Raw genomic sequence first — 55,811 nt, forward strand, 5'->3', positions numbered from 1 at the left:
GCCGGAGCCTGAGAGCGGACCGCGGGACCGAAACCGTTCGCCGCCGGTGCGATGAGATAGTTAGGCTCTCGAATCGAAAAGATGTAACGAGCAACCAGGACATCCGTGAACACCAGCGAGAGCAGTACCGAGACCGGCGACGACGCCCCCGCGGCCGCCCCCGCGCCCCACCGCGGCTGGCGCCGCTGGGCGATGGACACCCGCCCGCTGCGCATCCCCGCCTACCGGCGCCTGTGGTCCTCCACCATCGTCACCTCCGTCGGCAGCCAGCTGACCGCCGTCGCCGTGCCCAAGCAGATCTACGACATCACGCACTCCTCCGCCTGGGTCGGCTACGCCAGCCTCGCCGGGCTCGTGCCCATGGTGGTGTTCGCGCTGTGGGGCGGCGCGGTCGCGGACACCGTGGACCGGCGCAAGCTGCTGCTGTGGACCAACATCGGGATCGCGGTCACCTCGCTGCTGTTCTGGGCGCAGGCCGTGACCGGGCTGGACTCCGTCGTCGTCCTGATGGTGCTGCTCGCGCTCCAGCAGGCGTTCTTCGGCCTCAACTCCCCGGCCCGCAACGCCTCCATCGCCCGGCTGGTCCCGGCCGGAGAGCTGCCCGCGGCCAACGCGCTCAGCTCCACCGTGATGCAGACCGGCCTGGTCGCGGGCCCGCTGCTCGCCGGTGTGCTCATCCCGGTCATCGGGCTGCCCGAGCTGTACCTCGTCGACGCCCTCGCGCTGTGCGTCACCGTGTGGGCCGTCTTCCGGTTGCCCGCGCTGCCCCCGCTCGGCGACGCCCCCGCGCGCCGCGCCGGGGTGCGCGAGATAGCCGAGGGCTTCCGCTACATATCCCGGCACAAGGTGCTGCTGCTGTCCTTCCTCGCCGACATCGTCGCGATGGTCTTCGGCATGCCCCGCGCCCTGTTCCCGCAGCTGGCGGCGCAGACGTACCACTCCTGGGGCGAGGGCTTCGCGCTCGGCGTGCTGTTCGCCGGCATCCCGGTCGGCGCGGTGCTCGGCGGGCTGTTCTCGGGCGTCTTCTCCCGCGCCCGCCGGCACGGCTGGATGGTGATCGGGGCCGTCGTCGCCTGGGGCGTGGCCATCGCCGGGTTCGGGCTGAGCGGCAACCTCTGGATCGCGCTGGCCTTCCTCGCCGCGGCGGGCGTCGCCGACATGGTCTCGATGGTGTTCCGCGGCGCGATCCTGCTGTCCGCCGCGACCGACGAGATGCGCGGCCGGATGCAGGGCGTGTTCACGGTCGTGGTGGCCGGCGGCCCCCGTCTCGCGGACGTGCTGCACGGCACCGCCGGCGCCGTGTTCGGGCCGCGCGCGGCCGTGGCGGGCGGCGGCGTGCTGGTCGTCGTCCTGATGCTGGCGCTGGCCGCGACGGTGCCCGCGCTGCGGCGCTACCGGATCTGACGAGGCGCGGGCGGGCGCGGCCTACAGCGGGCTGCGGCGGCCCAGCGCGTACTGGTCCATCAGCTTGCCGCGGGTGGTCTCCAGACGGTGCGCGAGGATCTCCGCCACCGAGCGCACCAGCGACAGCCCGAGCAGCGGGTCCTCCACGCACAGTGCGAGCACGGAGGGCCCGTCGAACTCGTAGGCGCGTACGTTGCTGAAGGCCACCGAGCCGAAGTCCCACTGGTACGGCGGGAAGAGCCAGGACCAGCCGAGCAGGTCGCCCGCCCCGAGCGTGGCCACCGTCACCCGCTGCCGCGAGGTGACCTGCTGGTCCAGATGGACCGCGCCGGAGCGGATCACCCAGAACCGGTCGGCCGTGCCGCCCGCCTCGAAGATGCGGGTGTCCTCCGGGAAGGACACCTCCTTGGCCAGCTCCATCAGGCGCTCGCGCTGCGTCTGGGGCAGGGCGGTCAGCAGTTTTATCGCTTTGGTCATGGCGCGGGCTCCTCGCCGGCGGCGGCGGTTCGGGTGCTGCGGTGCCTCGTGTGGGCCGGTGCGTTGCGTACACCCATTTCAGCCGCTGGCGGCGGGCAGGGCACCTCGAAGGAAGCGGATTTCTTCGCACCGGTCGTCGTCCGGGCAGGAAAAAGCCCTGGCTGGACGGGGGAAGCCAGCCAGGGCCGCTGAGGGGTGACAGGGCGGGGCTCCATGGCCCGTACCGCCATCACGTATGTATGAACGATAAACCATTCTGGGTCCGTCCGGGAAATCGCGCGGCGGTCAGGTGACCCGTCTCACGCCGTCGTCCCCGTCCGCGGGATGCGCGCCCGGTCGGACGATCTCGTCCAGCACCCGCAGCACGGCCTCGTACGCCCGCGCCGTGGCCACGGCGTCACGGGCGCGGTCCGGCTCGGTCGCCGTGAGGCTCTGTGCGCGCTCCGTCCAGCGCCTGCGTTCCTCGGCCGCGCGGTCCCTGCCCCGCTGGATGCGGCGCAGCAGTTCGTCTGCGTCCACGACATCGCTCATGGGGCGCGGGTACCCCGTCCGGGCCCGGTGATGACTGGGGCACGCAGGGTGTTTGAGGGCGCCGCTCGGGGTCAGCCGGAAGGGGGAGAACGCGAATCCGGCACCGTCGCAGGGAGGGAAGGGATGCCAGACCCGCACGCGATATCCGTCGACGAGCCCGGCCGCCGGCCGCCGTGCCGTCCGGCGGACGCCCGCAGCACCGTGCGGCGTGTCGTCGCCGAGCGCTGCCGGGCCCGTCACCAGAGGCTCGGACCGGGGGCCATGGACGACGCCCTCCTGGTCACCTCCGAACTCGCCACCAACGCCATCGTCCACGGCGGCGGCATCACCGGCTTCGACGTGGACGTCGACTCCGCCGGTGTCCGCGTCTCGGTGAGCGACCGCAGCACCGAACTCCCGGTCGCCCCGGCCGCCGCGCCCGACCGCACCCAGCGCCACGGCCGGGGCTGGCCGATCGTCTGCCACCTCGCCCGTGACGTACACGTCTGCGAACTGCCTTGCGGCGGCAAACGCATCACCGCGGTGGTCCCGCTGGCGTGAGCCGCCGACGCGTAGATGCCGTCGGCGCGAGCTGACGCGGAGGCCCCGCTGGCGTGCACTGGCGCGGAGGCCCCGCCGATGTGAGCTGACGCGGAGATCCCGCTGACGTCAGCTGGCGCGGAGATCGGTCGGCGCGAGCTGGTGTGGAGGTCCCGCTGGCGTGAGCTGACGCGGGAGCCCCTCGGATGTGGCTGACGCAGAGGCCCTGTCGGCGTGAGCGGACGCGGAGATCCGGGCCGCCTGAGCTGGCGTGGAGGTCCCGTCGGCGTGAACTGGCGTGGAGGCCCCGCCGATGCGGCTGACGCGGAGGCCCCGCCGGCGTGAGCGGACGCGGAGATCCGGGAGGCCTGAGCCGGCGAGGAGATCCCCGTCGGTCCGAGCCGAGGCGGTGGTCTCGCCGACCGGGCTGACGCGGAGAGCGCTGCCGGGAACCGGCGCCTGCCGCCGCCCCCACCGCCCCCGCCGAACGGCCGACGCCCCCGCCCCACCCACACAGATCTCGGCGCTCGGCCGGGGCCCTTCGTCCCGGGGCCGGTGTCGGCCGGCACTCTCACTTACCGCTCCTGTGGCCCCCTGACCTGTGCGTCCCACTTTGTTTGCCGATTCCTTCCGGGAAGGGTGTTTGCCCGAGGGGGCGGCGGGCAGACGGAATCTCGTGCTTCGGACCGGAGGCGCACGCCAGCGGGTGGACTTACCGCCGGGGCCCCCTCCGGTGGGCCCTGCACACCCGCGGCGAACCTGACAAGCACCGTTCGGGCCAGAACCGGAATCTCACTTCCGGCCCGCGCCCAGACACCACGTTCAGGAGCGATTCCGCATGCTGACCGACATGTCGACAGGCCGTCCCGGCACGTCCGACCCCGCCACCCTGACTTCGCGCCGGAGCCATGACGACGCCCCGGACACCGCGGAACTGTTCGCCCGGCTCGCGGCCCTGGACGAGGGTCCCGAGCGGGACGCCCTCCGTGATGAACTGGTCGAGGCATGGCTCCCCATGGCCCACCGCATCGCCGGCCGCTTCCGCGACCGGGGCGAGTCCGTGGAGGATCTGCGCCAGGTGGCGGCGCTGGGCCTGGTGAAGGCCGTCGACCGGTACGACCCCTCGCGCGGCGCGTTCGAGAGCTACGCCGTGCCGACCATCACCGGCGAGGTCAAGCGCCACTTCCGGGACCGGATGTGGGCGCTCCGGGTGCCACGGCGGGTGCAGGAACTGCGCAACCGGGTGCGTGTGGCCCGCCGTGAGCTGACCCAGAGCCCCGGCAGCCCCGAACCCACCGTCGCCGCCATCGCCGCTCACACCGGGCTCACCGAGGACGAGGTCGCGTCCGGCCTCGAAGCCCTGGAGAGCTTCAGCACGCTGTCGCTGGACGCCGAACTGGCCGGCGGCGACGACGGCTACAGCCTCGCCGACACCCTCGGCGCCGCCGACACGTCGTACGACGTCGTGGTCGACCGCGAGGCCGCCAAGGAGGGCCTGCGCAGGCTGCCCGAGCGTGAACGGGCCATCCTCTACATGCGCTTCTTCGAGGACATGACACAAAGCCGCATCGCGGACAAGCTGGGCATCTCCCAGATGCACGTCTCCCGGCTGATCAGCCGCAGCTGCGCCCGCGTCCGCGAGGAGGCGGTGGGCCGCCGCCCCGGCGGGGCCGCGTGACCGCCGCCGCGTGGTCGCCGGGCCGGGCCGTGTGACCGGTCGCCGCGCCGACGCCCGCCGGGCGGCCCGTCACCGCTTCTTCGCCGGGGCCGCCTCCGGTCGCAGTCCCAGCGGGCGGGCCAGACCGGAGACCGCCTCGTCGAGGCGTTGCAGATGCCGCAGCACCCGGTCGGTGACCCGGCCGTAGCGCGGGGTGCGCAGGGTTCCCGGCTCCAGCATCGAGGCGATGCTGGAGCCGGTCTCGATCTCCCCGGCCGAGCGCGGGTCCGCGACATGCGCGGCGATCGTCTCGATGTTCCGCACGATCCGCGCGCCCGCCCCGCGCAGCCGGGGATCGGCCGCGATCGAGGGATGCGTGGGCAGCAGCTCCGCCGTCGCCGCGAGGGACCGCCCGTGGTAGGCGCAGGTCTCCAGCAGCGCCACCACATAGCGGGCCGTATTGCGGCGGGCCCGCATCGGGGTGATCGGATGCGTCAGCGGCTGGATGCCGGCGCGCAGATCGGCCAGCGCTTGGTCCAGCTCCCGTGCCCGCTCCACCAGATCGCCGCCCACCCCGCCGCTGAGCTGGTCGACCGCGCCCCGCGTGACCTCCGCGAGCCGGTCGAGGACGGTGACGAGCAACTCGTCCGTACGGCGGTCCGTGTGGATCGGCAGCACCACCGCGGCCGCGATCACCCCGCAGGCCGCCCCCAGCGCCGTCTCCTCGATCCGCAGCACCAGCACGGCCGCGGTGTAGGTGTTGAGCAGCGTGTACAGCAGTCCCAGCGCGGCCGTCACGAAGAACGACATCAGCGTGTACGACAGCGGCGCGGTGTAGAACATCGCGAACACCAGCAGCAGCACCAGCGCGAACGCCGTCCAGGTGTGGTGCCCGACCAGCCCGGCGAGCCCGATACCGGCGATCACACCGAGCACCGTGCCGACCAGCCGCCGGTAGCCCTTGACCAGGATCTCCCCGGTGGACGCGGTGTTGATGAACACGATCCAGCAGGTCAGCACCGCCCAGTACCAGCGCTGGCTGGACAGCAGCTCGCCGCCGACGATGGCGAGCGAGGAGCCGACGGCGATCTGCACCGCGGCCCGCGTGGTGGGCCGGCGCAGCCCGCCCGGCTCCGTCTCCTCGGGCTCGGTCTCCTCGCTGATCTCGATCGCGGTGTCCTCCGCGTCCAGCTCCTCGCGCGAGCGGGTGGTGGCGGGGGAGTCGTCGGACTCGTCCTGCGGCCCGTCGAGCGCGAGCCGCAGGCCCAGCGCGGCCCGTGCCGTCTCGCCGAGCCCCCGGAAGACGTCCTGCACGGCCGGCGCGGCCTGGGGCAGGTTCTCCTCCTCGCGATAGCCGAGCAGTCGGTTGCGCACCTGCGCGAGCGCGGTGCCCGCGGCCTCGCCGGCCGGGCGCAGCGCCAGCAGCCGCAGTGCCTTGAGGTCCCGGCGCAGTTCGGCCCTGGCCTCGTCCCGCACCGGCAGCTCGCCGCCCGAGGGCAGCGGGGCGCCCGGCAGATGCAGGGTGAGGGTGTCGGTGCGCTCGGCGCTGCGGGCCGTGAGCAGCAGCAGACCGAGCCGTTCCGCGGCGATCTCGGCGTCCGCGATCCGGCGCTGGAGCAGCCGGGCCACCGCCTCGTCCGAGGTGCCGTCCTCCAGCCGGCCCTGGATCAGCAGCGCCGTCTCGTGCAGCCGCGCGGTCCCGGTGCGCAGCTCCTCCAGGACCTTCTCCACGTCCTCGGGGCCCGCGTCCAGCAGCTCGATCTGGGTGTCGATCAGCTGGGCCAGCCGGGCCCGGAACGCCCGCCGCAGCCGGTCCAGCGTGCCCGCCGGTGTCTGCGGCAGCAGCGCGAACCGGACCAGGGCGGCGCAGCCGAACGCGACCGCGACCACGCCGTACAGCGTCGGCAGCAGATCCGGGGTGGCGTGCACGAACAGGGAGAGGAAGTACGTCTGGAAGCCGATCAGCCCGAGCGCGTGCCCGCGGTCGCCGAACCGGCGGCTGTAGACGGCGCTGAACATGAGCGCGACGAAGAACAGGTCGCCCGCGACGACGTACCGGCTCAGCAGCGTGCCCAGGGTGACCGAGACGAGGGCCACCGGCAGGCCGATCGCGAGGGTGACGGCCTGCCGCCGGGGTTGCTTCTCCCGGATCGCGAACGTCGCGACCATCGCCGCGATGGCCCCGGCGACCAGCATCGGCACCGGGGCGCCCAGCGCGGCGAGCACGGCGAGGGTCAGGGCGATCGAGGCGACCGTGCGCAGTCCCGCGGTCAGCCGGAGCAGGCCGGGGTCCCATGCCGCGACCCGGTCCCAGATCCGTACCCGCCCCGACCGTCCCGCTGCCCTCACGCCGCCGCGCTCTCCCGTCCGTGACCCGTGCCAGAAATCGATCTTTGCTCCAGCATCGCACGTGCGGCCGGATACCCGCCCTGGCCGGCGCCGCGGCCAGGGGAGATCCGCGTCACCTCAGGAGCCGCCGACGCCGCCCTCGGCCCGCGCCCGGACCTGTTCCGGCGTCAGATACGAGTCCGTGAACTCGAAGTCCTTCAGCCGGGCGGGCTTGCGGGCCTGGAAGCCGGTGCGCACGAAATCGTCGCCGGCCAGCGCGTTCAGCGTCCAGTTGGTCATCACCCGCGCCTTGGCCACGCCGGTGCGCAGCGCCGACCAGTGGTAGCCGCGGGCTACCGCCTGCGCCGGCATCCCGCGCAGCTCGACGCCGAGCGGCTTGGACACCGCGTCCTTGCCGCCCAGGTCCACGACCAAGCCCAAGTCCTTGTGGCGGTACGGCTGGAGCGGCTCGCCGCGCAGGGTCGCGATGACGTTCTCGGCGACCCGCTTGCCCTGGCGGGAGGCGTGCTGCGCGGTCGGCGGGCACACCGCGCCCTCCTGGCCCTTGGCGAGATCGGGCACGGCGGCCGAGTCGCCGAGCGCGAACACCCCGTCCTGCCCCGGCACGGTCAGCTCGGGATCGACGACGAGCCGGCCGCGGGCCGTCTCCGCGCCCAGCGTGGCGATCAGCGGACTGGCCACCACCCCCGCGGTCCAGATCAGGGTGTGCGTCGGCACCACCCGGCCGTCGGTGAAGGTGACCTCCTCCGCGCCGGCCTTGTCGATCGAGACCCCGAGGGACACGTCGATGCCGCGCCGCCGCAGGATGTCCTGCGCACTGCGGCCGAGCTTGTCGCCCAGCTCGGGCATGAGCTTGGGCGCGATGTCGATCAGATGCCAGCGGATCAGACCGGGGTCCAGGCGCGGATAGCGCCGTACGGCGGCGTGCGTGAGCCGTTGGAGACAGGCGGCGGTCTCGGTGCCGGCGTACCCGCCGCCGACCACCACGAACTGGAGCCGCGCCGCCCGTTCGGCCGGATCGTCGCTCGCGTCGGCGAGATCCAGCTGGGAGATGACGTGGTCGCGGATGTACGCCGCCTCGGCGAGCGTCTTCATGCCGAAGGCGTGCTCGGTCAGGCCCGGGATGTCGAAGGTGCGGGTCACGCTGCCCGGCGCCAGCACGATGTAGTCGTACGGCTCGTTGACGATCTTGTCGGTGATGGTGCGCACCACGCAGACCTTGGCCTTCAGGTCCACGCCGATCGCGCCGCCCGGCAGGATGCGGGTGCGGTACCGCCTGCTGCGGCGCAAGGAAAGCGCGATCGACTGCGGTGTGAGCACACCGGAGGCGACCTGGGGCAGCAGCGGCAGATAGAGCTGGTAGGAGACGGGCGTCACCAGGGTGACGTCGGCCTCGTCGGGGGCGAGTTTCCGCTCCAGACGGCGGACGCACTCGACTCCGGCGAAGCCTGCGCCGACCACCAGGATCCTGGGTCGTGTCACGGTGTCCATCCCTTTCTGCGGTTCCGGACGGCGGTCCGGCTCGACGCCGTTCGCGTGCCCCGAAGCGCTGCGCACCAACTCCGATACCACCGCGCCCCACGCCGCTGCGCCAGTCGGGTGCGGCACGCGGTGGAGCAACCGGACGGCGCCGGGTTACACTTCGCCGCCCTCACCAGGGCAGGAAGACATGGATGTCCTTGCCGTCGTCGTGCACCACCACACTGACCTGGGTGCACAGCGTGTGCACCAGATGCCAGCCGATGCCGCCGCCGCCCGTACGCGGATGGAAGGGCCGCGGCTCCGGCTTGGTGGTGCTGGTGTCGTGCATCGTCACGTGCACCCCGTCGAAGGTGCGCCGCATCCGCAGGTCGAAGGGACCGGGCGCGTACTGGATGACATTGGCGGCGAGTTCGGTCACCACCAGCAGGATGTCGTCCCAGTATTCGTGCTCGCCCGGCGGCGCGACCCGGGCGAGTCCGCCCAGGAAGTCCTCCGCGGCCAGCCGCGCCTCCGTGACGTTGCGCAGCTCGCCCGCGAAGGAGAACTCACGCTCGTACGTCTCCTCCGAAGGCGGTGTCTCGTCCCCACGCGGCTCCGTCGCCATCTCCGCATCCCCCGGCCTCGGCCGCGAGGGGCCTGTGCTGCCCCGTGCGGCCAGGACGGTCGTCGTCGCTGATCTCTCTCGCTGCGCTGCGGGTTCCCACAGCCGGGCCGGATATCCGTCCGTCTCCCCTCCTCACGGGACGGCCTCACCGGCTGCGAGCAGCCCGTTGCGCGGCGCGCACGGCTCCGCAGGACACCGTAGACCCTCGGACGCGCCGCGCGGCACACCGCCCTGTCGGCCGGTGCGGAGCGCAGGCGCTATCGACTGGTGAGGTGGCCGCCCGCTGGGGACTCGGGGGGCATGAATCCCGACATGAGCCATGTGAACCCCGATCCGGATCCCGAACACACCACCGGACTCGAACCCGGTGGCTCGGTGCCGCCCGGAGAGACCCCGCCCGCGGAGAGCAGCATGCCCCAGGCCGCGGTCCGTGAGCGGGGCGCGACCCGGCGCGGCTGGGCCAAGGCGCCGCTGGCGCTGATCCTGGCCCTCGTGGTGCTGTTCGCCGCGTTCTTCCTGGTCTACGCCCTGGTCCTGATCCACTGACCGCGGCCGCGCCGCCGCCCGCTCACCCCTGCGTCTGCCGCACGCACTCCGTGACGACGTCCCGCAGGGTGCCGCCGCGCTCCACCAGCCGGCGCTGCACACGCGCGCCGTTGCCGTGCCGGAGCAGTTCCTCGACGCCCTGTTCGGCGCGGTGCGCGTCCCCGCTGCCGTCGAGCGCGTCCCCGACCAGGTCGAGCAGCGAGCGCAGCACCCGCGCGGCGGGCCGCGGCCGCATGGTCGAGGGGTCGAGCAGCTCCCCGTCGATCCCCTCGCGCGCCGCCTGCCAGGAGGCGAGCTTGAGCAGGCTCACGCTGTGGTCCGGCGCCGGGCGGCCCGCGCGCCAGTCCCGCGCGGCCGTCTCCACCAGGCCACGGGCGAGGGTCGCGACGAGCAGCGCGGTGTCCGCGTGCAGGCATACGTCCGAGACCCGCACCTCGACCGTCGGATAGCGGGCGGACAGCCGCGCGTCGAAGTACACCATCGCCTCGTCCAGGATCACCCCGGTGGCCACCATGTCCGCCACCCGCCGGTGGTACCGCTCGGGCGAGCCGAACAGCTCGGTCGGCCCGGCCGACGGCCAGCGCGACCACACCCGGCTGCGGTAGCTCGCGTAACTACTGTCATGGCCTTGCCAGAAGGGGGAGTTGGCGCTGATCGCGGTGAGCACCGGCAGCCAGGGCCGCAGCCGGTCCAGGACCGCCACGCCCTCCTCGTCGGACTCCACCGACACATGCACATGGCAGCCGCACACCAGCTGCTCGCGGGTGGCGACGCCGTACCGCTCGGCCAGCCACTGGTAGCGGTCGTTCATGGTGAGGGAGGGGCTCACCGGCAGCGGTGAGCTGGCGAGCGCGGCGACCGTGCAGCCGATCTGCTCGGCGTGCCGGGCCGCCTCCTTGCGGCAGCGCACGATCTCGTCGCCGAGGTCCGCCATGTCCGACTGCGGATGCGTGGCGAACTCCAGCATCTGCCCGAACAGTTCCTTCTCGAACACGTCCTGTCCGGGATCGTCGCGGTCGGCCCGTGCGAGCACGGGCGCCGCCAGCGCCTTCGGGTCCCCGCTGTCCGGGTCGACCAGAAGAAGCTCCTCCTCCACTCCGACCGTGCGCACTCGGTGCCGCCTTTCCGCCCTGTGACCAGGGGCAGCCAGGGTTGTGTATGAACCCCGACTGCCCCTGTCGGGGGCGCCGACACCTGCGGTTTCAGCGCAGCGGCCCCAGGAACACCGTGGCCAGCGGCGGCAGCGTGAGCCGCAGGCACCCGTCGGCCGGCTGCAGCGCCCCCGGCGCGCCGACGGGCACCCCGCTGCCCCCGTAGCCGACGTCGTCGGTGTTGAGCAGCTCCCGCCAGGCCGGCACCTCCTCGGGGACCGCCAGCCGGTAGTCCTCCCGGACGACGGGGGAGAAGTTCGACACCACGAGCAGCGGGGTGCCGTCGGCCGCGAAGCGCAGGAACGCGAAGACGTTGTCCTCCGCCGCGTCGCACAGCACCCAGCGGAAGCCGCCCGGATCGGTGTCCCGCTGCCACAGCGCCGGTGCCGCCCGGTACAGCGCGTTCAGGTGCCGCACCAACGCCTGCACGCCCCGGTGGTCGCCGGCGGAGTGGTAGTCGTCGGCCAGCAGCCACCACTCGGGCCCCTGCTGTTCCGTCCACTCGGCGCCCTGCGCGAACTCCTGCCCCATGAACAGCAGTTGCTTGCCCGGATGGGCCCACATGAAGCCGAGGTAGGCGCGGTGGTTGGCGCGCCGCTGCCACCAGTCGCCCGGCATCTTCGACACCAGCGCCCGCTTGCCGTGCACCACCTCGTCGTGCGAGATGGGCAGCACGTAGTTCTCGCTGTAGGCGTACACCATCGAGAAGGTCATCTCGTTGTGGTGGTACTTGCGGTGCACCGGCTCCTTCTGGATGTACTGGAGCGAGTCGTGCATCCAGCCCATGTTCCACTTCAGCCCGAACCCGAGCCCGCCGCCGTCGGTCGGCCGGGTCACCCCGTCCCAGGCGGTGGACTCCTCGGCGATGGTCACCACACCCGGACAGCGCCGGTAGACGGTGGCGTTCATCTCCTGGAGGAACGCCACCGCGTCCAGGTCCTCGCGCCCGCCGAACACATTGGGCTCCCACTGCCCGGAGTCCCGCGAGTAGTCGAGGTAGAGCATGGAGGCGACGGCGTCCACCCGCAGCCCGTCGATGTGGAACTCCTCGCACCAGTAGACGGCGTTGGCCACGAGGAAGTTGCGCACCTCGGTGCGGCCGTAGTCGAACTCGTACGTCCCCCAGTCGGGGTGCTCGGCCCGCGCCGCGTTGCCGGGTTCGTACAGCGGGTCCCCGTCGAACCGGGCCAGCGCCCAGTCGTCCTTGGGGAAGTGCGCCGGCACCCAGTCCATGATCACGCCGATGCCCGCCCGGTGCAGCGCGTCCACCAGGTACCGGAAGTCGTCCGGCGAGCCGAGCCGGGGCGTGGGCGCGTAGTACGAGGTGACCTGGTAACCCCAGGAGCCGCTGAACGGATGGCCGGCCACCGGCATCAGCTCCACGTGCGTGAAGCCCATCTCCCTGACGTACGCGGGCAGTTCTTCCGCCAGCTGACGGTAGGTCAATCCAGGCCGCCAGGACGGCAGATGCACCTCGTACACCGAGAACGGCGCCTGGTGCACCGGGGTGTCGCCGCGGTGCGCCATCCACTGTTCGTCGCCCCACGCGTAGCGCGAGACCGTCACGATCGAGGCGGTGTCCGGCGGGACCTCGGTGCGCCGGGCCATCGGGTCCGCCTTGAGGAACCGGTGGCCGTAGCGGGAGGTGATCTCGAACTTGTAGCGGTCGCCCTCGCCGACACCGGGCAGGAACAGCTCCCACACCCCGGACGCGCCGAGCGAGCGCATCGGGTACTGCGTGCCGTCCCAGAACGTGAAGTCCCCGGCCACCCGCACCCCTTGGGCGTTGGGCGCCCACACGGTGAACCGGGTGCCGGCCACGCCCTCATGGGTCATCGGCTCGGCGCCGAGCGCCTGCCACAGCTGCTCGTGCCGGCCCTCGCGGATCAGATGCAGGTCCAGCTCGCCCAGGGCGGGCAGGAAACGGTAGGGGTCGTGCACCTCCCGCTCGTCCTCGTCGTACGTCACCAGCAGCGTGTACGGCGGGATCTGCGGGTAGGGCAGTACGGCCGAGAACAGCCCGCCGCCCCCGGAGACGAGCGGGTTGGCCATCCCGTCGACCAGGACGCTCACCGCCCGCGCGTTCGGGCGCAGCGCCCGGAACAGGGTGCCGCCCGGCACCGGGTGAGCGCCCAGCAGGGCGTGCGGATCGTGGTGCCGGCCGCCGAGCAGCCGGTCGCGCTCGGCGGGGTCCAGCGCGGTGGCCGCGGCCGGTCCGGGGCCCGCGGTCTCGGGGGGCGACGTGTCGCGCAGCGCCATGCCGTCAGCCTCCCCACACCGCGAGCCGCTTGATCGCGGCCATGGGTACCGGCAGCCAGTCCGGCCGGTGTCTCGCCTCGTACAGCACCTCGTACACCGCCCTGTCCGTCTCGTGCGCGCGCAGCAGCGCGTGCTTCTTGCGTGGGTCCCAGCCCGCGCGGGCCGCGTAGCCCGCGCAGAACGCCTCCCGGCAGCGGCGCGCCCATTCGGGTCGCCAGGGGCGGCGCTGCCGGGCCGCGTAGTCGAAGGAGCGGAGCATCCCCGCCACGTCCCGCACCGGGGACTGCGGGGCCCGCCGCTCGGCAAGCGGCCTGGACGGCTCGCCCTCGAAGTCGATGACGAACCAGTCGCGGCCGGCCCGCAGCACCTGCCCGAGGTGCAGATCGCCGTGGATGCGCTGGGCGGGCGGCCCGGTGTCGCAGGTGGCGAGCGCCCCGAACGCTGCCCGCAGACCGGGCACGTACGGCTTCAGGCCCGGCACGGCGTGCGCGGCGGCCTCCAGGCGTGCGCACATGGCCTCGGCGGGTCGCCCGTTCTCATCGGGCCCGGCCGGCGGGAACGCCTCGGCCAGCGCGAGGTGCACCTCGGCGGTGGCACGGCCCAGCTCACGGGCCTCGGCGGTGAAGTCGTCGCCCGCGGCGAGCGCGCCCAGCGCCAGCGTCCAGCCGTCGGTGGCGTCCGGCAGGAACGGCTGGAGCACCCCGAGCGTGGCCGGGCGCGGTGCGCTGGTGGAGAACCAGGCGACCGGCGCGGGCACGCGGGTGCAGCCCTGCGCGGCGAGCGCCGCCGACACCTCCAGGTCCGGGTTGATGCCCGGCTGGATGCGGCGGAACAGCTTGAGGATGTACGCGTCCCCGTACACCAGCGAGGTGTTGGACTGCTCGGCGTCCAGCAGTCGCGGCGGCAGGCCGCCGGGGACCGGGGCGGCGGGGTCCGCCCCGAAGCGCAGCGGGCCCGCGCTGCCCGGCCGGCGCAGCCGCTCCAGGAGCAGGCTCGCCGAGCGCGGGTCGTAGAGCGCGTCGTAGACGGCGAGCCCGGCCAGCGGCCCGGCGGTGGCCCGTCCGATGAACGCCCGCTCCAGGCGCGGCGCGAGCTGCTCGCGCACGCCCAGCAGCAGCTGGTAGCAGTCGCCCGGCGGGGGAGTGCCACCGGGGGTGGGCACCGGCGCGTGCGAGGCGTGCACCAGCAGATGCAGACATCCGGGGAACAGCTCGGTCACACTGAGCACCGACAGATCGGTCACGGGCCGGTCCTTGCCCGCGAACCAGCGCTGGCGCGGCAGCCACTCGCGCAGCAGGCCGCCGAGCGAGGCGAGGGGGCCGTCGACACCGGCCGCGGTTCTCGGCCGGAGGGTGATGGTCTTCGGCATGGTGACGCGTCCTTTCCCCGGCGCCGTGCGCTCAGCGGCGGCGGCCGATGCGGGATGCGACTCGGGTGAGCCGGAACCAGTAGAAGCCGTGGCCCTGAAGGGTGAGGAGATAGGGCAGTTCACCGATGGCGGGGAAGCGCACTCCGCCGATCAGCTCCACCGGATGGCGGCCGTCGTAGGCCCGCAGGTCCAGCTCGGTGGGCTGGGCGAAGCGCGAGAAGTTGTGCACGCACAGCACCAGGTCGTCCTCGTACTCGCGCAAGAAGGCGAGCACCGCCGGGTTGGAGGACTGGAGTTCGTCGTACGAGCCGAGACCGAAGGCGGGGTTCTGCTTGCGGATCTCGATCATGCGCCGGGTCCAGTGCAGCAGCGAGGACGGCGAGGACATCGACGCCTCGACATTGGTGACCTGGTAGCCGTAGACCGGGTCCATGATCGTGGGCAGGTACAGCCGTCCGGGGTCACAGGTCGAGAAGCCGGCGTTGCGGTCGGGGGTCCACTGCATGGGGGTGCGGACGGCGTCGCGGTCGCCGAGCCAGATGTTGTCGCCCATGCCGATCTCGTCGCCGTAGTAGAGGATCGGCGAGCCGGGCAGGGAGAGCAGCAGGGCGGTGAACAGCTCGATCTGGTTGCGGTCGTTGTCGAGGAGCGGCGCGAGGCGGCGGCGGATGCCGATGTTGGCGCGCATCCGGGGGTCTTTCGCGTACTCGGCCCACATGTAGTCGCGTTCCTCGTCGGTGACCATCTCCAGGGTCAGCTCGTCGTGGTTGCGCAGGAAGATGCCCCACTGGCAACCGGACGGGATCGCGGGCGTCTTGGCGAGGATCTCGGAGACGGGGTGGCGGGACTCGCGGCGTACGGCCATGAAGATGCGCGGCATGACCGGGAAGTGGAACGCCATGTGGCATTCGTCGCCGCCGCTCGGGAAGTCCCCGAAGTAGTCGACCACGTCCTCCGGCCACTGGTTGGCCTCCGCGAGCAGCACGGTGTCCGGGTACCCCGCGTCGATCTCCCGGCGCACCCGCTTCAGGAACTGGTGCGTGGCCGGCAGGTTCTCGCAGTTGGTGCCCTCCTGCGCGTAGAGGTAGGGGACCGCGTCCAGCCGGTAGCCGTCGATGCCCAGGTCCAGCCAGAACTTCAGGGCGGCCAGGATCTCCTCCTGCACCGCCGGGTTCTCGTAGTTGAGGTCCGGCTGGTGGGAGAAGAAGCGGTGGAAGTAGTACTGGCCGCGCACGGGGTCGTACGTCCAGTTGGACGCCTCGGTGTCGACGAAGATGATGCGGGCGTCCTGGTACTGCTTGTCGTCGTCGGCCCAGACGTAGTAGTCCCCGTAGGGTCCGTCGGGGTCGTTGCGGGACTCCTGGAACCACGGGTGCTGGTCGCTGGTGTGGTTCATGACGAAGTCGATGATCACGCGCATACCGCGCTGGTGGGCGGCGTCCACGAACTCCACGAAGTCGGCGAGATCGCCGAACTCCGGCAGTACGGCGGTGTAGTCGGCGACGTCGTAACCGCCGTCCCGCAAAGGGGACTTGAAAAAGGGCGGCAGCCACAGGCAGTCCACGCCGAGCCACTGGAGGTAGTCGAGCTTGGCGGTCAGGCCCTTGAGGTCGCCGACGCCGTCGCCGTTGCTGTCCTGGAAGGAGCGGACCAGGACCTCGTAGAAGACGGCACGCTTGAACCACTGCGGGTCACGGTCGCGGGCGGGGGTGTCCTCGAAGGTGTCCAGTACGGGTTCGTTCACGGTCATGGCGCTGCGGGCCCTCCGTTCCGGTGCGTCGATCGCTGGACGTGGAGCACGTGCGCCGGCGCGCGGCCCGGCGTGAGGCGCACGTAGTTGGTCCTGCCCCAGTGGTACGCCTCGCCCGTCAGTTCGTCGTGTACGGACAGGTCGGCGTCCCAGTCCAGGCCGAGTTGCGGCATGTCCAACGAGACCGTGGCCTCCTGGGCGTGGTGCGGGTCGAGATTGACGACCACGATGACCGTGTCCGGCCCCGTGCTCTTGCTGTAGGCGAGCACGGCGTCGTTGTCGGTCCGGTGGAAACGGAGGTTGCGCAGGCGCTGTAGCGCCGGGTGGGCACGGCGGACGGCGTTCAGCCGGGTGATGAGCGGTGCGATCGTACGCCCCTCACGTGCGGCCGACTCCCAGTCCCGCGGCTGGAGTTGGTACTTCTCGGAGTCGCGGTACTCCTCGCTGCCCTCCCGCAGCGGGGTGTTCTCGCACAGCTCGTAGCCGCTGTAGATGCCCCAGGAGGGGGAGAGGGTGGCGGCGAGCACGGCCCGGACCTCGAAGGCGGGACGACCGCCGTGTTGGAGGTAGGCGTGCAGGATGTCCGGGGTGTTGGGGAAGAAGTTGGGCCGCATGTAGGCGGCCGCCTCACCGGTCAACTCGGTGAGATATTCGGTCAGTTCTTGCTTCGTGTTGCGCCAGGTGAAGTAGGTGTAGGACTGCTGGAAGCCGATCTGCGCGAGGGTGTGCATCATCGCCGGGCGGGTGAAGGCCTCCGCCAGGAAGATCACGTCCGGGTCCTTGCGGTTGATCTCGGCGATGACCCGCTCCCAGAAGACCACCGGCTTGGTGTGCGGGTTGTCCACCCGGAAGATCCGCACCCCGTGGTCCATCCAGTGCCGCAGCACCCGGACCGTCTCCGCGATCAGACCGTCCATGTCGGCGTCGAAGGCGATCGGGTAGATGTCCTGGTACTTCTTCGGCGGGTTCTCGGCGTAGGCGATCGTCCCGTCCGGGCGGTGGTGGAACCACTCCGGGTGCTTCTGCACCCAGGGGTGGTCCGGGGAGCACTGAAGCGCGAAATCGAGCGCGACCTCCAGGCCCAGCTTCCGCGCCTCGCCGACGAAGTGGTCGAAGTCCTCGAGGGTGCCGAGGTCGGGGTGGATCGCGTCGTGCCCGCCCTCCGGGGAGCCGATCGCCCAGGGCACCCCCACGTCGTCCGGTCCGGCGGTGAGGCTGTTGTTGGGGCCCTTGCGGAAGGTGCCGCCGATCGGATGAACCGGCGGCAGGTAGACCACGTCGAAGCCCATCTCCGCGATCGGCCTCAACCGCCGCACCGCCGTACGGAACGTACCGTGCGGCCGCTCGGCCGTGCCCTCGCTGCGCGGGAAGAACTCGTACCAGGAGCCGTACAGCGCCCGCTCCCGCTCCACCAGCAGCGGCATCGGGTCGGACGCGGTCACCAACTCCCGCAGCGGGTAACGCTCCAGGACCTCCCGCACCCGCGGGGAGAGCGCGGGCCGCAGGCGCTCGTGGACCGAGAGGGAGTCGTCGCCGAGGGCACGGGCGGCGGCGGCCACCAGATCGCGCTCCGGGCCCTTGGGCACACCGGCGGTGGCGCGCTCGTACAGCTCGGCGCCCTCCTCCAGGACCAGCCCGGTGTCGATCCCGGCCGGCACCTTCACCGAGGCGGTGTGCCGCCAGGTCGCCAGCGGATGGCTCCACGCCTCCACCCGGAAGGTCCAAGGGCCCGTCACGTCCGGGGTGACCTCCGCGCCCCACACATCGCTGCCGGGGGACACCTCGCGCATCGGGGTCCAGGGGCCGCGCCGGCCCCTGGGATCGCGCAGGACCACATTGGCACCGACCGCGTCGTGCCCCTCCCGGAACACGGTGGCGGTGACCTGGAAGGTCTCCCCGGCCACCGCCTTGGCCGGGCGCCTGCCGCACTCCACGGCCGGCCGGACGTCACGTACCGGTACACGGCCGATGGCCGGGGTCCTGCGCATGTATCTCACCTCCGCCGTGCGCGAAGCCGGGCACCGGCCCGGCTTCGCGATCCGAGAGCGGGGCCGGCCCGTGCCGGTCCCCGAAGGGAACGCCTTGTACGGTGCCAGCTCAGGAGCTCGGCGCCGTGGAACGCCGCTCCGAAGCCGGCGCCCTTCGCACCGAACGGCGCGACTTCGGCCGGCCGTCCTGCTCGCGCAGGTAGCCGACCGGACTCGTGCGCAGATACCGCTCCGCCGCGTCCGCCGCCTCGCGGGCACAGCGTTTGCCCATCAGAACGCACAAGGTGTACCCCGAGTCCTCGAACGTGGCCCGGACCGTGCGGTCGTACGGCGAGGCGAGCGTCACGCGCTCCCACGCCCGGTAACGCCGCAACTGCCGGGCCACTTCGGCCTTGGCGGGTAGCAGCATGGCCCTGTTCACCCTCCACGCTCTCGACTGGGCGCGTTCCCGACGGTCGGGTGGCGTCCGCGCAGGGGTGGGCGCGGCGCCGTTACGGCGATCGAGGCTTTCACTCATGGTGCACGGGCGAGGACGCAGCGTCTTGTTGGATCTTCAACCAGCGGGAGCGGTGGGTGCTCGTGTTGCACGAATGGCGTAGCGACCGCACCGTGGGAGATGACTCAGAAGCGATCACCGCTCACGCTGAGTGTCCGGGATCCCTCCCGGACAGGGCGAGGGGAGCGAGAGCTTCGCCGGTGAGGAGCAAGCGACGATGAAGACCGCAGTGCCCTGCTACTACCACCTCGACGTGGAAGTCAGCCCGGAACGGGTGGGACAGGTCAGCCGCATCCTGGCCGCCCATCTCCGCCACTGGGACCTCGACAATCTGGTGGCCCCCGTCTGCCGCGGCGCCGAACTGCTGCTGCGGGCGATCGACCAGCACGCCCGTGACAAGCACACCTCCATCGAGATGTGGTGGAACGGCCAGCACCTGATCACCGCCTTCGGCGACGACGACCCCGAGCTGCGCCCGGACCAGGATCTGCGCGCCTGCCTCGCGGACATCGCCGCGATGAGCGACGGCTGGGGCTGCTGCGCCGCCGAGACCGGAAGCAAGATCATCTGGTTCTCGCAGCGCGCCCGCGCCGGCGAACGGGTGCCGCTGGTGCCGCTGCCGCCGGAGCCGTTCATCAGCACGGGCCTGAACGAGCCGCGCCGGCACCAGGTGGCCGTCCTGGCCGCGCCCGCGCCCGCCGGTGGCTTCCTGGAGGGCAGCCGGTGAGCGCCCGCACCGCCCGGAAAGGGCTGCCCGTCTGGAGCGGGCAGCCCTACCCGTTGGGCGCCTCCTTCGACGGACAGGGCACCAACTTCGCGCTGTTCAGCGAGGTCGCCGAGCGGGTCGACCTGATCCTCGTGGACGACCGCGGCCGGGAGACGCCCGTCCGGCTGCACGAGGTCGACGGCTTCGTCTGGCACGCCTATCTGCCCGGCATCGCGCCCGGCCAGCGCTACGGCTACCGGGTGCACGGCCCCTGGCAGCCCGCGCTCGGCAACCGCTGCAACCCGAAAAAGCTGCTGCTCGACCCGTACGCGCGCGCCGTGGACGGCCAGATCGACAACCACGCCTCCCTGTACGAACGTTCGCCCGACGGACCGGCCCCCGCCGACAGCGCCGGGCACTCCATGCTGGGCGTGGTCACCGACCCGTACTTCGACTGGGGCGACGACCGGCCGCCACGCACCGCGTACGCCGACTCCGTGATCTACGAGGCGCATGTGCGCGGGCTGACCCGCACCCACCCGGACGTCCCCGAACGGCTGCGCGGCAGCTACGCGGGACTCGCCCACCCCGCCGTCATCGAGCACCTGACCTCGCTCGGGGTGACGGCGGTGGAGCTGATGCCGGTGCACCAGTTCGTGCAGGACGGGGTGCTCCAGGACCGGGGCCTGTCCAACTACTGGGGCTACAACACCATCGGCTTCTTCGCGCCGCACAACTCCTACGCCGCCTTCGGCACCCGCGGCCAGCAGGTCAACGAGTTCAAGGCCATGGTGAAGGCGCTGCACGCGGCCGGCCTCGAAGTCATCCTCGACGTGGTCTACAACCACACCGCCGAGGGCAACGAGTTGGGCCCCACGCTGTCCTTCCGGGGCATCGACAACGCCTCGTACTACCGCCTGGTGGACGGGGACTGGGCGCACTACTACGACACCACGGGCACCGGCAACAGCCTGCTGATGCGCCACCCCTACGTGCTCCAGCTGATCATGGACTCGCTGCGGTACTGGGTCACCGAGATGCACGTCGACGGCTTCCGCTTCGACCTGGCGGCCACGCTGGCCCGGCAGTTCCACGAGGTGGACCGGCTCTCGGCGTTCTTCGACCTGATCCAGCAGGACCCGGTGATCAGCCGCGTCAAGCTGATCGCCGAGCCCTGGGACGTGGGGGAGGGCGGCTACCAGGTCGGCAACTTCCCGCCGCTGTGGTCGGAGTGGAACGGCCGCTACCGGGACGCCGTACGGGACTTCTGGCGCGCCGAGCCCGGCTCCCTCGGCGAGTTCGCGTCCCGGCTGACCGGCTCCTCCGACCTGTACCAGCACAGCAGGCGTCGGCCGCGGGCGAGCGTCAACTTCGTCACCGCGCACGACGGGTTCACGCTGCGGGACCTGGTGTCGTACAACGACAAGCACAATGAGGCCAACGGAGAGGACAACCGGGACGGGGAGAGCCACAACCGGTCCTGGAACTGCGGCGCGGAAGGGGACACGGCCGACCCCGCCGTGCTCGAACTGCGGGGCCGCCAGCAGCGCAACTTCCTTGCCACGCTGCTGCTTTCGCAGGGCATCCCGATGCTCTGCCACGGCGACGAGCTCGGCCGCAGCCAGCGCGGCAACAACAACGCGTACTGCCAGGACAACGAGATCTCCTGGGTGGACTGGGGACTCACCGGCGAGCAGCGGAACCTGGCGGACTTCACCCGCGCCCTCATCGCGCTGCGCGCCGCGCACCCCGTGCTGCGCCGGCGCCGCTTCTTCCGCGGCGAGACCGCGACGAACGCGAAGCAGCCGCTGCCTGACCTGATGTGGCTGCGTCCCGACGCCCGCGAGATGACCGACCGCGACTGGCAGCGCGGCGACGCCCACTCCGTCGGGGTCTTCCTCAACGGCGACGCGATCGCCGAACGGGACGCGTACGGGCGCAGACTGGTCGACGACTCCTTCCTGCTCCTCCTCAACGCCTACTGGGAACCGGTGGTGTTCCGGCTGCCGGACGAGACGTTCGGGGAGCGCTGGACGGCACTGATCGACACCGCGGACGCGGAGGGGATGCCGGACGAGCGGGAACACAAGGCGGGCACGAGGGTACGGGTGGAGGCCCGGAGCCTGGTGCTGTTGACGCGGGCGTCGAAGGTGGGGAGTTAGGCCGTTGTGGCGGGCGCGCCCCTTCAGGGCGCGCCCTGAAGGGGCGCGGGCCGGGTCAGCGGGTCTGGCGGGACGTCACCGTGAACTGGGCGCCGTCCGCGTCCCGCAGGATCGCTTCCGTCTCGTTTTCCTTCAGGACGCTGCCCCCGTGCTTCTCCGCCGTGCGGGCGCAGCCGGGTACGTCCGACACCGCGAAGTGGATCTGCCAGTGCGGGCGGACGGACGGGTCCGGGGCGGCCTCCACCGCGCCCGAGTCGATCCGGGCCACCGCGTCGCCCTGGCTGCGCAGGACGACCTCGTCGCCGTCGTACTCGACCTCGCAGCACCCCGGCTTGCCGGACGCCCAGTCGAGGATCTCGCCGTAGAACATCGCGGAGTCGAAGGCGTCGCGGGTGTGCAGCCGGATGAATGTGGGGGCCGCGCGCCGCCAGGCCTCCCAGTTGGAGACCAGTTCCCCCTGCCAGATACCGAACGTGGCCCCGTCGCGGTCGGCGAGCAGCGCGGCCCGGCCCGGTGGGAAGGAGAGCGGTCCGACCGCCGCCGTGCCGCCCCGCTCCCGCGCCCGCGCCACCGCGACATCCGCGTCCGGCACCGCGAAGTACGGCGTCCACGCCACCGCCATCTGCCACATCGAGGCCACCGCGGCGATCCCGGCCACCGGCACCCCGTCGGCCAGCGCGACCCGGAAGTGCTCGCCGAGCTTGGCGCCGCGCCAGCGCCAGCCCAGCACGGCCGTGTAGAAGTCCTGGGTGGCCTGGAGGTCGCGGCTGGTCAGGCTCACCCAGCACGGCGCGCCGAAGACGGAGTGCGTGGAGATGACCTCACGCCCCCGCGGCCCGTGGCCGGGCGCTCCGTCGCTGACAGGGGTTTCTCGGTTCATGTTCGGTAACGTCCTGCTCTGTGGTGCCGGCGGTCACCGGTCTGGCTCCAGTGTCCGGCCGGAAGCGGGTGGGGCGCCTGTCGAGTACCCCCGGTGGCAGGGGGGCAGGCGGCTGCGCACGATGGGGGGATGGCAGAGAGCGAGCCGGAGCGGATCGCCGCGTTGCGGGCCGAGGTCGAGCAGCTGAAGCAGGCCCTGGCCTCGCACGCCGTGGTCGACCAGGCGATCGGGATGATCGTGGCTCTCGGCCGCGTCACCCCGGAACAGGGCTGGCAGGTACTGCGGGACGTCTCCCAGCACACCAACATCAGGCTGCGCAACGTCGCCGAGCTGATCCTGATCTGGGGCCGCCGCGGCGAGATCCCGCCCGAGATCAGCGCGGAACTGGAAGATGCCCTGGACCGGTACGGCCCCGTCCAGGTCCCCGGCGGCGACACGGAGGCCGCCCCGGACCGGCCGGGTCCCGGCTGAAGCCGGCCGGGACCCGCTCGGACCGGGGCCTCACCGCGCCTCCGAGAGCAGTTCCTCGCGCAGCCGGTCGAAGCACCCGCTCAGCAGCCGCGACACGTGCATCTGCGAGATCCCCAGCTGCTGCGCGATCCGGCTCTGCGTCATCCCGCCGAAGAACCGCAGGTAGAGAATGGTCCGCTCGCGCTCCGGCAGCGCCGCGAGGCACGGCTTGACGGCCGCCCGGTCCACCACCAGGTCGAATCCGGGGTCGGGACCGCCCAGCGAGTCACCGAGGGCGTAGCCGTCCGTGCCCGCCACCTCGGCGTCCAGGGACAGCGCGGAGAAGCACTCCAGCGCCTCCATCCCGGCGCGCACCTCGTCCTCCTCCAGCCGGGTGTACTCGGCTATCTCCGCCACGGTGGGCGGCCGGCCCGGCGTGGACTGGGACAGCTCCTTGACGGCCGTACGGACCCGGTTGCGCAGGTCCTGGACCCGGCGGGGCACATGCAGCGTCCACATGTGGTCCCGGAAGTGCCGCTTGATCTCACCGGTGATGGTGGGCACCGCGTACGCCTCGAAGGCGCGGCCGCGCTCGGGGTCGTAATGGTCGACGGCCTTCACCAGCCCCAGCGCGGCCACCTGGTACAGGTCCTCCAGGGACTCCCCGCGACCGCGGAACCGTACGGCGATCCGCTCGGCCATGGGCAGCCACAGCCGTACCAGCTCGTCGCGCAGCGCCTGGCGCTCGGCGCCGTCGGGCAGCTCGGCGAGCCGCGCGAAGGACTCACCCGTGTCGGGCGCGTCGTCATGTGGATGGGGGTGGGACCTGGGCTTGGTGCTGCCAGTGACACGCATCGCGCGCACCTCTCTCGCCGGTGCCGGTTGGACAGACACCGTGGGAGGCGGGCGCGCTCGGTCACGGGAAAGGACTCGGGGGCGTCAGGCCGCACGGGGCCGGCTCCCACGGAAGTGCCTCCAGTCCGAAGCACATATCTGCGTTTTCCCGCTCACGGACATCGCAAAACAATTCACCTCATAGTGGGAGAAAGGAGGGAAAGCGGCTCAGTCCTCTTGACCGCATCTTGGGGCTGCCCGAGGGGTGATACCTCTGTAGCAGAGGTAATCTTCAGGCGTGGAAGACGAAGCGATACGCGGGCCCGGCGGCGGCGCGCCGCCCGGCGCGCCCGAGACCTTCCCGGCGGAGCTGACCGACGCGCTCGTCGGTATCCAGCGACTGATCCGGCGCCGGCTGCGCGGCGGCCTGGCCGGACCCCGGCTGCGCGGTGCCGAGGTGGAGCTGCTGCGGCTGGTCGAGTCCCGGCCGGGGATCGGTGTCTCGGAGGCGGCCAAGGAACTGCACCTGGCGAGCAACTCCGTCTCGACGCTGGTCAACCAGCTCGTGCGGGACGAGTACCTGGTGCGGGAGACCGACCCGGCCGACCGGCGGGCCGCGCGCCTGCGGCTGACCGGGGCCGCCGAGAAGCGCCTGGAGGACTGGCACCGCCGCCGCGCCGAGCTGGTCGGCGGACATCTCGCCCGCCTCGACGGAGCCGACCACGACGCCCTGCGCGCGGCCCTGCCGGCCCTGCGCAGGCTCGCCGACCTGCTGCACGAGGACGACGCGGAGCCCGGGACCGGCGGGAACCACCGGCCGGCGCCCGTGAGCGCGCCGGCCGGGGCGCACGCCGCGCCCGAGGGATCCTGGACGGAGGGCACGCCATCATGACGACCGACCCGGCGGACACGTCCGCCACCCCGGCACCGGCAGCCGCCACCCCGGCACCGGCGGCCACCGCCACGGCCGAGGCGGGCGCCGCCACGGCCGAGGCCGTCAGCTGCACCGGGCTCGTCTACGCCTTCGGTGAGACCAGGGCCGTCGACGAGCTCGACCTGGGCGTCCGCGAGGGCGAGGTCTTCGGGCTCCTCGGGCCGAACGGCGCCGGCAAGACCACCGCCATCCGCTGCATCACCACCCTGCTGCCGGTCCCCGCCGGGATGGTCCGCGTCTTCGGGCACGACGCGGCCAGGGAGCGCATGGGCGTGCGCCGGCTGCTCGGCTACGTCCCGCAGCAGCTGTCCGCCGACGGCGGGCTCACCGGCCGCGAGAACGTCGCCCTGTTCGCCCGAGTGTTCGACGTGCCGCGCCGTGAGCGTGCCGCCCGCGTGGACCTGGCGCTCTCCGCCGTCGACCTCTCCGACGCCGCCGACCGGCTCGCCGGCACCTACTCCGGCGGCATGATCCGCCGACTGGAACTCGCCCAGGCCCTGGTCAGCGCCCCCCGGCTGCTGATCCTGGACGAGCCGACCATCGGCCTCGACCCGATCGCCCGCACCGGCGTGTGGGAGCACATCAACGCCGTACGCGAGGCGACCGGCATGACCGTCCTCGTCACCACCCACTACATGGACGAGGCCGACCAGTACTGCGACCGGGTCGGCCTGATGCACCGCGGCCGCGTCCGCGCCCTCGGCACCCCGGAGGAACTGCGCCGGGGCCTCGCCGAACGCAAGGGCACCGAGACCCTGCCCACGCTGGAGGACGTCTTCCGCGACGTCGCCGGCAGCGGCCTCGACGACAACACCGGAGGAGGTTTCCGTGAGGTCCGAAGCACCCGCCGCACCGCACGCCGCGTCGGCTGACCGCACCCTCGGCAAGGACACCGCGCTGCTGCTCAGCCCCCCGGTGCCGCGCGCCGGCTGGCGGCTGCTGCCCGCTCGGGTGCTCGCCATGTGCACCGTGGAGCTCCAGAAGCTGCGCCACGACCGCACCGAGCTGTACACCCGCGCCGTCCAGCCCGCCCTGTGGCTGTTGATCTTCGGTCAGACCTTCACCCGGATCCGGGCGATACCCACCGGCGGCATCCCGTACATCGACTACATGGCGCCCGGCATCATCGCCCAGTCCGCCATGTTCATCGCGATCTTCTACGGCATCCAGATCATCTGGGAGCGGGACGCCGGCATCCTGAACAAGCTGCTGGTCACCCCGACCCCGCGCTCGGCGCTGATCACCGGCAAGGCGTTCGCGGCCGGTGTGAAATCGCTGGTGCAGGCGATCGTCGTGATCGTCATCGCCGCGCTGCTCGGCGTCGCCCTGACCTGGAACCCGCTGAAGCTGCTCGGCGTCGCCCTCGCGGTGATCCTCGCCTCGGTGTTCTTCTCCTGCCTCTCCATGACCATCGCGGGCATCGTGCTCAGCCGCGACCGGCTGATGGGCTTCGGGCAGGCGATCACCATGCCGCTGTTCTTCGGCTCCAACGCCCTGTACCCCGTCTCCGTGATGCCGGGCTGGCTCCAGGCCGTCAGCAAGGTCAACCCGCTGAGCTACCAGGTCGACGCGCTGCGCGGGCTGCTGCTGGGCACCCCCTCACATCTCGGCGCCGACTTCGGGGTGCTGGCGATCGCCGCCGCGCTCGGCATCACCGCGGCCTCCTCGCTGCTCGGCCGGCTGGCCCGGTGATCTTGCCGGGAACGTGATGTGCGGCACGCACCGTGGCCCGCCCGGAAGCGGAGGCGGGGGGATTCCTCCTGGGCAGCGCTTGATCGCCGATCAAAGCGGGCGAACCCCCTGGCCACGGTGTATTCCGCTCATTTGACAGTGCACTGAACCCACAGATAGACACTCGGGGTCGAGAGGGGCGCTGTGTACGAGCCGAACGTGGTCGGTGACTGGCAGGAGTACGAGGAGCACGCCGGTCTGCGGGTCCGCGTCCACCGCCTGGAGGCCGCCGAACCCCCGCGTGGACGCGACGACGCCGCGGCCGGGCTGACGTACTTCAGTGTCCGGGTGACGGTCGAGAACCGCGGCACCCGGCACTTCGGCATCCATCTGGAGGACGGCCAGGTCGACGTCCGGGTCGGTCCGGACGGCGAGGGCGCGTTCATCGACTGGCGCAACTCCCAGTTCATCGAGGGCTTCGACGTCTATCCGCTGCGCCGGGCCACCGCCGTCCTCTACGCCGCCGCCCCCGAGGCCGCGCTCACCCATGTGGACGTGCAGGTGCAGCTGCGGGTGGACGAGGAGTGGACCGACCGGCGGCTGTGGACGGGCGGCACCGGTGTCCAGGAGGCGACCGCGCAGGCCGCCCCCGTGACCGCCGGGCAGGGCGACCTGGCCCACCAGGTCAGCGCCTTCCTGAAGGAGCAGACGGAGCCCGGCACCGCCTGAGCCCCGGCCGCCCCCCGGCCCCGCTCAGTGCGGGATGCCGTCGATGATCTCCCGCGCCCCCTGCCGCAGCAGCGCCACCGCGACCGAGGTGCCGAGGGTGGCCGCGTCGAGCCGGCCCGCCCATTCGTGGGCGTTCAGCCTGACCTTGCCGTCGGGCGTGAACACACAGGCCCGCAGGGAGAGTTCACCACTGCGGTCCACGTGCGCGTACCCGGAGATCGGGCTGTTGCAGTGGCCCTGGAGCACATGCAGGAACATCCGCTCGGCCGTCGCCTCCCGGTGGGTGTCCGGGTCGCCGAGCCCGCTGACCGCGTCGATCAGCTCGGTGTCGTCCTGCCGGCACTGGAGGGCGAGGATGCCCGCGCCGATCGGCGGCATCATCGTCTCCGGGGACAGCACCTCGCTGATCACATCGGTACGCCCGATCCGCTCCAGGCCGGCCACCGCGAGCAGCAGCGCGTCCGCCTCGCCGTCGGCCAGCTTCCGGAGCCTGCGGTTGGCGTTGCCACGGAACGGCACGCACTCCAGGTGCGGGTGGGTGGCGGCCAGTTGGGCGATCTTGCGCACCGCGGAGGTGCCGATCCGGGTACCGGCCGGCAGTTCGTCCAGGGTGCGGCCGTCCGGGTGCACCAGCGCGTCGCGGATGTCGTCCCGCTTCAGGAACGCGGCGAACACCGTCCCCGCGGGCAGCGGCCGGTCGGCGGGCACGTCCTTCAGGCAGTGCACCGCGAGATCCGCCGCCCCGGCCAGCAGGGCCGCGTCCACCTCCTTGGTGAACGCCCCCTTGCCCTCGACCCGCGCCAGATCGCCGAGCCATTTGTCACCGGTGGTCTTCACGGGGACGACCTCGGTGCGCACCCCCGGATGCAGGGCGGCCAACTCGGCGCGGACCCGCTCCACTTGGGCCAGGGCCATGGGCGAGTCACGGGAGACGATTCGGATCAGTTCGGGAACCGGCATGCGCACACGATAGACCTTCGGGGCTCGTGCCAGGCTCGCGGGCGGGTCCGCCGCCGAGTCCCGTGGACCTCATGTGAGATCCGTGGTCAGGGCCGCGGCCGAGCCCTGCGGGCCTCACGCCAAATCCGGGGGCAGGTCGGCCGCCGAGTCCTGCGGGGAGAGATCGGGACGCAGCCTCAGCCAGGACGGCTGACGCAGCAGACCCGAGCGGGTGCGCGTGCTGTAACCGACCTCCCCGACCAGCCGGGGCAGCACCCAGCGGGCGCCCGGTACGCGCGGCGCCGGGTCGAAGGGGCAGCGCCCGCTCGCCGCGTCCGCGAGCAGTTCCGCGAGCCGGGTGCGCTCCGCCTCGCTCCAGCCGGTGCCCACCCCGCCGACGTACCGCAGCCGGCCCGCCGCGTCCCGCTGGCCCACCAGGACCGCGCCGGGCAGCCCGGTCAGGCGTCCTTTGCCGGGCAGCCAGCCGCCCACGATCACGTCCTCGGCGCGCATGTTGCGGATCTTGATCCAGGCGCGCGAGCGCACACCGGGCTCGTACACCGAGTCCAGCCGCTTGCACACCAGGCCCTCCAGGCCGTGCTCCCGTGTGGCCGCGAGCGCCCGCGCGCCGTGCCCGGTGACCGCGCCCGGCGTCGACCAGTGCGGCCCGGACAGGCCCAGGTCCAGCAGTCGGGCGCGGCGCCGGGCGTACGGCTGCCGCAGCAGCGGTTCGGCCAGGTACGGCACGTCGAACAGCACCAGGTGCACCGGCACCTGGGCGGCCCGGCGCGCGGCCCGCGCGGGCGCGTGGGCGAGGCCCATCCGGCTCTGGAGCAGCTGGAAGTCGGCCCGGCCGTCCGCGTCCAGGGCCAGTACCTCGCCGTCGAGGATCGCGGGGGTGGCGCCCAGTGCGCCGCCGAGCGGCGCCAGTTCGGGATACGCCCCGGTGATCACCTCGCCCGAACGGGCGCGCAGCACCAGGCCGCCGTCACCGGGCAGATAGACCATCACCCGCTGGCCGTCCTGCTTGGTCTCGTACGCCCAGCGCGCGTCCTGCGCGGCGGGCGGCAGCGAACCGGGGGTGGCGAGCATCGGCGCGATGAACGGCAGGGCTACGGCGGTCACGGCAGAAGATGTCGACCGATCCCGGCCCCCTCACGCGCCTTCCGGCCCCGGTTCCCCTGAACGGGGTGCCCCGGCCGCCCGGCGAGGCGCTGCCCGGCCGGTGCTTCAGCGCTCCGATACGGGCGGTCCGTCCGCGTCCAGGCCCGTGCACGCCACCTTCCCGCCCACTTCGGCGCACGCCTCCACGCCCCGCGGCGAATCCACCGGCAGCATCGGGCTGTTGACGCCAGTCACATCATCGGCCGGATAGCTCGCGGAGAGGATGTCGTCGCCCGCGCGGACCGACACCTCGCGGGCCAGCCGTCCGCGCACCCGCACCTCCGACCAGGCGGTCCCGCAGGACGGCGAGTAGCGCAGCCGTACGGCATAGGCGCGGTCGGCGACCCTGCTCCTGGTCTGCGCGTCGCGGGCGCACACCGAGGCGTCGGGCAACTGGCCCTGGCAGGACGCCCCGTGGCAGCGCGGTACCTCGCTCAGGGGCTGGGCCACCGGCGCGGATGCCGGGCGCCCGGACATGGCCACGGCCGCGGCCACCGCCGTGGCCGCGCCGAACAGCGCGAGCACCGACACCGGGACCCACAGCGGCAGCCAGGACGAGCGCCGGCCGGGGCTCTCCTCGGGCGGGACCGGAACAGCGGGTTCCCCGGCCGCCTCCCACAGCGCCAGTACGGCCGTGGCATCGGCGTCGGCCAGCCGGCACAGGTCCTCCACCGCGGGCCGCGGCGGCCGCTTGCCGCCCGAGAGGTAGCGGTGCCAGGCGGACTTGCTGTACGGGGTGCGCGCGGCCAGTGCCGCCAGGCTCAGCCCCGTACGGTCCTTCAGCTCGCGCAGTGTCACCACCAGCGACTCGTCCGGCGCGGTCGATCCTTGGGGGTGCCGCATCGTGCGTTCCTCGACTCCCATTCCCCTATGGGCGTTTCGCCCCTGATGCCGGGATGGTTTCCCTGCCGGACGGGCGCTGCAACACCGGACGAGGTATGGGCCGGGTCAAGCGCCCCCATGCCGAAGGCCTGTTCGGGAGGCGGCTCCCGGACAGGCCCTCGGCGTCAGTGGGTGGTGCGGCGGTCGCCCGTCAGCACCAGGGGACGTACCGGCCGGTGGTCACGTAGTGGGCGGAGACGTAGCCGTGGTGGTGGGGGAGCCGGTACCAGACGTGGTTGCCGTGCACCCGCGAGCCGTAGGTCTTGCAACTGACCGAGATGAGCCGGTTGGAGTGGCGGCTGCCGACGACGCGGTAGCCGGTGCCCGGACCGGAGCGGACGTTGAGCCGGACGCCGCGGGTGGCGACCAGACCGGTGTGGTAGGGGTGGGTGCCGACGGGGTGCCGCGGGGCGGCGACGGCGGCCACCGGGTGCGCGGTGACGGTGCTCGCCGCGGCGGCACCGGCCGACACGGGCAGCAGGGCGAGCGCCGCGGCCGCGGCCGGCAGAACGCTCTTGAGGGCCCGACGGATCATGGAAACCTCCGGCTGTCGATCTCGTGACCACGAACCGTGATCACGCCGCCCAGCCTTGCCGTGCGAAGCCCTCACCATGCCGTTTCCGTGTCCCGTGGGACGGCGCGGGACGTCCCGTGCGGCGGGCGCGGGCCCTGATCCCCGCTCACGGCGCCGGACCGGACGGGCGTACCGGAGCGGACCGGTCCGTGCCGTGCGCGCCACCGGGACGAAAAGGTTGAGTCGGGCAATGGCTGCGTAGACTTGGAGGCATGCCCGCGCCGACGCCGCCCGGCCCGACCCCGGCCTCCCCGGAGGTCGCCGAGATCGAGCGCGCCCTCACCCGCGTCACCTACCTCGGCTCCCGCACCCGCCACCACGACCGGCTGCGGACCCTGGCCGACGTGCCGCTGGACCGGGCCGCCGTGGCGCTGCTGCGGCAGATCGCGGACTGGGAGCCGATGCGGCCGGGGGAGGTGGCGCACCGCCTCGGCGTGGAGGCCTCGCATGTGACCCGGACCGTGCAGCAGCTCCACCGGGCGGGCTACGTCACGCGAGTGCCCGACCCCGACGACCGGCGCGCCCAGCGGATCCGGCTCACTGACGCGGGCCGCCTCGCCGTCGGCCGCGTCCGGGAGGCCGGGGCCGCCGAGATGCAGCGCGCGCTCGCCGGCTGGCGGCCCGGAGAACTGCGCCAACTGGCCACGCTGTTCCACCGGATGGTCGACGACTTCCTCGCGTACTCGGCCGAGACGGAGGGGGAGCCGGGGCAGCCGGCGGCGGGGCGTGCGGGGCCAGGGCCGGCGGGGGAGCGGGATCCGGAGGACCGGGAGTAGCGGTCGTACGAACGGGCCACCCGGCGGCATACCGTCCAGTAATATCCGGCGGCAGGCCACCAGAGGAGGAACCGGTCATGAGCGAGCGCGTCCAGGTCGGGGACAAGGTGGAGGACTTCGCCCTCCCCGACGAGAGCGGGACCGTCCGGAGCCTCGGCGAACTGCTCGCCGACGGCCCCGTGGTCCTCTTCTTCTACCCCGCCGCCCTCACCCCCGGCTGCACCGCCGAGGCCTGCCACTTCCGCGACCTCGCCGCCGAGTTCGCCGCGCTGGGCGCCCGGCCCGTCGGCATCAGCGGCGACGACGTCGGCAAGCAGCGGGAGTTCGCCGGCCGGCACACGCTCGGCATGCCGCTGCTGTCCGACGCCGACGGCACGGTCCGTGAGCGGTTCGGGGTCAGGCGCGGCTTCACCCTCGCCCCCACCAAGCGCGTCACCTACGTCATCGGCGAGGACCGCACCGTGCTGGAGATCGTCCGCAGCGAGCTGCGCATGAACACCCACGCCGACAAGGCCCTCGCCGCCCTGCGTGCCCACCGGGGCTGACCGCGCCCCGGCCCCGCGCTTGAGGAGCCGAACGAATCGGATCATTCTGGGCCTTATGGACCGAGTCGCCGCCGTGGCGATCATCGACGCCCGGGGCAGGGTGACCGGGTGGAGCGAGGGCGCGCGGCTGCTCACGGGCCACCCGGCCGGGGACGTCGTGGGCCGCCCCGCGGCGGACCTGCTCGCCGCGGAGCATCCCCAGGAAGCCCTCACGGCGCCGACCGGCACGCGGCACGGCACGGTCGCCCTGCGCCACCGCGACGGCCACCGCCTCGACCTCACCGTCACCGCCTGCCCCCTCGACGGCGGTGAGGGGCGGCTCGCGGGCTACGCCGTCACCGCCGAATCCCCCGGCACAGCGCTCGCCGCCCAGGCCTTCGAGCAGGCGTCCCTGTCGATGTCCGTCTTCGACCTCCAGCAGCGCTACCTGCGCCTCAACGACGCCGCCTGCAAGGTCCTCGGCGTCCCCGAGGAGGGGCTGACCGGCCGGTTCTTCCCCGACACCGTGGCCGACACCGAGACCAACCGGGGCTTCCTGCGCCATCTGCGCGAGGTCGCCGTGACCGGCCTGCCGGTGCGCTACGAGAGCTTCGCCGCCGCGCCCGCGCTGAACCGGGAGCACTCCTGGAGCCTGGAGATGTGGCCGCTGCACGACGCCTTCGGCACCTGGACCGCGGTCGCCATCGCCGCCTACGACAGCAGCGAGCAGTACTGGGCCAGACGCCGGCTCGCCCTGCTCAACGAGGCGGCCACCCGCATCGGCACCACCCTCGACGTGGTGCGCACCGCCGAGGAACTGATCGAGATCCTCGTCCCGCGCTACGCCGACTTCGCCACCGTCGACCTGCTGGACTGGGTGCTCGGCGCCGACGAGCCCCCGATGTCCGCCGCCGGCGAGGTCGAGCTGCACCGCGTCGCCTACCGGTCCACCCGGCCCGGCAGCCCCGGAGTGGCCGTGCGGGTCGGCGAGACCCAGATCTACCGGCCGCCCGCCCCTCCGGCCCTCGCCCTGAGCGGGGGCCACGCGGTGCTCAGCCAGGCCGGGGAGCCCGGCTTCCGGGCCTGGCTCGCGGACCGCAACGAGCGCTCGCCCGAGGGCCGCCGCTTCCGGGAGGGCGTCCACTCCATGATCGCCGTACCGCTGCGCGCCCGCGGCACCACCCTGGGCGTCGCGGTCTGCGTCCGGCTGGCCCACCCGGACGATTACGGCCCCGACGACGCCGTCTTCGCCGAGGAACTGGCCAGCCGCGCCGCCGTCTGCATCGACAACGCCCGCCGCTTCGCCCGCGAGCGCAGTACCGCCCTCGCCCTCCAGCACAGCCTGCTGCCGAGCGGGCTGCCCGGACAGGCCGCGCTCGACGTCGCCCACCGCTATCTGCCGTGCGGCTCGCAGGCCGGGATCGGCGGCGACTGGTTCGACGTCATCCCGCTCTCCGGCGGCCGGGTCGGGCTGGTCGTCGGCGACGTGGTGGGCCACGGCATCAGCTCCTCGGCCACCATGGGCCGGCTGCGCACCGCCGTGCGCACCCTCGCCGACGTCGACCTGCCGCCCGACGAACTCCTCACCCACCTCGACGACCTGGTGACGCACCTGGCCGCCGAGAACGGCCGCGAGGAGGTCGCCGAGATCGGCGCCACCTGCGTGTACGCCGTCTACGACCCCGTCTCGCGCCGGCTCACGCTCGCCGCCGCAGGCCACCCCGCCCCGTTCCTGGTGCTGCCCGGCGGCGACGGCGCCGAACTCGCGCCCATGACCGCCGGGCCGCCCCTCGGCATCGGCGGACTGCCCTTCGAGGCGACCGAGCTGGAGCTGCCCGAGGGCACGGTCGTGGCCCTGTTCACCGACGGCCTGGTCGCACACCGCGCCGGATGCGCGGACGGCGCCGACGACGCGCTGCGCCGCGCCGTCGGGGCGCCGGCCGACTCCCTCGACGCGCTGGCCGACGGCGTCCTCAAGGCCGTACTGCCCGACCAGTCGTGCGACGACGTGGCGCTGCTGCTGGTGCGCACCCGCGCCCTGGGCGCCGACCGGGTCGCCACCTGGGCGGTGCCCGCCCATCCTGCCCAGGTCGCCGTGGCCCGGCAGGCCGCCGGCGAGCAACTGGCCGCGTGGGGGCTGGAGGAGACCGCGTTCGTCACCGAACTCGTCGTCAGCGAACTCGTCACCAACGCCATCCGCTACGGCGAACCCCCCATCCAGCTACGGCTGATCCGCGACCGCGCCCTCATCTGCGAGGTCTCCGACGGCAGTGCCACCTCACCTCACCTGCGCCGGGCACACGCCGACGACGAGGGTGGCCGGGGACTGCTGCTGGTCGCCCAGCTCACCCAGCGCTGGGGGAGCAGGCAGTCGGCCGCGGGCAAGACCATCTGGGCCGAACAGCCGCTCCCCGACGCCTGATCGGCCCCTACTGGAAGGCGCAGCCCGGATCCGGCGCGTCCTCGGAGAACGGGGAGCCGTGCGGCAGCACGTACAGCACGTCGAGCACCACCGGGGTGTCTCCGAGGTTGCGGCCTATGTGCACGTGCCCCGCGCCGGCCGGCTCCTGTATCGGCGCGCCCGCCGAGTACACCCCGTCCGGGGCGCAGGAGGAGTCGAAGTATCTCAGCGTGCCCTGGCGCACCACGCCGTACAGCGGGCCGTCGTGGAAGTGCCAGCCGGTGCTCTGGCCGGGCGGGATGGTGATCTCCCGCAGGGTGTAGTCGGTGCCGTCGACGGTCCGCTCACTGAGCGTGCGGGCGGTCACTCCGGGGCCCGCCGGGGTCGCCCCCGCGGTCCCGAAGGTCAGTACGGTGGCGGCGGCGACGGCGCCGATCAGGGCGGCGCCGCGCGGTGCTGTGCGCATGGGATGCCTCCAGGGGAGGGAAGGATGCCGGCGCGAACATAGGCTCGCCGCACGCCCGTTGGGGCCGGAATCAGGGAATCCGGACCGTCATCGCCCCTCGCCGTCCGCCGCGACCTGGGCGAGGGTGCGTCCGGTGCGTACCGAACGCGCCCGCCGGGGGTCGGGGCTGCCGTGCGCCGCCTTCCCGGCCCGGCCCTTGCGCACCAGCAGCCAGGCGTCCTCCCCGTCCCGGCCCCGGAAGCGGGTCAGGGCGTACTCGCCGTGCAGCTTGGCGCCGTGCAGCCGGAACGTGGCGTGCCCGCGCGCCAGCGACTCGGCGAAGTCCACCGGCCGCCCCTGCCGGTCATGGCTCAGCGGCTCGTACGTCCCCCGGTCCCACACGATCACCGTGCCGCCGCCGTACTCGCCCTTCGGGATCACGCCCTCGAAGTCCTCGTACGCCAGCGGATGGTCCTCCGTCGGCACCGCGAGCCGCTTGTCGCCGGGGTCGGCGGACGGCCCCCTCGGCACGGACCAGGACCTCAGGACGTCGTCCACCTGGAGCCGGAAGTCGAAGTGCATCCGGCGCGCGTCATGGATCTGCACCACGAACCGCGGCAGTCCGCCGCCCTCGGGCGACCGCCCGCCCGAGGGCTCCCGAGTCCGCTCGAAGTCGCGCTTGCCGCGGTACGTCCGCAGCCGGTCCTCCGCTGCCACGTGCGGCTCCTTCCCAGCGTCCGGTACACCGGACACCGGGTACCCCCCTCACACGGGGATCAGAACTCCTCGTGCGTCTCCGGGTCCCCGCCGAGCCGGCGCGGGGCGTGCCGGGCGATGGCGGCCATCTGGTCCGAGTCCAGCTCGAAGCCGAAGACGTCCAGGTTGGCGCGCCGGCGCTCGGGGTCGGCGGACTTCGGGATGGGCAGCGCGCCCAGCTGGACGTGCCAGCGCAGCAGCACCTGGCCGGGGCTCACGCCGTGCTCGTCGGCGATCCGGCCGACCTCCGGGTCGCCCAGCAACTGGCCGCCCCGCCCCAGCGGGCTCCAGCTCTCGGTGAGGATGCCCTGGTCCGCGTGGAAGGCGCGCAGCTCCTCCTGCGGGAACAGCGGGTGCAGCTCGATCTGGTTCACCGACGGCAGCACCCCGGTCTCCTTCTCCAGCCGTATGATGTGCTCCGGGGTGAAGTTGGAGACGCCGATCGAGCGGACCAGGCCGTCCTCCCGCAGCTTGATCATCGCCTTCCAGGAGTCGACGTACTTGCCGACGCGGGGATTGGGCCAGTGGATCAGATACAGGTCCACGTACTCCAGGCCGAGGCGCCGCCGGGACTCCTCGAAGGAGGCCAGGGTCTCCTGGTAGCCGTGGTGGCGGCCGGGGAGCTTGGTGGTCACCACCACTTCCTCGCGGGGCACCCCGCCGTCCGTGACGGCCCGGCCAACGCCAGCCTCGTTGCGGTAGTTCACCGCGGTGTCCACCAGCCGGTAGCCGAGTCCGAGCGCGTCGCGTACGGCCCGCTCGGCCGCCGTGTCGTCCAGCGGCCAGGTACCGAGGCCGAGGGCGGGGATCGTCGTTCCGTCGTTGAGCGTGTGCACCGGTATGCCGTTCACGGGGGGACCTTCCGCTCGACAGTGTCGTGCTCCCAGCCTCACGGATAGGGTGAGCGGTGATCAACCGGGCGGGCGCGACGAGGCCGGCGGACGGCGCGGGCCGGTAGGGGCGGCCGGAGGGGCTGGGGCGGTCGCGAGAGCCGGAGCGGCGGGAGCCGGGCTCCGGCGAGGACACGCGGGTCGGCGGCATGGCCACGGAAGACGGCGTGGACATGCGGGTCGGCGGCGTGGAGGTGCGGCCCGTCGCCGGGCACATCGGTGCCGAGGTCACCGCCGTCGACCTCGCCGCACCCCCGGACGACGCGGTGCCCGGCCTGATCCGGCGGGCCGTGCTGCGCTGGAAGACGGTGTTCTTCCGGGAGCAGCGCCTCGACCACGCCGGGCACGTCGCCTTCGCCCGCCGCTTCGGCGAGCCGGTCGTCCCCGGCCGCCGCGGCGGCGCCTCGCCCCCGGGCTTCCCCGAGCTGGAGACCACGGCCGACCGGCTGGAACTGGGCGGTCGCTACGGCATGGACCACGAGGAATGGCTCGCCCGCCGCCGGCCCACCCTGCTGCGCGGCTGGCACTGCGACCACGGCGCGCGCGTCGATCCGCCCGCCGCGACCTTCCTGCGCGCCGATCACCGGCTCGGCGTCGGCGAGGCTCAACGGCTACTACGTCGAGCAGATCACCGGCGTCTCCCGCCCGGAGAGCGCGGCTCTGCTCCAGATGCTCCTCGACCAGACGGTCCGCTCCGAGTGCACGGTCCGCTTCCGCTGGGCGCCCGGCAGCGTCGCCTTCTGGGACCACCGGGCCACCATCCACCTGGCCCCCAACGACCACACCCGTGTCGGCGCTGGTGAGCCGGTACGACGGTCAGGCGGACGGACGCCAGCCGAGCGCGGGCCCCAGCTTCGTCGCCATGTCGGTCAGGATCTGCACATAGTCCTCGTGCGCGAAGGTGAACGGCAGCGCGAAGGCCACCTCGTCCACCTCGCGGAACGCCGGGTCCGCCCGCAGCCGCTCGGCCAGTTCCGCCGAGGTGCCGACCAGGTCCGGCGCGAACAGCAGCCGCGCCGGGCCCTGCGGGGCGGCGGTGCGGGGCAGTCTCCTGGCCGCGAACTCGGCGTACCGGGCACGCTGTCCGGGGGTCGCCGAGTCGGTGGGTATCACCACCAGGCCCTGCGAGACCCGTGCCGCCTCCCCCTCGGGGTGGTGCGCCCGGAACTCCCGGATGAGGGACCGCTGTATCGCCGCGAAGTCGTACGGCTCGCCGCCCGGAGCCACCGCCTTGACGACGCTGCTGGTCAGGAAGTTCATTCCGTGCTCGCCCGCCCAGCGTGCGGAGCCGGGGCTGCCGCCGCCGTACCACAGCCGGGCGCCGAGACCGGGGGAGTGCGGCTGCACCACATCGCTGAACACCTCGAAGCCCTCGACCCCGCTGAAGTCGCTGGCGGGCTTGCCGCGCACCAGGTCCAGGAGCCGCCGCACCCGCTCGTAGCCGAAGTCCTCGATGTCGCCGGTGTCCGGGTACAGGGCGTCCTTGACCTGCTCGTAGTGCATCGGCGGGCCCACGCTGACCCCCGGATTGAGCCGGCCGCCGGACAGCAGGTCGACGGTCGCCAGGTCCTCGGCCAGGCGCAGCGGATTCTCCCAGCCGAGCGGGATGACCGCGGTGCCCAGTTCGATGCGGCGGGTGCGCTGGGAGGCGGCGGCGAGGACGGCGATCGGGGACGAGATGCCGTACTGGAGGTGGCGGTGGCGGACCCAGGCACTGTCGAAGCCGAGCCGCTCGCCCAGCTCGATGATCTCCAGGGTGGACTCGTGGCCCCGTGCCGGGTCCGCCGGGTCGAACAGACCGATCGTGAGGAAGCCCAGCTTGCGCAGGGGGCGTGGGGTGGACGGCACGGGCTCCTCCAGCGGTCGTACATCGGTTCCCCTCCGAGTCTGGCAGCCGAGTGTGACAACCGTGTGATCAGTTTCCGGCCCCCGGCCGCCCCCCTGGCCTTCCCCGGCCGGTGGGGGCGGCCGGGCTCGGCTCAACGGACCACGGTGACCGCCCCGTTCAGGGCGGAGACGGATCGCTCCACCCGCTCGCGGGCCGCCGCCGAGGCGAAGCCCAGCCAGGTATGCCGGTTGCCCGCCCAGCACCAGCCCACCTTCGGCGCGTCGCGCCGCTCCCGGCCGTCCCGCCCGGTGCCGTTGCTGATCCGGAGCGCTGGGGTGCGCGAGTCCGAGCGCGCCGCCCGGCTTGCGCAGCCGGGAGCCGATCATCATGAAGCAGTGGTTGCGCTCCAGGACGTCCGGCTGCTGGAGCACCCGGTGGATGCCCTCGGTGAGCAGCAGCGGGGTGCGGGAGCGCGCGGTGAGGGCGGGCAGCGCCTCGTCCGTGCTCCAATCGGCCAGCTCGTCGCCGGCGGAGGCGGGCCGCTCGGCCTGCGCGCGCAGAGCGGGAAGTAACGGCAGAGAAACGGTGGTGGGCGTGGTCTCGGACACGCCTCTCCCAAGAGGGTCGATGCGGACGGACCCCCGCACGACGAACCGTCCCGTCCCGCTGTTCCCGCTGCCACGGGCTCTGCCGGGGCTCAGCCGGGGAGCTTGGCCAGCCAGTCGATGAGCAGCCGGTTGGTCTCCTCGGGGCGCTCCTGCTGGATCCAGTGGCCGCAGTCGTCGAGCAACTGCGAGGAGAGCAGGCCCGGCAGGGTGACGGGGAACGCCTCGACGGCCTTGGACAGCCAGGTCATCGTGACGTCCAGGGCGCCGCCGAGGAAGAGGGAGGGCCGGGTGAGGGGGACGCCGTCGTACGCGGCGAGGTCCGCCCAGTCGCGGTCCATGTTCCGGTAGCGGTTGAGCGCCCCGGTCAGCCCGGTCCGCTCGAACTCGCCCGCGTAGAAGTCGAGTTCACTCTCGCCGAGCCAGCCGGGCGGCGGGCCGGCGGGACACCGGTCGAGCAGGGTGCCGCCGGGGCTGACGAAGTACGGGGCGGGGTCGCCGGGTCCGGGCATGGTCCCGGCGGACAGGGCCCGGTAGAAGCGCGCGAGCCAGCCGTGCACATCGGGTTCGATCTCGGCCTCGGCGCGGCCCGGCTCCTGGAAGTAGGAGATGTAGAACTCGTCCTCCCCGCCCATGCGGCCGAAGAGTTCGGTGGGCCGGGGCCCGCCGCGCGGGGTGTACGGCACGCTGAGCATGCCCACCGCCCGGAAGACTCCGGGTTCGAGCAGGCCGGAGGTCGAGGCGATGGGGGAGCCCCAGTCGTGGCCGACGACCACCGCGGTCTCCTCGCCGAGCGCGCGCACCACCGCGACGTTGTCCGCCACCAGTTCGGTCAGCCGGTACGCGTCCGTGGCGGCGGGCTTGGAGGAACGGCCGTACCCGCGCACGTCGATGGCCACCGCCCGGTACCCGGCCGCGGCGAGGGCGGGCAGCTGATGGCGCCAGGAGTACCAGGACTCCGGGAAGCCGTGCACGAGCAGCACCAGCGGCCCGCTGCCCTGCTCCACCAGATGGATCCGGCCGCCCTCGGTGGGCACCAGCCGGTGCGTCGGTTCGGTGCCGTGTGTCATGAGCCCTCCCGTGGGCTGTCGAGTGAACGCGGGTTGTGGGGTGAAGGGTTGTCCGGCCGTTCGATCGCGCCGGCTGTTCGATCTTCCCAGGTCGGGCCCTTGAGTCACAGGCGCCCCAACAGGTGTTTCGTGAACGTGAATTGGCCACTGGGGGAGCACACAGCGACTTCATAGGGAAAACCCTCGATTGGCCTCCAAGCTGGTGACATGGACGGTTCAAGACTGCCATTCTCCCAGCGCACGCTGATCCCCCACGAACGCACCACGGATCACGGTCCCGCACAGCACCGCCCACCGGACAGCAGACCCGGCTGTCCGGTCCTCACAGGCCGCGACCCGGCGGCCTCCGCAGGAGGAGTAAGAGTGAGACCCCACAGATCCCTTCCTCACGGACGCCTTCCCCAGGGACGTCTCGCCAAGAGGGCCACGGTAGGAGCCGCCCTGCTCTCCACCGCGGCCCTCTTCGCCGTCGGCATGCAGACCGTCCCGGCGACCGCCGCGCCCGTCGCGCACCACCTCAGCCCCCTGCGCGCCGGCGCCCTGGAGGCCAGGCTGAGCCCGGCCCAGCACAAGGCCCTGATCCAGAGCGCCCGCGACAAGACGGCCGACACCGCCCGCACCCTCGGCCTCGGCGCCAAGGAGAAGCTGGTCGTCAAGGACGTCACCAAGGACGCCGACGGCACCCTGCACACCCGCTACGAGCGCACCTACGACGGCCTGCCCGTCCTCGGCGGCGACCTCATCGTGCACACCCCGCCCGCCTCGCTGGCGGCCGGCACCGTGAGCACCACGTACAACAACAAGCACAAGATCCAGGTCGCCTCGACCACGGCGACCTACACCAAGGCCGCTGCCGAGAGCAAGGCGCTGAAGGCAGCCAAGGCCCTGGACGCCGCGAAGCCCACCGCGGACAGCGGCCGCAAGGTGATCTGGGCCGGCAGCGGCACCCCGAAGCTCGCCTGGGAGACCGTGATCGGCGGCTTCCAGGACGACGGCACGCCGAGCCGGCTGCACGTCATCACCGACGCCACCACCGGCAAGGAGCTGTACCGGTACCAGGGCATCGACACCGGCGTCGGCAACACCCGCTACAGCGGCCAGGTCCCGCTGACCACGACCCAGTCGGGCTCGTCGTACACCCTGACCGACGGCACCCGCGGCGGGCACAAGACGTACAACCTGAACCACGGCTCCTCCGGCACCGGCACCCTGTTCTCGCAGACCAGCGACACCTGGGGCGACGGCACCAACTCCAACGCCGCCACGGCCGGCGCGGACGCCGCCTACGGCGCGCAGGAGACCTGGGACTTCTACAAGAACACGTTCGGGCGCAGCGGCATCAAGAACGACGGGGTCGGCGCCTACTCCCGCGTCCACTACGGCAATTCGTACGTGAACGCGTTCTGGGACGACAGCTGCTTCTGCATGACCTACGGCGACGGCTCCGGGAACAACGACCCGCTGACCGCGCTGGACGTCGCCGGCCACGAGATGAGCCACGGCGTCACCTCCAACACCGCGGGCCTGGAGTACAGCGGCGAGTCCGGCGGTCTGAACGAGGCGACCAGCGACATCTTCGGCACGGGCGTGGAGTTCTACGCGAACAACAGCTCGGACCCCGGTGACTACCTCATCGGCGAGAAGATCGACATCAACGGCGACGGCACCCCGCTGCGCTACATGGACAAGCCCAGCAAGGACGGCGGCTCGGCGGACAGCTGGTACTCGGGCGTCGGCAACCTCGACGTGCACTACTCCTCGGGCCCGGCGAACCACATGTTCTACCTGCTCTCCGAGGGCAGCGGCACCAAGGTCATCAACGGTGTGACCTACAACAGCCCGACCTCGGACGGCGTCGCCGTCGCCGGCATCGGCCGGGACGCCGCCCTCCAGATCTGGTACAAGGCGCTGACGTCGTACATGACGTCCAGCACCAACTACGCCGGTGCCCGCACCGCCGCGCTCAACGCGGCCGCCGCGCTCTACGGCACCAACTCCGCGCAGTACGCGGGCGTCGGCAACGCCTTCGCGGGCATCAACGTCGGCAGCCACATCACCCCGCCGGGCAACGGCGTGACGGTCACCAATCCGGGCAGCCAGTCCTCCACCGTGGGCACGGCGGTCAGCCTCCAGGTCCAGGCGAGCAGCACCAACGGCGGCGCGCTGACCTACAGCGCCTCCGGCCTGCCCACCGGCCTGTCGATCAACAGCTCCACCGGTGTCATCTCCGGTACGCCGACCGCGGCCGGGACCTACAGCACCACCGTCACGGTGAAGGACTCCACCGGCGCGACCGGCACCGCGACCTTCACCTGGACCGTGAGCACCAGCGGCGGTGGCGGCGGCTGCTCCTCGACGCAGCTCCTGGCCAACCCCGGCTTCGAGTCGGGCAACACCGGCTGGACCGCCTCCAGCGGCGTCATCACCAACGACAGCGGTCAGGCGGCCCACGGCGGTTCGTACAAGGCGTGGCTGGACGGCTACGGCACCTCGCACACCGACTCCCTGTCCCAGTCGGTGACGATCCCCGCGGGCTGCAAGGCGACCCTCTCCTTCTACCTGCACATCGACTCCGCCGAGACCACCAGCAGCACCGCGTACGACAAGCTGACGGTCACCGCCGGTTCGACCACCCTGGCCTCGTACTCGAACCTCAACAAGGCCTCGGGCTACGTGCTCAAGACCTTCGACCTGTCCTCGCTGGCGGGCCAGACGGTCACCCTGAAGTTCAACGGCGTGGAGGACTCCTCGCTCCAGACCAGCTTCGTCGTGGACGACACGTCCCTGACCACCGGCTGATCACCCGCACCACCTGAACACGAGGGTCCCGCTCCCCGGCCGGGGAGCGGGACCCTCGCACGCGGTCAGTCCAGCGGACCCAGCGTGAGATACGCCTGCTGCGGGTCGCCGTCGTTGACCAGCGACTCCTGGTTGCCGACGTCGTCGAAGGCGAACGCGTACGCCTTGCCGTCGGCCATCTCCGCGTGCACCGCCTTCGCGTACTGGTTGGTCACCGCGTCCTGGTAGAAGTCACCCGGCGTGTTGTCCGGCGCCTGCGAACTCACCAGCAGCGTCGAGCGGTTGAAGCCGGCGCACAGGGTACGGGAGATGGGGCCGCGCACGGCGTCGTTGGGCGCGTCCAGCAGCTTGTGGCAGCCGAACACGCTGTCCGCGTCCGGCTTCTGGAAGCTGGTGACGACCGCGCCGGTGGTGTCGGTAAAGTTCATGACGTTCCCCGAGACCCGTCCGTAGAACTTCTTGTCCGGCTGGTCGGCGAACGGCGTGACGGTCAGCGTCGAGGACGTGTACTTCTGCCAGACCCGGTTCACGTAGTCGTCCATCGCGCTCGCGGGCAGCGCGCCGGTCTCCACGCCGTACAGCGGCGACAACGCGCGCAGCACCGAGCCGTCGGAGCCGGTCTGGACCAGCCCGGACCAGCCGCCGGGCCGGGCGCGCAGCGCGCTGAAGAACCCCGACCAACCTCCTTGCTTCAGCTGCCCGGTGGTGCTGACGCTCCCGTCGGCGCGGCGCACCCCGACGGAGTACGGCGCCGAGAACATGTCCACCTGCGTGCTGTTGAGCCACAGCCCGGAGTCATTGAGCGTGTACTCGGACCAGTTGAAGAGGATGTCGTGGTTGGGGTCGGACGGGTTCTGCACGGCCGGCTGCACCAGACCGCCGGTGGTGAGCTTGAAGACGAGCTTCTGCCCGTAGGAGAAGTAGATCCGGCCGGAGAACTTCGGGATGCGGATCGTGGTCGACTGCCCGGCGGCCGGCCCCGGAATCGCCGCGTCCGGCGCGGGAGTCGGCGGATTCCCGCCGGCCGGCCAGGCGTGGAAGACGCCGTTCGCGTCCGCCCAGCCCTGCTGCCCGGAGGCGAGCTGGGTGCCGAGGTCGTAGAGGTAGACGGGCTGGGCACGGCCCGAGTTGTTGGTGACGGTCAGCGCGATGGTGTCGGGCACGGCCGCCGTGGCGTGTTGGGGGACGCCGAGGGCGAGCGCTCCGCCGACGAGGGCGGTGGCGGCGACGATCGGCAGCGCGCTGCGGGTTCGGATGTGCGGCACTCTCCACCTCCGTGTGGGGTCGGGGTCGTACGGACCCCGGTTCCTGGTCCGTACCTGCCTGAGAGCGCTCTCAGCCTGGTGCCGAAGTCGTGTCCCTGTCAACGAGTTGGGCGCGGGTTCTCGTTCTCCGGAGGGGTCACCGCGCCGCCCGGCGCCCGCCGCGGGGCGGGCGCCATGGGCCGGTGACGGATGGTCCGGAAAGTGTGAAGGAGTCGGAAGGCGTGTCAGAAGGCGCGGTCGAGCAGGGCCAGCAGGGCCGCCCAGTGGCGCTCGTCGGCCTCCCGGTCGTACGCCGGGGTGTCGGCCTGCGTGTAGCCGTGCTGCGCGCCCGGATACACCTCGCAGGTGTGGCGCACCCCGGCCGCGTCCAGCGTCCGCTCCAGCTCCCGGATCTGCTCGGCCGGCATGGAGGCGTCCCGGTCGGCGAAGCCGAAGTACAGCTCGGCGGTGACGTCTCCGGCGCCGCGGTGCGGGCTGTCCGGGGCGTCCGTGACCAGCTTGCCGCCGTGGAACCCGGCCGCCGCGGCGACCCGGTCGGGGTGCGTGGCGGCCGTGCGCAGGGCGAGCCGGGCGCCCATGCAGTAGCCGGTCAGCGCGATGGGGCCATCGGTGACGAACGGGTTGTCCGCGAGGAAGCCCAGGTAGGCGTCCGCGTCCCGCCGGGTCTGCTCGGGTGTGAGGGAGCTCATCACCGGGCCGATGCGCTGCCAGAGGGTCGGGTCGGCCGCCGGGTCGATGAACTCCGGCAGCTCGCCGAGCGGGGTGGAGCCGTGCCGGTAGAACACGTTCGGCACCAGGACGGTGTACCCGGCCGACGCCAGCCGGTCGGCCATCGAGCGCAGCTGCGGGCGCAGACCGTAGGCGTCCTGGTACAGCAGGACGCCCGGATGCGGCTCGCCGTCCGCGGGATGGGCGAGGTAGGCGTCGGCGGTGCCGTCCTCGGTCGGGATGTCGACGGATGCTCCCTGTACGTCGGTCATGGTGACGGGCCTCCTGGGGGGAAGGAATGGCGGGCGGCGGGTGCCCCTCGCGCCGCGGATACGCGAGGTGTCCTGGGCGAACGCGCGGGGCGCGGTGGGCGGCTCTCATGCTGCCACGCAAGATCCGGAAGCTTCGCGGGCGGTCCGCCGTACCGCCCGCGCCGTCACTCGAACCGTGCGGTGTCGCCCGCGCCGCGCCGGACGATCTCCGCCTCGCCGCCGGAGAAGTCGATCACCGTGGTCGGCTCGGTGCCGCAGTCCCCGGAGTCGACCACCGCGTCCACCACGTGGTCGAGGCGGTCCTTGATCTCCCAGCCCTGGGTCATCGGCTCCTCCTCGTCCGGCAGCAGCAGCGTGCTGGACAGCAGCGGCTCGCCCAGCTCGGCCAGCAGCGCCTGGGTGACCACATGGTCCGGGATGCGCACGCCCACGGTCTTCTTCTTCGGGTGCATCAGCTTGCGCGGGACCTCGCGGGTGGCCGGGAGGATGAAGGTGTAGCTGCCGGGCGTGGACGCCTTCACGGCCCTGAACACATCGTTGTCCACCCGTACGAACTGGCCGAGCTGCGCGAAGTCCCGGCACATCAGCGTGAAGTGGTGGCGGTCGTCCAGCCGGCGGATGGCCCGGATGCGGTCCACGCCGTCCTGGCTGCCCAGCCGGCAGCCGAGCGCGTAGCAGGAGTCGGTCGGGTATGCGATCAGCGCCCCCGACCTGACCGCGTCCGCGATCTGCGCGATGCTCCGGGCCTGCGGGTTCTCGGGGTGCACGTCGAAGTACTTCGCCATTCACCGAGCTTATGCCGTACCCGCAGGCGGTGCGGGCGGCAGGGGCGCCGCCGGTCGCGCACGCGCCCCGGACGGGGCACGCGCACACCCCGGAAACGCCCCCCCGCGGCCCCCGGAGAATTCCCTGGTGTATCCCCCCGATCCGCGGGCACCCGAGTCCTGAGCCATCCGGAGCTTTCCCCCCGCCCCGGAGGCGTTGCCTCCGTCGGCGGCCCCACCCCCCCCCGGGCCGCCGGCGGAGCCATGTCCGCCCGGATGGGGCGACCGGGTGAACGGTCGGGTAACGTCCCGCTGCGCACACCGGCCGAACCGGTGGACGATCCGGACGACAGGAGGGGGACACGTGGCACGCCGAGCGGACGAGCAGCCGTTGTCCCGGCCGTCGTACCAGACCGGCGGCGCCTGGGCGCGCGAACTGCTCGACCAGCTGCGTCCCGCGGCCCGCGACCTGGACCGGCTGGTCGCCTGGCTCGCCCGGAGCACCGGGTCCGCCGTGCACCTCCAGGACGCGCGCGGCGGCCTGCTCGCCGGGACCGGGCAGCGGCCGGCGCTGGACCCCGCCGTCGTCGCCGACGTGGCCGCGGGCCGGGTCTCCGCCGCCGGGCTGCAGGACGGCACCCGGCATGTCCGCCTGGTCGGGATACGGCATCCCGGACCCGGCCCGGAGGCCTCCGCCGTCCTGGCAGTGGCCCGCCCGGAGCCCTTCGACCGGCACACCACCGAGATCCTCGGACACACCGCGGGCGTACTCGAACTCCTTCTGCACGAGCGCGAGTTGGCGCAGGCCAGGCACCGGCTGCGGCGGGCCACCGCCGATCTGCGGCTCGCCATCCTGCAACTGCTGATGGTCGAGGACACCGTCTCCGCCCGCCGGGTCGCCGCGGGACTGTGGCCCGGACTGCTGGAGCGCGACACGGCCCGCGTGTACGTCATCGAGGGCAGCGCCGCCGAACGCGACCGGCTGGCTGACGAATGCGGGGCGGCCACCCGTGGTGGCGCCCTCGTGGTGCGCTGCCCCGCGATGGACGAACACGTCATCGTCCTCGGCGCGGCTCCCGAGGTGGAGGACCGGCTGCGCTCCCTGGTCGCGGTCCGGCCCGGCATCTACCTGGGCGGCAGCCCCCGCCAGCGCCTCGCCCTGACCGCCACCGCCTACGGACAGGCCGTCACCGCCCTCGCGGTGGCCCGCTTCAGCCCGGAGCGGACCGCCGTCTACGCCGAACGCACCCGCCCCGCCCGCCTGATGGACCCGGCCGCGCTGTACGCCTGGTCGGCGGCCGTGCTGCGCCCGCTGGACACGCTGCCGTACCACGTGCGCGCCGAACTGCTCGCGACCACCCGGCTCGGCCTGGAGTTCACCGCGGTGAGCACGGCCAAGGTGCTCGGCGTCAGCCGCAACACGGTGCGCGCCCGCATGGACCGGGTGGCCGCGCTGCTCGGCGCCGATTTCTCCGCCCTGGCCGTACGCGCGGTGGCGCACATCGCGCTCAACACCGAGGCGGCGCACGGCCCGTACGACGCCGGCGGCAACGCCCCGGCCCCGCCCGCCGGGTTCGCGGAGCTGCTCGGCGGCGACGCGCTGCGCTCCTGGGCGCGGGGCCTGCTCGGGCGCCTCGACGCCGACGGCCGGGACCTGCGCGGCACCCTGCGCGCCTGGCTGGCCACCGACGCCAACGCCGGGCCCGCCGCGGCGGCACGGGGGGTGCACGCCCAGACCGTACGGGAGCACGTACGGGCCGCCGAGCCCGTCCTGGAGCGCCGACTGCTGGCCGGGGGCACCGACCTGTACGAGGTCGTCCTCGCCCACCTCGTCACCGGTGAGCTTCCCGTGCCCGCCCTCGGCCCGGCGAACCGGGACCAAGCGGACGTGGCTGTGCACCGGTGAGTGCTCCGCGCGGGGCGCCGGGCACCGGTGCGCTGGTACGGACCGCGCGTCGCACGTAAGTTCACTATCAGCGGGGCACGACCGGGACGGGGGGCCGGTCGGGGCCCCGCGCCTGTTTTCCCGCGCGTGCGTCCGTTACGGTTCCCGCTGCTCGCGCGGTGGTGTCGTGAGGACCGTCAGGGTGCCGTTGGCCTGCCGCAGCGCGTCCTCCAGGGCGCCGGGGGAGTGCAGGGTGCCGGTGCCGTCGGGCGGCACCAGCCACTCCAGGGAGCGGGCGGGCCGGTAGGGCGGCGGTACGGCGACCCAGGAGCCCCTGGTCGCATAGCGCAGGCCCGCGCCGACCCAGCCGCCGACGGGGTCGGGCGGCAGGAAGAAGCCGACCCGGCCGGCCGCGAGGTCCACCAGGGTCGGGCCCGGCGCCGGCAGCGCGGGCTGCCACAGCAGGTCGAGGGTGAGCAGCCCCAGCCGCTCGGGGACGCTGAGCACATCCCAGAAGCGCCCCGCCTCCAGCAGTGCGATCCCCTCACCGTGGTCCCACTCCCACTTGCACGCGCGCGGGTCGGCCGCCGCTGCCGCCAGCCATTCCACGCCCCGCATCCACATCGTGTTCGTCATGCACTGCTCCGCGTTCTCGGGCACTCGGTGCGTTCGCACAGCAACCCGGCATATGCATGCTCGTAGATATTTCTATGCGGCGGAAGGGGTGGCGCGGCCTGGCGTTTGTGTCGACGCGTTCGAACTCCGCGTACCGGTTCGTCAGCCGGACGAGGTGGCTGTGTCACTCCTTCGAGGGTGGCAGATTGACTCGGCGCACGATTCGAGCGTTTCTGCAATCGATTCACGCGCGATCCCTTGAGAAGGTTACGTTTCCCGTCGTAGCCTCGCGTCGTTCCGTCGCCCGATTCCAGCGAGGTTTTCCATGGACCGCACCCGGCTGCGCACCCTTCTGGCCCGCGAGAGCGCCGAGGCCGAGCGCCGCAACCCGCGCTCGCGCGCCGCCTACGCCGGGGCCGGCCATCTCTTCGGCCGGGTGCCGATGACCTGGATGAACAAGACGGCCGGCGCGTTCCCCCGGTATCTGGCGGGGGCACGCGGGGCACGGGTGAGCGATGTGGACGGGCACGAGTACATCGACTTCTGCCTCGGCGACACCGGCGCGATGGCGGGCCACTCGCCCGCGGCGGTCACCGAGGCGGTCCAGCGGCGCTTCGCGGAACTCGGCGGGGCCACCGCCATGCTGCCCACCGAGGACGCCGAGTGGGTCGGCGCCGAGCTGACCCGGCGCTTCGGCCTGGCCCGCTGGAGCTTCTCGCTCACCGCGACCGACGCCAACCGCTGGGCGATCCGGCTCGCCCGCGCCCTCACCGGACGGCCCAAGATCCTCTTCCACAGCTACTGCTACCACGGCAGCGTGGACGAGTCGCTGATCGTCACCGGCCCCGGCGGCGAGGGCACCGCACGGCCCGGCAACGTCGGCGCGCCCTGCGAGGTGACCCGCACCAGCAGGGTCGCCGAGTTCAACGACCTCGACGCGCTGGAGCGCGAACTCGCCCACGGCGACGTGGCCGCCCTCCTCATGGAGCCCGCGCTCACCAACATCGGCATCGTGCTGCCCGAGCCCGGCTACCTCGCCGGCGTCCGCGAGCTGACCAGGCGGTACGACACTTTGCTGATCAACGACGAGACCCACACCTTCTCCGCCGGCCCCGGCGGCTGCACCGGCGCCTGGGACCTCGAACCGGACATGCTCACCATCGGCAAGGCGATCGGCGGCGGCATCCCGGCCGGCGCCTACGGCCTCTCCGCCGAACTGGCCGACCGGCTGCTGGCCCGCCGCGACCTCGACCTCGTCGACATGGGCGGCGTCGGCGGCACCCTCGCCGGCAACGCCCTGTCGGTCGCGGCCACCCGCGCCACCCTCGAACACGTCCTCACCGACGAGGCGTTCGCTTGGATGGGCAAGCTGTGCGAACGCTTCGAGGCGGGCGTGCGCGCCGGCATCGAGGCGCACGCCCTGCCCTGGTCGGTGAGCCGGCTCGGGGCACGCGCCGAGTACCGCTTCACCGCGCCCGCCCCGCGCACCGGCACCGAGTCGGCGGCGGCCGCCGACGCCGAGCTGGAGGACTTCCTGCACCTGTACCTCGCCAACCGGGGCATCCTGCTCACGCCGTTCCACAACATGGCGCTGATGTGCCCCGACACCACCGAGCAGGACGTCGACCGGCACACCGAGGTGTTCGCGGGCGCCCTCGCCGAACTGGCGGGATGAGACGAGGGGCATGATGACCGCCATGGACGACATCGACCGGGCCATCCTGCGCGAGCTCCAGACCGACGGCCGTATCGCCTACGCCGACCTCGGGCCCAGGGTGGGCCTGTCCGCCTCGGCGGCCCGGCAGCGGCTCCAGCGGCTGCTGGACTCCCGCGCCGTCCAAGTGGTCGGCGTCACCGATCCGATGGCGATGGGCGGCCAGGCCATGGCGCTGCTCGGCATCGGCGTGGACGGCGACCCGCGCGTGGTCGCCGACGCGCTCGCCGAGCGGCCCGAGGTCGTGTACGCGGTGCTCACCTCCGGCGGCTTCGATCTCTTCGCCGAGGTGGTCGCGTCCGGCCCGAAGGCGCTGCTGGACTTCGTCAACGACGTGGTCCGCCCGACCGAGGGCGTCCGCGAGCTCCGGTCCTTCCCGTACTTCGGCATCCACACGCACCGGTTCCTCTGGGACGTGGGCTGACGGGCTCCGGCGGGGTGAGCGGGTCAGGCGGGCGGGTCGTCCGGGGCCGGTGACAGGACCAGCATCGTCGCGTCGTCGCGGACCTCGTAGCGCAGCCGTGCGAGATCGGCCCACACGGCGCTGGGCAGCTCGCCGTCACGGGTGTGCGCGAGGGCGGCCAGCCGGTCCGGCAGCGGGTAGAAGACCCCGGAGCGGTCCCGTGCCTCCCAGACGCCGTCGGAGGCCAGCAGCAGCCGGTCGCCCGGCTCCAGCGACACCGTGACCTCCTTCGGTGCATCCGCCCCGATGAGGCCGATCCCCAGCGGAGTGCCCGGCGTCACGGTGATCTCCCGCGCGTCGCCCTCGCGCAGCAGCACCGGCGCCGGATGACCGCAGGCCACCACCCGCATCGTGCGCGCACCGGCCGGGAACTCCACCAGCACCGCGGTCGCGAACAGCTCCCCGTCCGGCGTGCCCGCCGCGTCCACCGCGAGCCGGCGGTCCATCCGGGACGCCACCGACTCCAGGTCCTGCTGGTCCAGGACCGCCTCGCGGAACGCGCCCAGCAGGGAGACCACGGTCGCGACCGCCGTCAGCCCGTGCCCGCGCACATCGCCCATCACCGCCCGTACGCCGTACGGTCCTTCGCGTACGTCGAAGAAGTCCCCGCCCACCAGCGTGCCGTTCTCGGCGGCCCGGTAGAAGCCCGCGCAGCCGACCCGCCCCACCCGCTCGGGCAGCGGCGGCATCACCGCCCGCTGCACGGCCTCGCCGATGGTGCGCTCCACCTTGAGCTGCGCGTCGCGGCGGCTGCGCACGAACGACACGAACACGCTGAGCAGGGCGACGAAGACGATGGTGAGGAGGTCGGTGTTGCCGGGCCGGTTCAGGTGGGTCATCGGCACGTTGAGGGCCGCCACCACGAGGGCCCCGAGCAGGGCGGTGACCAGCGGGCCGTAGGACAGGACGGCGAGCGGCGGGATCGCGCCCAGCAGGAAGCCGAGGTCGCTGGCGTGCGGGGTGACGGTCGCGGCGAGGGTGACCCCGACCAGCAGCAGCACCGGCAGCAGCCGGATCCACCACGGCGGCGGAGCACCCCGCAACCAGCCGCGATCCTCCTGGCTCCCACGCGACGACCATTCGAGCACCGATCGCACATGCCCACGCTACGCCGCCGCCGGGAGGAGGGCCCGTCGGTCGCCTCCTCCCGCGCGCCGACGGCTCCCACCGGGGGCGGTACGGAAATCCGCTGGACGCCGGACGGGCGGTCCGGATAGCGTCCGGGCGCACATCCGAGACGGACGCGAGACGGACGAAGGAGGCGAGTGTCATGGCCGCCATCAACATGCGCTCCCTCCTCCCCGCCGTCCGGGTGTGCCAGGCCTGACCGGGAGCGCGTCCCGCCGCGAGGTCGTTCGCGGCACGTATCCCGGAGGACTCCGTGACCGAGCTGGTCATGCGCACGCTCGACGAGCACAGTGCGCACCTGTTCCACACCATGCCCGACCCGCTGGCCCTCGCCGAGAGGCACCGGCTGGTCGCCTTCCGCCCCGAGTGGCAGCGCATCGCCCTGCGCGACGGCCGTACCGTGGCCCGCGCCGCCTGGTGGGGGCGCGCCGAGGACACCGAGCCGATGCTGATCAACTGGCTGGACGTCGCCGAGGGCGAGGAGGCGGCCGGCGCCGAACTCCTGCGGACCGCGCCCCGGCGTCCGGACGAACTCGAACTGGACCTGCCTGGCGGCTGGCGCGCCGACCCGCGGCTGCGGGCCGCCGCCGAGACCCGCGCCGCGGCCGCGCGCCTGGCCGGCTACACGCCGCTGGTGGAGCGCTTCGTCTACCGCTGGACCCCGGACCACGGCCTGCCCGAGCGCCCCGGCCGCCTGGTCTTCACCCCGGAACCGGACGACGCCGTCTTCCTCGGCCTGCTGCGCCGCGTCCACTCCGTCACCCTCGACGCGCACGCCCGCCGGGCCATCGCGCGGGGCGGGGTCGAGCAGGCCGCTCGGGAGGACCTGGACGTCTTCCACTGGATGCCCTCGCCGCGCTCCTGGTGGCGGCTCGCCCGCACCCGCGCCGGCGACCCGGTCGGCCTCCACATCCCCGCCCGCAACCCCTCCGGCCCGTGCGTCGGATTCATCGGCGTGGTCCCCGAACACCGCGGCCACGGCTACGCCTACGACCTGCTCGCCGAGTGCACCCACTTCCTGGCCGCCGAGGGCGCCGGCTTCATCGCCGCCGCCACCGACCGGTCCAACGTCCCGATGGCCGCGCATTTCGCCACGGCCGGGTACCCGGTCGTACGGGAGCGGGTGAACTTCTGGCTGGGACGGTCGGCAGGCGGTGCCCCCGAGGAGTGACGGTCCGGTGCACGATGCTTTCCAAGATCGGCGGGTTCATGCCTCCGACGCGAAACTTCCTTCGTTCGGGGGCAGTTGGCCTGCTTTCCCTCACCGGACGCGGGTGGCGAGCCGATAGTGGAGCCGCCGCCGGGCCCAGGGGCCGGCGGCGTATGTGAGCACCGCACGACCGGAGGGGAAAACACCATGGCCACCACCGAGGCGAACAACCGCGTCGAACTCGTCTTCTCGCTGTTCGACGCGAACGGCAACGGCGTACTGGACCCCGGCGACTTCGAGCTGATGGGCAGGCGCGTCGTCGAGGCCGTGCCCGAGGCCGGGGACGGCGCGAAGCACCGGATGCTCAAGGCCTTCCAGAGCTACTGGGACACCCTGCGCACCGAGCTGGACGCCGACGGTGACGGGCAGGTCAGCCCCGCCGAGTTCAACGCCATCGTGCTCGACCCCCAGCGTTTCGACGTCACCGTCAACGAGTTCGCCGAGGCCCTCGCCGCGCTCGGCGACCCGGACGGCGACGGCTATGTCGAACGCCCCCACTTCGTCGCCCTGATGACCGCCATCGGCTTCCAGCGCCCCAACATCGAGGCCCTGTTCGACGCTTTCGAGCCGGTCCACGGCGACCGTGTCCCCGTGGTCACCTGGGCCGACGGTATCCGCGACTACTACCGCCCGGAGAAGTCCGGCATCCCCGGCGACCACCTCACCACGGGCACCGACCAGTGACCCACGACCCGAACGCGCCCGTCATCGGACTGGCCGTGGGCCGGGGCACCGGACCCGAACTCGCGGACGTCTTCGAGCGGGTGCTCGGCGCGCTGACCGCCGGGCATCCGGGCACGGTGACGATCGAGCGTTCCCCACGGCTCTACCACTCCTACCACTCGCTGCGCGCCGAACCCGGCCTCGACCGCGTCCGCGAGCTGACCGCCGCGGACGCGGACCACTACGAGCGGTTCTGCCGCACCCGCGCCGCGCGGGGCACCACGGCGGTCTTCCGGACCGCCGTCAACGCCCAGTCCCTCTACCTCGTCCGCCAACGGCTGCGCGCCGTCAAGGTGGACCTCCTCGGCGCCGACGGCCGCTCCCTGCTGCTGGTGCGGGACCAGGCCCAGGGGTTCTACACCGGCGAGAACCGGCACACGCCCGGCGAGCTCACCCGCACCATGACCTTCGGCCGGGACATCACCGCGAGCGTGGTCCGCTACGCCCTGCGCCGGGCCCGGCAGGAGTGGCCGGACGGGCGGATCGGCCGCATCGTCATGGCGTACAAGTTCCATCTCCTGGACGGCGCGCTGGACGACTGGGTGAGCGAGCTGGCGGAGGAACTGGGCGTGGAGATCGGCCTGTTCCAGCCGGACACGGTCAACCGCAACCTCATCACCCACGGCCTGCCCGACCGGACGCTGCTGATCGCCGGGAACGAATGGGCCGACATCATGCACGTCATGCTGCTCGACCGGTTCGGCTCCGAGCGGCAGGAGAACCGTTGCACCGAGAACGTCTTCCTCGATCCCGCGCTGGCGGGACTCACCGAGTACCAGACGGTGCACGGCTCCGCCGACGACATCGCCGGGCGGGGCCTCGTCAACCCGGTGGCGACCATCCGCGCGGCCGCGCGCGTCGCCGAGCGACATGCCGGACGGGCCGGGGCGGTGGAGGCCGTGGAGAAGGCGCTGCGGATCCTGGAGGAGCGGGGCGTATCCACGCCCGACCTCGGCGGGCGGCACTCCACCACCGCCGTGGCCGACGCCCTGCTGGACGCCCTGGACGCGCCCGGCGGGTCACCCGCGACCGCCCCGGCCGGCGGATCGTGACCGGCGTGCCGGGGGAGCGGACGGCCCTGGTCGTGGTGGACGTGCAGAACGACTTCTGCACCGGGCCGGCCGCCCTCGCCCGCTTCGGCGGCGACCCCGCCGTCCTGGACGCGGCCGTCTCCGGCACCGTCCGGGCGGTGGCCGCGGCCCGCGCGCGCGACATCGAGGTGATCTTCGTACGGTTCACCGGCGACCCCGAGCACCAGGGCGCCGCCTGGCGCTCGCGGGACCAGGCTCTCGGCAAGCGGCCGAAGTGCCTGGAGGGCTCCTGGGGCGCCGAGTTCCACCGGGTCGCCCCGGCACCGGGCGAGCGCGTCTTCACCAAACGCGCCCGCTTCGACGCCTTCCTCGGCGAGGGCTTCGAGGACCACCTCCGCGCGCGCGGCATCGGCCACCTGGTCTTCGCCGGGGTGTACGCCGACGTGTGCGTGGACACCACCGCTCGCACGGCGTTCCAGAAAGGCTTCCATGTGACCGTCCTGACGGACTGCACCGCGGCCCTGCATCTGGCCTACGACGACGTCCTGAGGTTCATGCGCGTCGTCTACGGCGCCCGGACCACCACCGCCTCCGACCCGGCGGCCTGGGCCGCGCCGGCGCTCGGGACCGGGGAGGTGCCGTGCATACGGCCGGGGGCCTGACCGCCGGGGTCGCGCGGGGCGTGGGCCGCACCGCCCTGCTGGTGGCCGCCGCCCGCGCGATCGAGACGCATCGCCCCGACGCGCTGGCCCGCGACCCCTTCGCCGAGCACTTCGTGCGCGCGGCGCCGGCCTCGGCGAGCTGGCCGGTGCGTCCTGGGCAGGTGCCCGACGGCGACGCCGACCCGCTGTGGGGCAGGCTCGGCCGGTACTTCGCCCTGCGCACCCGCGTCCTGGACGACCATCTGCTGCGCTCGGCCCATCTGGGCGTGCGTCAGGTGGTGCTCCTCGGCGCGGGCCTGGACTGCCGGGCGTACCGGCTGGACTGGCCGCCGGGGTGTGCGGTGTACGAGGTGGACACGGCGGAGGTGCTGGCCTTCAAACAGACGGTCCTCGACCGGCTGGGGGCCGCCCACGCGGCCGAGCGCCGTCCGCTCGCGGCCGACCTGCGCGAGGACTGGGCCGACGTCCTGCTGTCCGCGGGCTTCGACCCCGCTGAGCCCACGGCGTGGCTGGCCGAGGGGCTGCTGCTCTATCTGCCGGCGGCGGCCGAACGGCGCCTCGTCGCCACGGTCGACCGGCTCAGTGCGGCGGACAGCACCCTCGCGTACGAGATCAAGGACCTCGTGGAGTCCCCGCAGGTGCGGTCCAGCCCCGTCTACACCGAGACCCGCCGGCGCCTCGGCATCGACCTGCTCGCCCTCTTCGACGCCGAGCCCCGCCCCGACTCGGCCGCCGAACTCGCCTCGCTGGGCTGGACGGCGACGATCCGC

Annotated in this window: 51 protein-coding genes and 2 pseudogenes (2 of these 53 running past the window's edge); 25 read left to right on the top strand and 28 right to left on the bottom strand. The window is 72.8% G+C overall.

Features of this window, described 5'->3' with window-relative positions:
* Together ACE4Q9_RS30630 and ACE4Q9_RS30635 are read left to right on the top strand one after the other, a co-directional pair.
* On the top strand, positions 1-12 hold the end of the coding sequence (locus tag ACE4Q9_RS30630) for a LysE/ArgO family amino acid transporter (protein WP_397987764.1). 609 nt of this gene lie to the left of the window's left edge; 12 of the gene's 621 nt are visible here — the last part of the coding sequence; the start codon falls outside the window, past its left edge; its stop codon occupies positions 10-12.
* A 93-nt stretch (positions 13-105) separates the two neighbouring features.
* The gene (locus tag ACE4Q9_RS30635; RefSeq protein WP_397987765.1) at positions 106-1,404 is read left to right on the top strand and encodes an MFS transporter; all 1,299 of its coding nucleotides are present in this window, start codon (positions 106-108) and stop codon (positions 1,402-1,404) included.
* A 21-nt stretch (positions 1,405-1,425) separates the two neighbouring features.
* On the opposite strand, the gene ACE4Q9_RS30640 is transcribed toward ACE4Q9_RS30635, so the two are convergent.
* A complete protein-coding gene (locus ACE4Q9_RS30640) occupies positions 1,426-1,881 on the bottom strand; it encodes a cyclic nucleotide-binding domain-containing protein (protein ID WP_397987766.1) in 456 nt (151 codons plus the stop codon).
* A gap of 285 nt (positions 1,882-2,166) precedes the next feature.
* The gene (locus ACE4Q9_RS30645) at positions 2,167-2,412 is read right to left on the bottom strand and encodes a hypothetical protein (RefSeq protein ID WP_397987767.1); all 246 of its coding nucleotides are present in this window, start codon (positions 2,410-2,412) and stop codon (positions 2,167-2,169) included.
* A 123-nt stretch (positions 2,413-2,535) separates the two neighbouring features.
* Here ACE4Q9_RS30645 and ACE4Q9_RS30650 point away from each other — a divergent pair, with 123 nt between their 5' ends.
* Both ACE4Q9_RS30650 and ACE4Q9_RS30655 read left to right on the top strand, forming a co-directional pair.
* A complete protein-coding gene (locus ACE4Q9_RS30650) occupies positions 2,536-2,952 on the top strand; it encodes an ATP-binding protein (RefSeq protein ID WP_397987768.1) in 417 nt (138 codons plus the stop codon).
* An 817-nt stretch (positions 2,953-3,769) separates the two neighbouring features.
* Complete coding sequence (locus ACE4Q9_RS30655) at positions 3,770-4,609, top strand: SigB/SigF/SigG family RNA polymerase sigma factor (RefSeq protein ID WP_397987769.1); 840 nt, start codon at positions 3,770-3,772, stop codon at positions 4,607-4,609.
* A 69-nt stretch (positions 4,610-4,678) separates the two neighbouring features.
* On the opposite strand, the gene ACE4Q9_RS30660 is transcribed toward ACE4Q9_RS30655, so the two are convergent.
* The 3 genes from ACE4Q9_RS30660 to ACE4Q9_RS30670 form a co-directional block, all read right to left on the bottom strand.
* Positions 4,679-6,937: an FUSC family protein gene (locus tag ACE4Q9_RS30660; protein ID WP_397987770.1), complete on the bottom strand. Its 2,259-nt coding sequence runs from the start codon at positions 6,935-6,937 to the stop codon at positions 4,679-4,681.
* A gap of 117 nt (positions 6,938-7,054) precedes the next feature.
* On the bottom strand, positions 7,055-8,428 hold the full coding sequence (locus ACE4Q9_RS30665) for an NAD(P)/FAD-dependent oxidoreductase (RefSeq protein ID WP_397987771.1): 1,374 nt from the start codon (positions 8,426-8,428) through the stop codon (positions 7,055-7,057).
* A gap of 160 nt (positions 8,429-8,588) precedes the next feature.
* Entirely contained in the window at positions 8,589-9,023 is a 435-nt protein-coding gene (locus ACE4Q9_RS30670) for an ATP-binding protein (protein ID WP_397987772.1), read from the bottom strand.
* 312 nt (positions 9,024-9,335) lie between these two features.
* Between ACE4Q9_RS30670 and ACE4Q9_RS30675 the strand changes: the two genes are divergently transcribed.
* Positions 9,336-9,569, top strand: coding sequence for a DUF6480 family protein (locus ACE4Q9_RS30675; RefSeq protein WP_397988273.1), 234 nt, complete (start codon positions 9,336-9,338; stop codon positions 9,567-9,569).
* A 22-nt stretch (positions 9,570-9,591) separates the two neighbouring features.
* Here the strand turns inward: ACE4Q9_RS30675 and ACE4Q9_RS30680 are convergent, their stop codons facing one another.
* The 6 genes from ACE4Q9_RS30680 to ACE4Q9_RS30705 form a co-directional block, all read right to left on the bottom strand.
* On the bottom strand, positions 9,592-10,680 hold the full coding sequence (locus ACE4Q9_RS30680; protein ID WP_397987773.1) for a glutamate--cysteine ligase: 1,089 nt from the start codon (positions 10,678-10,680) through the stop codon (positions 9,592-9,594).
* Positions 10,681-10,771: 91 nt separating this feature from the next.
* Complete coding sequence (gene glgB, locus ACE4Q9_RS30685) at positions 10,772-12,979, bottom strand: 1,4-alpha-glucan branching enzyme (protein WP_397987774.1); 2,208 nt, start codon at positions 12,977-12,979, stop codon at positions 10,772-10,774.
* Positions 12,980-12,983: 4 nt separating this feature from the next.
* Positions 12,984-14,348 carry a maltokinase gene (locus tag ACE4Q9_RS30690; protein WP_397987775.1) on the bottom strand — a complete coding sequence of 455 codons (1,365 nt, stop codon included), beginning with the start codon at positions 14,346-14,348 and terminating at the stop codon, positions 12,984-12,986.
* A gap of 31 nt (positions 14,349-14,379) precedes the next feature.
* Entirely contained in the window at positions 14,380-16,098 is a 1,719-nt protein-coding gene (treS, locus tag ACE4Q9_RS30695) for a maltose alpha-D-glucosyltransferase (protein ID WP_397987776.1), read from the bottom strand.
* Complete coding sequence (locus ACE4Q9_RS30700; protein WP_397987777.1) at positions 16,095-18,086, bottom strand: alpha-1,4-glucan--maltose-1-phosphate maltosyltransferase; 1,992 nt, start codon at positions 18,084-18,086, stop codon at positions 16,095-16,097. The genes treS and ACE4Q9_RS30700 overlap by 4 nt, the downstream gene beginning before the upstream one ends.
* 109 nt (positions 18,087-18,195) lie before the next feature.
* Positions 18,196-18,495, bottom strand: a complete 300-nt coding sequence (locus ACE4Q9_RS30705) for a DUF5133 domain-containing protein (protein ID WP_397987778.1) — start codon at positions 18,493-18,495, stop codon at positions 18,196-18,198.
* Positions 18,496-18,799: 304 nt separating this feature from the next.
* Here ACE4Q9_RS30705 and ACE4Q9_RS30710 point away from each other — a divergent pair, with 304 nt between their 5' ends.
* Positions 18,800-19,309: a pep a2 gene (locus ACE4Q9_RS30710; protein WP_397987779.1), complete on the top strand. Its 510-nt coding sequence runs from the start codon at positions 18,800-18,802 to the stop codon at positions 19,307-19,309.
* A complete protein-coding gene (gene glgX, locus ACE4Q9_RS30715; protein WP_397987780.1) occupies positions 19,306-21,450 on the top strand; it encodes a glycogen debranching protein GlgX in 2,145 nt (714 codons plus the stop codon). The genes ACE4Q9_RS30710 and glgX overlap by 4 nt, the downstream gene beginning before the upstream one ends.
* A gap of 55 nt (positions 21,451-21,505) precedes the next feature.
* On the opposite strand, the gene ACE4Q9_RS30720 is transcribed toward glgX, so the two are convergent.
* Positions 21,506-22,330, bottom strand: a complete 825-nt coding sequence (locus ACE4Q9_RS30720; protein WP_397987781.1) for a VOC family protein — start codon at positions 22,328-22,330, stop codon at positions 21,506-21,508.
* Positions 22,331-22,459: 129 nt separating this feature from the next.
* On the opposite strand from ACE4Q9_RS30720, the gene ACE4Q9_RS30725 reads away from it, so the two are divergent.
* Positions 22,460-22,801, top strand: coding sequence for an ANTAR domain-containing protein (locus tag ACE4Q9_RS30725; protein WP_397987782.1), 342 nt, complete (start codon positions 22,460-22,462; stop codon positions 22,799-22,801).
* A 30-nt stretch (positions 22,802-22,831) separates the two neighbouring features.
* Here ACE4Q9_RS30725 and ACE4Q9_RS30730 read toward each other — a convergent pair whose 3' ends face one another.
* On the bottom strand, positions 22,832-23,635 hold the full coding sequence (locus ACE4Q9_RS30730) for an RNA polymerase sigma factor SigF (protein ID WP_397987783.1): 804 nt from the start codon (positions 23,633-23,635) through the stop codon (positions 22,832-22,834).
* A gap of 292 nt (positions 23,636-23,927) precedes the next feature.
* Here ACE4Q9_RS30730 and ACE4Q9_RS30735 point away from each other — a divergent pair, with 292 nt between their 5' ends.
* From ACE4Q9_RS30735 to ACE4Q9_RS30750, 4 genes are all read left to right on the top strand, one after another.
* Positions 23,928-24,506 (top strand): MarR family winged helix-turn-helix transcriptional regulator, encoded by a 579-nt coding sequence (locus ACE4Q9_RS30735; protein WP_397988274.1) that lies wholly within the window; start codon positions 23,928-23,930, stop codon positions 24,504-24,506.
* Positions 24,503-25,420 carry an ATP-binding cassette domain-containing protein gene (locus ACE4Q9_RS30740; protein ID WP_397987784.1) on the top strand — a complete coding sequence of 306 codons (918 nt, stop codon included), beginning with the start codon at positions 24,503-24,505 and terminating at the stop codon, positions 25,418-25,420. Before ACE4Q9_RS30735 ends, ACE4Q9_RS30740 begins: the two co-directional genes overlap by 4 nt.
* Positions 25,377-26,240: an ABC transporter permease gene (locus ACE4Q9_RS30745; RefSeq protein WP_397987785.1), complete on the top strand. Its 864-nt coding sequence runs from the start codon at positions 25,377-25,379 to the stop codon at positions 26,238-26,240. The genes ACE4Q9_RS30740 and ACE4Q9_RS30745 overlap by 44 nt, the downstream gene beginning before the upstream one ends.
* A 183-nt stretch (positions 26,241-26,423) precedes the next feature.
* Positions 26,424-26,948: a hypothetical protein gene (locus ACE4Q9_RS30750; protein ID WP_397987786.1), complete on the top strand. Its 525-nt coding sequence runs from the start codon at positions 26,424-26,426 to the stop codon at positions 26,946-26,948.
* 24 nt (positions 26,949-26,972) lie between these two features.
* Here ACE4Q9_RS30750 and hemC read toward each other — a convergent pair whose 3' ends face one another.
* The 4 genes from hemC to ACE4Q9_RS30770 all read right to left on the bottom strand — a co-directional run bounded on the left by hemC (position 26,973) and on the right by ACE4Q9_RS30770 (position 30,468).
* On the bottom strand, positions 26,973-27,914 hold the full coding sequence (gene hemC, locus ACE4Q9_RS30755) for a hydroxymethylbilane synthase (protein WP_397987787.1): 942 nt from the start codon (positions 27,912-27,914) through the stop codon (positions 26,973-26,975).
* Positions 27,915-28,022: 108 nt separating this feature from the next.
* Positions 28,023-28,979 carry an ATP-dependent DNA ligase gene (locus ACE4Q9_RS30760; protein ID WP_397988275.1) on the bottom strand — a complete coding sequence of 319 codons (957 nt, stop codon included), beginning with the start codon at positions 28,977-28,979 and terminating at the stop codon, positions 28,023-28,025.
* A gap of 138 nt (positions 28,980-29,117) precedes the next feature.
* Entirely contained in the window at positions 29,118-29,894 is a 777-nt protein-coding gene (locus tag ACE4Q9_RS30765; protein WP_397987788.1) for a DUF2690 domain-containing protein, read from the bottom strand.
* Between the two features lie 190 nt (positions 29,895-30,084).
* Positions 30,085-30,468, bottom strand: coding sequence for an SH3 domain-containing protein (locus ACE4Q9_RS30770; RefSeq protein ID WP_397987789.1), 384 nt, complete (start codon positions 30,466-30,468; stop codon positions 30,085-30,087).
* Positions 30,469-30,719: 251 nt separating this feature from the next.
* Between ACE4Q9_RS30770 and ACE4Q9_RS30775 the strand changes: the two genes are divergently transcribed.
* The 3 genes from ACE4Q9_RS30775 (at position 30,720) to ACE4Q9_RS30785 (ending at position 34,229) form a co-directional block, all read left to right on the top strand.
* A complete protein-coding gene (locus ACE4Q9_RS30775) occupies positions 30,720-31,283 on the top strand; it encodes a MarR family winged helix-turn-helix transcriptional regulator (protein WP_397987790.1) in 564 nt (187 codons plus the stop codon).
* A 77-nt stretch (positions 31,284-31,360) separates the two neighbouring features.
* Positions 31,361-31,828, top strand: a complete 468-nt coding sequence (locus ACE4Q9_RS30780; RefSeq protein ID WP_397987791.1) for a peroxiredoxin — start codon at positions 31,361-31,363, stop codon at positions 31,826-31,828.
* Positions 31,829-31,883: 55 nt separating this feature from the next.
* Positions 31,884-34,229 (top strand): SpoIIE family protein phosphatase, encoded by a 2,346-nt coding sequence (locus ACE4Q9_RS30785; protein ID WP_397987792.1) that lies wholly within the window; start codon positions 31,884-31,886, stop codon positions 34,227-34,229.
* A gap of 7 nt (positions 34,230-34,236) precedes the next feature.
* On the opposite strand, the gene ACE4Q9_RS30790 is transcribed toward ACE4Q9_RS30785, so the two are convergent.
* The 3 genes from ACE4Q9_RS30790 to ACE4Q9_RS30800 form a co-directional block, all read right to left on the bottom strand.
* The gene (locus tag ACE4Q9_RS30790; RefSeq protein ID WP_397987793.1) at positions 34,237-34,674 is read right to left on the bottom strand and encodes a cupin domain-containing protein; all 438 of its coding nucleotides are present in this window, start codon (positions 34,672-34,674) and stop codon (positions 34,237-34,239) included.
* 87 nt (positions 34,675-34,761) lie between these two features.
* Positions 34,762-35,370, bottom strand: a complete 609-nt coding sequence (locus ACE4Q9_RS30795) for a DNA polymerase ligase N-terminal domain-containing protein (protein ID WP_397987794.1) — start codon at positions 35,368-35,370, stop codon at positions 34,762-34,764.
* A 59-nt stretch (positions 35,371-35,429) separates the two neighbouring features.
* Complete coding sequence (locus tag ACE4Q9_RS30800; RefSeq protein WP_397987795.1) at positions 35,430-36,260, bottom strand: aldo/keto reductase; 831 nt, start codon at positions 36,258-36,260, stop codon at positions 35,430-35,432.
* Between the two features lie 188 nt (positions 36,261-36,448).
* Between ACE4Q9_RS30800 and ACE4Q9_RS30805 the strand changes: the two are divergent.
* Positions 36,449-37,091 (top strand): annotated as a pseudogene (locus ACE4Q9_RS30805) (TauD/TfdA dioxygenase family protein); the annotation flags it as partial.
* A gap of 24 nt (positions 37,092-37,115) precedes the next feature.
* Here the strand turns inward: ACE4Q9_RS30805 and ACE4Q9_RS30810 are convergent.
* The 3 genes and pseudogenes from ACE4Q9_RS30810 to ACE4Q9_RS30820 form a co-directional block, all read right to left on the bottom strand.
* Positions 37,116-38,147 (bottom strand): LLM class flavin-dependent oxidoreductase, encoded by a 1,032-nt coding sequence (locus ACE4Q9_RS30810; RefSeq protein ID WP_397987796.1) that lies wholly within the window; start codon positions 38,145-38,147, stop codon positions 37,116-37,118.
* 131 nt (positions 38,148-38,278) lie between these two features.
* Positions 38,279-38,906: pseudogene (locus tag ACE4Q9_RS30815) on the bottom strand (DUF5701 family protein).
* Entirely contained in the window at positions 38,825-39,802 is a 978-nt protein-coding gene (locus ACE4Q9_RS30820; protein ID WP_397987797.1) for an alpha/beta fold hydrolase, read from the bottom strand. The pseudogene ACE4Q9_RS30815 and the gene ACE4Q9_RS30820 overlap by 82 nt, the downstream one beginning before the upstream one ends.
* Before the next feature lie 474 nt (positions 39,803-40,276).
* On the opposite strand from ACE4Q9_RS30820, the gene ACE4Q9_RS30825 reads away from it, so the two are divergent.
* Positions 40,277-42,601 (top strand): M4 family metallopeptidase, encoded by a 2,325-nt coding sequence (locus ACE4Q9_RS30825; protein ID WP_397988276.1) that lies wholly within the window; start codon positions 40,277-40,279, stop codon positions 42,599-42,601.
* 65 nt (positions 42,602-42,666) lie between these two features.
* Here ACE4Q9_RS30825 and ACE4Q9_RS30830 read toward each other — a convergent pair whose 3' ends face one another.
* The 3 genes from ACE4Q9_RS30830 to ACE4Q9_RS30840 all read right to left on the bottom strand — a co-directional run bounded on the left by ACE4Q9_RS30830 (position 42,667) and on the right by ACE4Q9_RS30840 (position 45,631).
* The gene (locus tag ACE4Q9_RS30830; RefSeq protein ID WP_397987798.1) at positions 42,667-43,866 is read right to left on the bottom strand and encodes a glycoside hydrolase family 64 protein; all 1,200 of its coding nucleotides are present in this window, start codon (positions 43,864-43,866) and stop codon (positions 42,667-42,669) included.
* Between the two features lie 224 nt (positions 43,867-44,090).
* The gene (locus ACE4Q9_RS30835) at positions 44,091-44,846 is read right to left on the bottom strand and encodes a dienelactone hydrolase family protein (protein ID WP_397987799.1); all 756 of its coding nucleotides are present in this window, start codon (positions 44,844-44,846) and stop codon (positions 44,091-44,093) included.
* A gap of 164 nt (positions 44,847-45,010) precedes the next feature.
* A complete protein-coding gene (locus ACE4Q9_RS30840; protein WP_397987800.1) occupies positions 45,011-45,631 on the bottom strand; it encodes an L-threonylcarbamoyladenylate synthase in 621 nt (206 codons plus the stop codon).
* A gap of 343 nt (positions 45,632-45,974) precedes the next feature.
* Between ACE4Q9_RS30840 and ACE4Q9_RS30845 the strand changes: the two genes are divergently transcribed.
* On the top strand, positions 45,975-47,516 hold the full coding sequence (locus tag ACE4Q9_RS30845; protein WP_397987801.1) for a helix-turn-helix domain-containing protein: 1,542 nt from the start codon (positions 45,975-45,977) through the stop codon (positions 47,514-47,516).
* Positions 47,517-47,651: 135 nt separating this feature from the next.
* Here the strand turns inward: ACE4Q9_RS30845 and ACE4Q9_RS30850 are convergent, their stop codons facing one another.
* The gene (locus ACE4Q9_RS30850) at positions 47,652-48,131 is read right to left on the bottom strand and encodes a hypothetical protein (protein WP_397987802.1); all 480 of its coding nucleotides are present in this window, start codon (positions 48,129-48,131) and stop codon (positions 47,652-47,654) included.
* Positions 48,132-48,435: 304 nt separating this feature from the next.
* Between ACE4Q9_RS30850 and ACE4Q9_RS30855 the strand changes: the two genes are divergently transcribed.
* Both ACE4Q9_RS30855 and ACE4Q9_RS30860 read left to right on the top strand, forming a co-directional pair.
* On the top strand, positions 48,436-49,785 hold the full coding sequence (locus ACE4Q9_RS30855) for a transaminase (protein ID WP_397987803.1): 1,350 nt from the start codon (positions 48,436-48,438) through the stop codon (positions 49,783-49,785).
* Positions 49,786-49,807: 22 nt separating this feature from the next.
* Entirely contained in the window at positions 49,808-50,248 is a 441-nt protein-coding gene (locus ACE4Q9_RS30860) for an Lrp/AsnC family transcriptional regulator (protein WP_397987804.1), read from the top strand.
* 23 nt (positions 50,249-50,271) lie between these two features.
* Here the strand turns inward: ACE4Q9_RS30860 and ACE4Q9_RS30865 are convergent, their stop codons facing one another.
* On the bottom strand, positions 50,272-51,330 hold the full coding sequence (locus ACE4Q9_RS30865) for a PP2C family protein-serine/threonine phosphatase (RefSeq protein WP_397987805.1): 1,059 nt from the start codon (positions 51,328-51,330) through the stop codon (positions 50,272-50,274).
* A 338-nt stretch (positions 51,331-51,668) separates the two neighbouring features.
* On the opposite strand from ACE4Q9_RS30865, the gene ACE4Q9_RS30870 reads away from it, so the two are divergent.
* The 5 genes from ACE4Q9_RS30870 to ACE4Q9_RS30890 form a co-directional block, all read left to right on the top strand.
* On the top strand, positions 51,669-52,586 hold the full coding sequence (locus ACE4Q9_RS30870; protein WP_397987806.1) for a GNAT family N-acetyltransferase: 918 nt from the start codon (positions 51,669-51,671) through the stop codon (positions 52,584-52,586).
* A gap of 186 nt (positions 52,587-52,772) precedes the next feature.
* Positions 52,773-53,309, top strand: a complete 537-nt coding sequence (locus ACE4Q9_RS30875) for an EF-hand domain-containing protein (protein WP_397987807.1) — start codon at positions 52,773-52,775, stop codon at positions 53,307-53,309.
* On the top strand, positions 53,306-54,400 hold the full coding sequence (locus tag ACE4Q9_RS30880) for an isocitrate/isopropylmalate family dehydrogenase (protein WP_397987808.1): 1,095 nt from the start codon (positions 53,306-53,308) through the stop codon (positions 54,398-54,400). The genes ACE4Q9_RS30875 and ACE4Q9_RS30880 overlap by 4 nt, the downstream gene beginning before the upstream one ends.
* On the top strand, positions 54,397-55,041 hold the full coding sequence (locus tag ACE4Q9_RS30885) for a cysteine hydrolase family protein (RefSeq protein ID WP_397987809.1): 645 nt from the start codon (positions 54,397-54,399) through the stop codon (positions 55,039-55,041). The genes ACE4Q9_RS30880 and ACE4Q9_RS30885 overlap by 4 nt, the downstream gene beginning before the upstream one ends.
* Positions 55,020-55,811: the 5' portion of an SAM-dependent methyltransferase gene (locus ACE4Q9_RS30890; RefSeq protein WP_397987810.1), read on the top strand. Its footprint extends 159 nt past the window's final position; 792 of the gene's 951 nt are visible here — the first part of the coding sequence; its start codon is at positions 55,020-55,022; its stop codon lies beyond the right edge, outside the window. Before ACE4Q9_RS30885 ends, ACE4Q9_RS30890 begins: the two co-directional genes overlap by 22 nt.

Source organism: Streptomyces sp. AM6-12 (assembly GCF_044327085.1).
Lineage (GTDB): Bacteria > Actinomycetota > Actinomycetes > Streptomycetales > Streptomycetaceae > Streptomyces.

Bases quoted from the DNA above. Each gene is read 5' to 3' on its own strand.
- ACE4Q9_RS30640 (WP_397987766.1), bottom strand. From the start codon at position 1,881: ATGACCAAAGCGATAAAACTGCTGACCGCCCTGCCCCAGACGCAGCGC.
- ACE4Q9_RS30645 (WP_397987767.1), bottom strand. From the start codon at position 2,412: ATGAGCGATGTCGTGGACGCAGACGAACTGCTGCGCCGCATCCAGCGG.
- ACE4Q9_RS30650 (WP_397987768.1), top strand. From the start codon at position 2,536: ATGCCAGACCCGCACGCGATATCCGTCGACGAGCCCGGCCGCCGGCCG.
- ACE4Q9_RS30655 (WP_397987769.1), top strand. From the start codon at position 3,770: ATGCTGACCGACATGTCGACAGGCCGTCCCGGCACGTCCGACCCCGCC.
- ACE4Q9_RS30665 (WP_397987771.1), bottom strand. From the start codon at position 8,428: ATGGACACCGTGACACGACCCAGGATCCTGGTGGTCGGCGCAGGCTTC.
- ACE4Q9_RS30670 (WP_397987772.1), bottom strand. From the start codon at position 9,023: ATGGCGACGGAGCCGCGTGGGGACGAGACACCGCCTTCGGAGGAGACG.
- ACE4Q9_RS30675 (WP_397988273.1), top strand. From the start codon at position 9,336: ATGAGCCATGTGAACCCCGATCCGGATCCCGAACACACCACCGGACTC.
- glgB (WP_397987774.1), bottom strand. From the start codon at position 12,979: ATGGCGCTGCGCGACACGTCGCCCCCCGAGACCGCGGGCCCCGGACCG.
- ACE4Q9_RS30690 (WP_397987775.1), bottom strand. From the start codon at position 14,348: ATGCCGAAGACCATCACCCTCCGGCCGAGAACCGCGGCCGGTGTCGAC.
- treS (WP_397987776.1), bottom strand. From the start codon at position 16,098: ATGACCGTGAACGAACCCGTACTGGACACCTTCGAGGACACCCCCGCC.
- ACE4Q9_RS30700 (WP_397987777.1), bottom strand. From the start codon at position 18,086: ATGCGCAGGACCCCGGCCATCGGCCGTGTACCGGTACGTGACGTCCGG.
- ACE4Q9_RS30705 (WP_397987778.1), bottom strand. From the start codon at position 18,495: ATGCTGCTACCCGCCAAGGCCGAAGTGGCCCGGCAGTTGCGGCGTTAC.
- ACE4Q9_RS30710 (WP_397987779.1), top strand. From the start codon at position 18,800: ATGAAGACCGCAGTGCCCTGCTACTACCACCTCGACGTGGAAGTCAGC.
- ACE4Q9_RS30720 (WP_397987781.1), bottom strand. From the start codon at position 22,330: ATGAACCGAGAAACCCCTGTCAGCGACGGAGCGCCCGGCCACGGGCCG.
- ACE4Q9_RS30725 (WP_397987782.1), top strand. From the start codon at position 22,460: ATGGCAGAGAGCGAGCCGGAGCGGATCGCCGCGTTGCGGGCCGAGGTC.
- ACE4Q9_RS30730 (WP_397987783.1), bottom strand. From the start codon at position 23,635: ATGCGTGTCACTGGCAGCACCAAGCCCAGGTCCCACCCCCATCCACAT.
- ACE4Q9_RS30740 (WP_397987784.1), top strand. From the start codon at position 24,503: ATGACGACCGACCCGGCGGACACGTCCGCCACCCCGGCACCGGCAGCC.
- ACE4Q9_RS30760 (WP_397988275.1), bottom strand. From the start codon at position 28,979: ATGCTCGCCACCCCCGGTTCGCTGCCGCCCGCCGCGCAGGACGCGCGC.
- ACE4Q9_RS30765 (WP_397987788.1), bottom strand. From the start codon at position 29,894: ATGCGGCACCCCCAAGGATCGACCGCGCCGGACGAGTCGCTGGTGGTG.
- ACE4Q9_RS30770 (WP_397987789.1), bottom strand. From the start codon at position 30,468: ATGATCCGTCGGGCCCTCAAGAGCGTTCTGCCGGCCGCGGCCGCGGCG.
- ACE4Q9_RS30775 (WP_397987790.1), top strand. From the start codon at position 30,720: ATGCCCGCGCCGACGCCGCCCGGCCCGACCCCGGCCTCCCCGGAGGTC.
- ACE4Q9_RS30780 (WP_397987791.1), top strand. From the start codon at position 31,361: ATGAGCGAGCGCGTCCAGGTCGGGGACAAGGTGGAGGACTTCGCCCTC.
- ACE4Q9_RS30785 (WP_397987792.1), top strand. From the start codon at position 31,884: ATGGACCGAGTCGCCGCCGTGGCGATCATCGACGCCCGGGGCAGGGTG.
- ACE4Q9_RS30790 (WP_397987793.1), bottom strand. From the start codon at position 34,674: ATGCGCACAGCACCGCGCGGCGCCGCCCTGATCGGCGCCGTCGCCGCC.
- ACE4Q9_RS30820 (WP_397987797.1), bottom strand. From the start codon at position 39,802: ATGACACACGGCACCGAACCGACGCACCGGCTGGTGCCCACCGAGGGC.
- ACE4Q9_RS30825 (WP_397988276.1), top strand. From the start codon at position 40,277: ATGCAGACCGTCCCGGCGACCGCCGCGCCCGTCGCGCACCACCTCAGC.
- ACE4Q9_RS30835 (WP_397987799.1), bottom strand. From the start codon at position 44,846: ATGACCGACGTACAGGGAGCATCCGTCGACATCCCGACCGAGGACGGC.
- ACE4Q9_RS30840 (WP_397987800.1), bottom strand. From the start codon at position 45,631: ATGGCGAAGTACTTCGACGTGCACCCCGAGAACCCGCAGGCCCGGAGC.
- ACE4Q9_RS30850 (WP_397987802.1), bottom strand. From the start codon at position 48,131: ATGACGAACACGATGTGGATGCGGGGCGTGGAATGGCTGGCGGCAGCG.
- ACE4Q9_RS30855 (WP_397987803.1), top strand. From the start codon at position 48,436: ATGGACCGCACCCGGCTGCGCACCCTTCTGGCCCGCGAGAGCGCCGAG.
- ACE4Q9_RS30860 (WP_397987804.1), top strand. From the start codon at position 49,808: ATGGACGACATCGACCGGGCCATCCTGCGCGAGCTCCAGACCGACGGC.
- ACE4Q9_RS30875 (WP_397987807.1), top strand. From the start codon at position 52,773: ATGGCCACCACCGAGGCGAACAACCGCGTCGAACTCGTCTTCTCGCTG.